The 57,671-nt window shown below is 42.0% G+C and carries 51 protein-coding genes (2 of these 51 cut by a window edge); 38 read left to right on the forward strand and 13 right to left on the reverse strand.

Going from position 1 to position 57,671, the window contains the following annotated elements; translation table 11 throughout:
- Together JKM87_RS05410 and JKM87_RS18170 are read right to left on the reverse strand one after the other, a co-directional pair.
- Window positions 1-166 carry the beginning of a hypothetical protein gene (locus JKM87_RS05410; protein WP_202078739.1) on the reverse strand. It extends 176 nt beyond the left edge of the window, so only the first 166 of its 342 coding nucleotides appear in the window; the start codon lies at window positions 164-166; its stop codon lies beyond the left edge, outside the window.
- A gap of 182 nt (window positions 167-348) precedes the next feature.
- Window positions 349-936 carry a spore coat protein gene (locus JKM87_RS18170; RefSeq protein WP_202078741.1) on the reverse strand — a complete coding sequence of 196 codons (588 nt, stop codon included), beginning with the start codon at window positions 934-936 and terminating at the stop codon, window positions 349-351.
- A 435-nt stretch (window positions 937-1,371) separates the two neighbouring features.
- Here JKM87_RS18170 and JKM87_RS05420 point away from each other — a divergent pair, with 435 nt between their 5' ends.
- The 14 genes from JKM87_RS05420 to JKM87_RS05485 all read left to right on the forward strand — a co-directional run bounded on the left by JKM87_RS05420 (window position 1,372) and on the right by JKM87_RS05485 (window position 20,474).
- Window positions 1,372-2,985 carry a BNR repeat-containing protein gene (locus JKM87_RS05420; RefSeq protein ID WP_202078743.1) on the forward strand — a complete coding sequence of 538 codons (1,614 nt, stop codon included), beginning with the start codon at window positions 1,372-1,374 and terminating at the stop codon, window positions 2,983-2,985.
- 600 nt (window positions 2,986-3,585) lie between these two features.
- Window positions 3,586-5,094: an ATP-binding cassette domain-containing protein gene (locus tag JKM87_RS05425; protein ID WP_202078745.1), complete on the forward strand. Its 1,509-nt coding sequence runs from the start codon at window positions 3,586-3,588 to the stop codon at window positions 5,092-5,094.
- A gap of 22 nt (window positions 5,095-5,116) precedes the next feature.
- Entirely contained in the window at window positions 5,117-6,142 is a 1,026-nt protein-coding gene (locus JKM87_RS05430) for an ABC transporter permease (protein WP_202078747.1), read from the forward strand.
- 2 nt (window positions 6,143-6,144) lie between these two features.
- Window positions 6,145-7,134 carry an ABC transporter permease gene (locus JKM87_RS05435; protein WP_202078927.1) on the forward strand — a complete coding sequence of 330 codons (990 nt, stop codon included), beginning with the start codon at window positions 6,145-6,147 and terminating at the stop codon, window positions 7,132-7,134.
- A 47-nt stretch (window positions 7,135-7,181) separates the two neighbouring features.
- Window positions 7,182-8,210, forward strand: a complete 1,029-nt coding sequence (rhaS, locus tag JKM87_RS05440) for a rhamnose ABC transporter substrate-binding protein (protein WP_202078749.1) — start codon at window positions 7,182-7,184, stop codon at window positions 8,208-8,210.
- Between the two features lie 168 nt (window positions 8,211-8,378).
- Window positions 8,379-8,705, forward strand: coding sequence for an L-rhamnose mutarotase (locus JKM87_RS05445; RefSeq protein ID WP_202078751.1), 327 nt, complete (start codon window positions 8,379-8,381; stop codon window positions 8,703-8,705).
- A 255-nt stretch (window positions 8,706-8,960) separates the two neighbouring features.
- Entirely contained in the window at window positions 8,961-9,875 is a 915-nt protein-coding gene (locus JKM87_RS05450; protein ID WP_202078753.1) for an EamA family transporter, read from the forward strand.
- A gap of 123 nt (window positions 9,876-9,998) precedes the next feature.
- Window positions 9,999-11,417 (forward strand): sigma-54 interaction domain-containing protein, encoded by a 1,419-nt coding sequence (locus JKM87_RS05455; RefSeq protein ID WP_202078755.1) that lies wholly within the window; start codon window positions 9,999-10,001, stop codon window positions 11,415-11,417.
- A 196-nt stretch (window positions 11,418-11,613) separates the two neighbouring features.
- Window positions 11,614-12,390 carry a 3-hydroxybutyrate dehydrogenase gene (locus tag JKM87_RS05460; protein WP_202078757.1) on the forward strand — a complete coding sequence of 259 codons (777 nt, stop codon included), beginning with the start codon at window positions 11,614-11,616 and terminating at the stop codon, window positions 12,388-12,390.
- A gap of 89 nt (window positions 12,391-12,479) precedes the next feature.
- Window positions 12,480-13,763 (forward strand): GntP family permease, encoded by a 1,284-nt coding sequence (locus JKM87_RS05465; protein WP_202078759.1) that lies wholly within the window; start codon window positions 12,480-12,482, stop codon window positions 13,761-13,763.
- A gap of 164 nt (window positions 13,764-13,927) precedes the next feature.
- A complete protein-coding gene (locus tag JKM87_RS05470) occupies window positions 13,928-16,492 on the forward strand; it encodes a DUF2339 domain-containing protein (protein WP_202078761.1) in 2,565 nt (854 codons plus the stop codon).
- On the forward strand, window positions 16,476-17,801 hold the full coding sequence (locus tag JKM87_RS05475) for a DUF3999 family protein (protein ID WP_202078763.1): 1,326 nt from the start codon (window positions 16,476-16,478) through the stop codon (window positions 17,799-17,801). Before JKM87_RS05470 ends, JKM87_RS05475 begins: the two co-directional genes overlap by 17 nt.
- A gap of 75 nt (window positions 17,802-17,876) precedes the next feature.
- The gene (locus JKM87_RS05480) at window positions 17,877-18,824 is read left to right on the forward strand and encodes a copper amine oxidase N-terminal domain-containing protein (RefSeq protein ID WP_202078765.1); all 948 of its coding nucleotides are present in this window, start codon (window positions 17,877-17,879) and stop codon (window positions 18,822-18,824) included.
- Window positions 18,825-19,031: 207 nt separating this feature from the next.
- Window positions 19,032-20,474, forward strand: coding sequence for an alkaline phosphatase (locus JKM87_RS05485; RefSeq protein WP_236838601.1), 1,443 nt, complete (start codon window positions 19,032-19,034; stop codon window positions 20,472-20,474).
- 553 nt (window positions 20,475-21,027) lie between these two features.
- On the opposite strand, the gene JKM87_RS05490 is transcribed toward JKM87_RS05485, so the two are convergent.
- Window positions 21,028-21,192, reverse strand: a complete 165-nt coding sequence (locus tag JKM87_RS05490; RefSeq protein ID WP_202078767.1) for a hypothetical protein — start codon at window positions 21,190-21,192, stop codon at window positions 21,028-21,030.
- Between the two features lie 428 nt (window positions 21,193-21,620).
- Between JKM87_RS05490 and JKM87_RS17855 the strand changes: the two genes are divergently transcribed.
- The 10 genes from JKM87_RS17855 to JKM87_RS05535 all read left to right on the forward strand — a co-directional run bounded on the left by JKM87_RS17855 (window position 21,621) and on the right by JKM87_RS05535 (window position 30,370).
- On the forward strand, window positions 21,621-22,445 hold the full coding sequence (locus tag JKM87_RS17855; RefSeq protein ID WP_336885133.1) for a glycosyltransferase family 2 protein: 825 nt from the start codon (window positions 21,621-21,623) through the stop codon (window positions 22,443-22,445).
- 27 nt (window positions 22,446-22,472) lie between these two features.
- On the forward strand, window positions 22,473-22,916 hold the full coding sequence (locus tag JKM87_RS17860) for a glycosyltransferase family 2 protein (protein ID WP_236838602.1): 444 nt from the start codon (window positions 22,473-22,475) through the stop codon (window positions 22,914-22,916).
- Window positions 22,917-23,026: 110 nt separating this feature from the next.
- Window positions 23,027-24,043 carry a polysaccharide deacetylase family protein gene (locus tag JKM87_RS05500; RefSeq protein ID WP_202078769.1) on the forward strand — a complete coding sequence of 339 codons (1,017 nt, stop codon included), beginning with the start codon at window positions 23,027-23,029 and terminating at the stop codon, window positions 24,041-24,043.
- A 253-nt stretch (window positions 24,044-24,296) separates the two neighbouring features.
- Entirely contained in the window at window positions 24,297-25,148 is an 852-nt protein-coding gene (locus JKM87_RS05505; RefSeq protein WP_202078771.1) for a metallophosphoesterase, read from the forward strand.
- A 50-nt stretch (window positions 25,149-25,198) separates the two neighbouring features.
- A complete protein-coding gene (locus JKM87_RS05510; protein ID WP_202078773.1) occupies window positions 25,199-26,524 on the forward strand; it encodes an ABC transporter substrate-binding protein in 1,326 nt (441 codons plus the stop codon).
- A 50-nt stretch (window positions 26,525-26,574) separates the two neighbouring features.
- Window positions 26,575-27,651 (forward strand): ABC transporter ATP-binding protein, encoded by a 1,077-nt coding sequence (locus JKM87_RS05515; RefSeq protein ID WP_202078775.1) that lies wholly within the window; start codon window positions 26,575-26,577, stop codon window positions 27,649-27,651.
- Window positions 27,648-28,520 (forward strand): carbohydrate ABC transporter permease, encoded by an 873-nt coding sequence (locus tag JKM87_RS05520; protein ID WP_202078777.1) that lies wholly within the window; start codon window positions 27,648-27,650, stop codon window positions 28,518-28,520. Before JKM87_RS05515 ends, JKM87_RS05520 begins: the two co-directional genes overlap by 4 nt.
- Window positions 28,521-28,558: 38 nt before the next feature.
- The gene (locus tag JKM87_RS05525) at window positions 28,559-29,386 is read left to right on the forward strand and encodes a carbohydrate ABC transporter permease (RefSeq protein WP_202078779.1); all 828 of its coding nucleotides are present in this window, start codon (window positions 28,559-28,561) and stop codon (window positions 29,384-29,386) included.
- Window positions 29,387-29,537: 151 nt separating this feature from the next.
- The gene (locus tag JKM87_RS05530; RefSeq protein WP_202078781.1) at window positions 29,538-29,972 is read left to right on the forward strand and encodes an SRPBCC family protein; all 435 of its coding nucleotides are present in this window, start codon (window positions 29,538-29,540) and stop codon (window positions 29,970-29,972) included.
- Window positions 29,969-30,370, forward strand: coding sequence for an ArsR/SmtB family transcription factor (locus tag JKM87_RS05535; RefSeq protein WP_202078784.1), 402 nt, complete (start codon window positions 29,969-29,971; stop codon window positions 30,368-30,370). The genes JKM87_RS05530 and JKM87_RS05535 overlap by 4 nt, the downstream gene beginning before the upstream one ends.
- Before the next feature lie 117 nt (window positions 30,371-30,487).
- Here JKM87_RS05535 and JKM87_RS05540 read toward each other — a convergent pair whose 3' ends face one another.
- Window positions 30,488-31,414 carry a DMT family transporter gene (locus JKM87_RS05540; protein ID WP_202078786.1) on the reverse strand — a complete coding sequence of 309 codons (927 nt, stop codon included), beginning with the start codon at window positions 31,412-31,414 and terminating at the stop codon, window positions 30,488-30,490.
- Between the two features lie 187 nt (window positions 31,415-31,601).
- Here JKM87_RS05540 and pdxR point away from each other — a divergent pair, with 187 nt between their 5' ends.
- Window positions 31,602-33,023: a MocR-like pyridoxine biosynthesis transcription factor PdxR gene (gene pdxR / locus JKM87_RS05545; protein WP_202078788.1), complete on the forward strand. Its 1,422-nt coding sequence runs from the start codon at window positions 31,602-31,604 to the stop codon at window positions 33,021-33,023.
- Between the two features lie 178 nt (window positions 33,024-33,201).
- On the opposite strand, the gene JKM87_RS05550 is transcribed toward pdxR, so the two are convergent.
- Window positions 33,202-34,143, reverse strand: a complete 942-nt coding sequence (locus tag JKM87_RS05550; protein ID WP_202078790.1) for an ATP-grasp domain-containing protein — start codon at window positions 34,141-34,143, stop codon at window positions 33,202-33,204.
- 579 nt (window positions 34,144-34,722) lie between these two features.
- Between JKM87_RS05550 and JKM87_RS05555 the strand changes: the two genes are divergently transcribed.
- A complete protein-coding gene (locus JKM87_RS05555) occupies window positions 34,723-34,887 on the forward strand; it encodes a hypothetical protein (protein WP_202078792.1) in 165 nt (54 codons plus the stop codon).
- Between the two features lie 54 nt (window positions 34,888-34,941).
- Here the strand turns inward: JKM87_RS05555 and JKM87_RS05560 are convergent, their stop codons facing one another.
- Window positions 34,942-36,048, reverse strand: a complete 1,107-nt coding sequence (locus tag JKM87_RS05560) for an S-layer homology domain-containing protein (RefSeq protein WP_202078794.1) — start codon at window positions 36,046-36,048, stop codon at window positions 34,942-34,944.
- A gap of 1,176 nt (window positions 36,049-37,224) precedes the next feature.
- Between JKM87_RS05560 and JKM87_RS05565 the strand changes: the two genes are divergently transcribed.
- Window positions 37,225-39,495 (forward strand): CocE/NonD family hydrolase, encoded by a 2,271-nt coding sequence (locus tag JKM87_RS05565; RefSeq protein WP_202078796.1) that lies wholly within the window; start codon window positions 37,225-37,227, stop codon window positions 39,493-39,495.
- A gap of 604 nt (window positions 39,496-40,099) precedes the next feature.
- A complete protein-coding gene (locus JKM87_RS05570; protein WP_202078798.1) occupies window positions 40,100-40,660 on the forward strand; it encodes a DUF4352 domain-containing protein in 561 nt (186 codons plus the stop codon).
- Between the two features lie 180 nt (window positions 40,661-40,840).
- Here the strand turns inward: JKM87_RS05570 and JKM87_RS05575 are convergent, their stop codons facing one another.
- A complete protein-coding gene (locus tag JKM87_RS05575; RefSeq protein ID WP_202078800.1) occupies window positions 40,841-41,305 on the reverse strand; it encodes an N-acetyltransferase in 465 nt (154 codons plus the stop codon).
- Window positions 41,306-41,541: 236 nt separating this feature from the next.
- Here JKM87_RS05575 and JKM87_RS05580 point away from each other — a divergent pair, with 236 nt between their 5' ends.
- Complete coding sequence (locus JKM87_RS05580; protein ID WP_202078802.1) at window positions 41,542-44,187, forward strand: phosphoenolpyruvate synthase; 2,646 nt, start codon at window positions 41,542-41,544, stop codon at window positions 44,185-44,187.
- Window positions 44,188-44,255: 68 nt separating this feature from the next.
- Here JKM87_RS05580 and guaC read toward each other — a convergent pair whose 3' ends face one another.
- A complete protein-coding gene (gene guaC / locus JKM87_RS05585; protein ID WP_202078804.1) occupies window positions 44,256-45,236 on the reverse strand; it encodes a GMP reductase in 981 nt (326 codons plus the stop codon).
- Window positions 45,237-45,619: 383 nt separating this feature from the next.
- Here guaC and JKM87_RS05590 point away from each other — a divergent pair, with 383 nt between their 5' ends.
- Window positions 45,620-46,039, forward strand: a complete 420-nt coding sequence (locus tag JKM87_RS05590) for a YhfM domain-containing protein (RefSeq protein WP_202078806.1) — start codon at window positions 45,620-45,622, stop codon at window positions 46,037-46,039.
- A 54-nt stretch (window positions 46,040-46,093) separates the two neighbouring features.
- Here JKM87_RS05590 and JKM87_RS05595 read toward each other — a convergent pair whose 3' ends face one another.
- Window positions 46,094-46,423: a YnfA family protein gene (locus tag JKM87_RS05595; protein WP_202078808.1), complete on the reverse strand. Its 330-nt coding sequence runs from the start codon at window positions 46,421-46,423 to the stop codon at window positions 46,094-46,096.
- Window positions 46,420-46,818, reverse strand: coding sequence for a MerR family transcriptional regulator (locus tag JKM87_RS18020; RefSeq protein ID WP_202078810.1), 399 nt, complete (start codon window positions 46,816-46,818; stop codon window positions 46,420-46,422). Before JKM87_RS18020 ends, JKM87_RS05595 begins: the two co-directional genes overlap by 4 nt.
- Window positions 46,819-46,895: 77 nt before the next feature.
- Here JKM87_RS18020 and JKM87_RS05605 point away from each other — a divergent pair, with 77 nt between their 5' ends.
- Window positions 46,896-47,204, forward strand: coding sequence for a hypothetical protein (locus JKM87_RS05605; RefSeq protein WP_202078812.1), 309 nt, complete (start codon window positions 46,896-46,898; stop codon window positions 47,202-47,204).
- 129 nt (window positions 47,205-47,333) lie between these two features.
- Window positions 47,334-48,767 (forward strand): IS1182 family transposase, encoded by a 1,434-nt coding sequence (locus JKM87_RS05610; RefSeq protein WP_202078814.1) that lies wholly within the window; start codon window positions 47,334-47,336, stop codon window positions 48,765-48,767.
- Window positions 48,768-48,910: 143 nt separating this feature from the next.
- Here the strand turns inward: JKM87_RS05610 and JKM87_RS05615 are convergent, their stop codons facing one another.
- Both JKM87_RS05615 and JKM87_RS05620 read right to left on the reverse strand, forming a co-directional pair.
- A complete protein-coding gene (locus tag JKM87_RS05615) occupies window positions 48,911-49,345 on the reverse strand; it encodes a DUF3995 domain-containing protein (protein WP_202078816.1) in 435 nt (144 codons plus the stop codon).
- 188 nt (window positions 49,346-49,533) lie between these two features.
- Window positions 49,534-50,547, reverse strand: a complete 1,014-nt coding sequence (locus JKM87_RS05620) for a DMT family transporter (protein WP_202078818.1) — start codon at window positions 50,545-50,547, stop codon at window positions 49,534-49,536.
- A 194-nt stretch (window positions 50,548-50,741) separates the two neighbouring features.
- On the opposite strand from JKM87_RS05620, the gene JKM87_RS05625 reads away from it, so the two are divergent.
- Both JKM87_RS05625 and JKM87_RS05630 read left to right on the forward strand, forming a co-directional pair.
- Window positions 50,742-51,323 (forward strand): helix-turn-helix domain-containing protein, encoded by a 582-nt coding sequence (locus JKM87_RS05625; protein WP_202078820.1) that lies wholly within the window; start codon window positions 50,742-50,744, stop codon window positions 51,321-51,323.
- Window positions 51,324-51,603: 280 nt separating this feature from the next.
- Window positions 51,604-52,782, forward strand: coding sequence for an MFS transporter (locus JKM87_RS05630; RefSeq protein WP_202078822.1), 1,179 nt, complete (start codon window positions 51,604-51,606; stop codon window positions 52,780-52,782).
- Window positions 52,783-52,958: 176 nt separating this feature from the next.
- Here the strand turns inward: JKM87_RS05630 and JKM87_RS05635 are convergent, their stop codons facing one another.
- Window positions 52,959-53,240: a hypothetical protein gene (locus JKM87_RS05635; RefSeq protein WP_202078824.1), complete on the reverse strand. Its 282-nt coding sequence runs from the start codon at window positions 53,238-53,240 to the stop codon at window positions 52,959-52,961.
- Between the two features lie 189 nt (window positions 53,241-53,429).
- On the opposite strand from JKM87_RS05635, the gene JKM87_RS05640 reads away from it, so the two are divergent.
- From JKM87_RS05640 to JKM87_RS05655, 4 genes are all read left to right on the forward strand, one after another.
- Window positions 53,430-54,461, forward strand: a complete 1,032-nt coding sequence (locus JKM87_RS05640) for a DUF2332 family protein (RefSeq protein WP_202078931.1) — start codon at window positions 53,430-53,432, stop codon at window positions 54,459-54,461.
- Between the two features lie 296 nt (window positions 54,462-54,757).
- A complete protein-coding gene (locus JKM87_RS05645) occupies window positions 54,758-55,024 on the forward strand; it encodes a heterocycloanthracin/sonorensin family bacteriocin (RefSeq protein ID WP_202078826.1) in 267 nt (88 codons plus the stop codon).
- 174 nt (window positions 55,025-55,198) lie between these two features.
- The gene (locus tag JKM87_RS05650; protein ID WP_202078828.1) at window positions 55,199-57,301 is read left to right on the forward strand and encodes a bacteriocin maturation protein; all 2,103 of its coding nucleotides are present in this window, start codon (window positions 55,199-55,201) and stop codon (window positions 57,299-57,301) included.
- Window positions 57,298-57,671, forward strand: the 5' end (the start) of a protein-coding gene (locus JKM87_RS05655; protein WP_202078830.1) for a TOMM precursor leader peptide-binding protein. Its footprint extends 1,573 nt past the window's final position; 374 of the gene's 1,947 nt are visible here — the first part of the coding sequence; the start codon lies at window positions 57,298-57,300; its stop codon lies beyond the right edge, outside the window. Before JKM87_RS05650 ends, JKM87_RS05655 begins: the two co-directional genes overlap by 4 nt.

Here is a 57,671-nt window from a genome sequence, read left to right on the forward strand (position 1 = left end):
GGGCAGCTTGACGCTCACGTTGGGCCATTTGTTCTAGTGTAATGGCGTTCTGTTGCTCTCTTTCTAACATTTGACGGTACATGTTATTAGACTGTTGGGTTTGCTGGATCATTTGTTGAGCGATTTGTCGACATTGGTTAATCTGTTGTGTTTGTTGAAATTGCATTAGATTTCTAACTCCTTTTTAATGGGCCTTTGGTTGTATGTCATGTTTATGTTTACCCTGAACAAGCTTCTTATACTTTGAAAAAGGTATCCAATTTGATTGCAACAAAGACCACCATCACCCATCGGTGGTCTTTTTCACTTTCTGTGCAAAAATTGATCTTTGCATTTTTGAATATATCTTCACGACATGTAATGTTGGGTGTGGGGATGTCCAGGTGAAGGAGCAGGTTGAAACGCTTGAGTCATGGTTGCGGCAACGTTTCTTGGCATGGACGGCGCGTCATAATAGCCACGTGCGTTCATGAACTGCCACATTTCATACGCCATTTGTTGGCAGTTATGTGCACTGGTGGTATGCAAAGCACGTAGCTCAGGGTCTACACATTCGTTTGCCCATACCATGCCTTGCATAGAACCAGCCTTATGTGAATTGAGAATGAGTGTACTGATGGTGATGTCGCTGAGGCGTTTCGCCTGATTGTCAGGGGCTGGAATCATGTTTTGGTTCTCCACACCGACATGAGGACGATGGTGTGCATGTGTATGGTAAACATTGGTTCCGGCCATGTCTACACCCCTGTTTTGAAGTAAGTTAAGAGCCGAGTTATAGGTGCGATCCATCCCTTGGATATGGCGTCTTAGAATACCCTCTAGTTCGGAATCCTCAGTCATGTCAGCACACAGGGCATGCATTTCAATGTCTGCTGTTAACTTTCTCAGTAATTCGGTTGTTTCTAATAACTCGTGAGCGGCAAAATTTACGGCCACGTTTTTTCCTCCTTTATGAAAAATAAAAATCTCGCTTTATTATATCCACAGGAGTCGACCGTATTCTCTAAAAACATTCTGAGAAGAGATATGGGGACGACCTTCATGTTGTTTTATCATTCTTTCCTGCGACCTACGGAGCTTACAATCCTACAGTGTCTAGCTATCACGAAAAAAACATAACGGGTAGGAGCTACAGCCGTCTTAATCGGCGCCCTTAATCCTGTGGCTTGGCTTTATCTATAAGACTATACTAATGAATGAAGAGATAACAAAAAAAGGAAAGGATTTGTTCAATATAGTCCATTTTGATTAAAATTTTGCTATGATGATAATTAATAGGTTCATTAAGGTCTTTTTACAGTAACGGTAACTTACAGTATGATAAGCGCAAACGTTAGGGCTGAAATCATTCTATTGATGGTGGTGAGCGTGATGACTGTTTTTTTTTCGAATGTAGGAGCGCAAGGCAGAGATGATTTAAGGCTTGTCAATGAGCAGACCGTGACGATTAATGCACACTCTCACGATTGGAACACCATCGCCTATGATCAGTATAAAATAGTGTCCTATGGCGCGTACCAATACACGGGATATTGGGATAAGCATCATCACTTGAATGTGGCCAGAAGACATCTCCCCACGGATAAGGTGGAGACGGTGACTTTTCCTGAACAGGTTAGTGACCCCAGTAATACACATCTAAACGTTGTCGTAGGGATCAGTCCTGAAGACGGGAGGCTACACCTATCCTTTAACCACCATGGAACGGACACGATTAATTATAGGGTGTCTGATGCAGGTTTTATCACATCTCCACCGGGGTCTATGACGATTGATCATTTTAGTGATAATCATAACATCGTTGAGGAGAACCGTATAACTTATCCAAGGTTCTTTAATCATATTGACGATCAGTTACTCTTGATGTTTAGACAAGGGCGTTCGGGCGAAGGAGGACAGTATTTATATCAATACGATGCCCACCAAGGGACATGGTCCAAGGTAGGATTGGTTTTTTCAGGTCAAGGTGAGTGGCAAGGTTCAACGAGCCGTAACGCCTATTTACAAGACCTCATATTTGATACATCTAACCGTCTTCATGCTACATGGGTTTATCGCGAGGAAGCCTATTCACACAGCACCAACCATGGCTTGTACTACGCCTATAGTGACGATCAAGGTATGACATGGTATAACAATAACGGAGTACGTATCGCTGATCTTAGTCAAAACGATCCTATACGAGTTGATGATAGAGGGATACAGGTCATAGATATCCCGCAAAATTCGTGGATCTTAAACCAAGCGGCCATGACGTTAGATTCGAACAATCAACCACATTTACTCATGAGTCGCTCCAAAAAAGTGACCAACCATGTGCCGGACACAAACGTTCACTATGTTCACTATTGGCGGTCTGCAGATGGCGCATGGCATGAAAAATACATCGTAGACACCAAAAATGCGGTCGGTCATGGTCCTCACTGGACTGAAATATTTAACTATAGAGGCGACATCGCAATAGATGAGCATGATCATATTTACGTCACGTTGCCCATGCCCAACAACATGCTTTATGCTGCACAGTCAAGTGCGCCCCGGTGGGATGATTGGACCGTTTACGCCTTAACGGATGCAGGCGTGACATATGCGGGTCAGAAGTACGATCGTCGGCGTTGGAATGACGAGCAGATTTTGTCTGTCCCTATGACTGTTTTAGGAGGAAAACAAACACAGTATCTGATACGTGATTATATCGTGGGTCAATCTGTTGTCCCTCGAGCCCCTTATTTGAAAAAAGCTTCATATGAATCATACACGGTTACGTTAGAGTGGCAAGACCGAGCGGGAGCTGAGCGGTATGATATTTACCGTGCAGAAGATGGAAAATTTTTTTCAAAACTGACGACTGTTGGTGCAGAGGCCTTTGGTCAGTTTGTAGATACCACGGTGAATGATGGCAGGGCGTATACGTATAAATTGAGAGCCATTAATCCTGCGGGAGAAAGTGATGATTCCAATAAGGTGTCGGTCGAAGCCACATGAGATGCCTAAAAGAAGATAAGACACGGTATATCAGCGTGATCGTGTCATCCACCTAAAGGTGCCGGTAACGGCGCCTTTTTGTTTGTGCCTCTTTTATTATAATAGCTTGCAGCGACGAAAATAAAGAACGCATAAGACCACCAGGAAGGTGAAATGTGTAACTGGCAATATACTTTCATGAAGAGTTAGTATGGAAGGAAAAAAATAAAGCATAAAAACAAAAATATAAAATGAGCAATAAACAAACGAATAAAAATATAAACAAATTAAATTAAAATAAAAATATAGAAAAAACAAAAACAAAATGCTATACTTTGATTGTGAAAATATTTTCTGAAAATAAAGACTAGAGAGAACGAATGTGACTATGGGCAGGATAAGGGTTCCGTCCCCTCTTAATGAACATTGTTATGATAGCGCTATCATATAAAGGCATTAATACAATGCTTAACCTAAGTTGCCTAAGATCAGGTCGATAGGGAGGTTTAATCCGTTTTTGTTGACTTTAGTAAACATGAGGACGCATGATTTCGTATTCATCTGTAAAGTCGTATAGCATCCGTTGAGAAGATCGCTTTTACCAAGATAGGGGGGAGTAGAGTGTCTGACGACATACTAGAATTGAAAGGGGTTACAAAGGAGTTTCCCGGTGTTAAGGCCATTGACAACGTTCATTTCCAACTTAAGCAAGGTGAAATTCATGCTTTAATGGGTGAAAACGGCGCTGGGAAATCGACATTTATCAAAATCATGACGGGCGTACATACCCCAAACGAAGGTGACATGTATCTTAACGGTAAGAAAATGAGATTCTCTAACACCAACGAGGCCCAGGAAATGGGGATTGCCGCGATTTATCAGCACGTCACGAGTTATCCTCATTTAAGTGTGACAGAGAACATTTTTATGGGCCATGAAAAGATACACAAATGGACCAGACGTTTACTGTGGAAAGACATGCACGCAGAAGCTAAAAACTTACTACGACAATTAGGCTCTCAAATCGACCCGAAGACGAAGATGGAAGCGCTCAGTGTAGCTGAACAGCAGATCGTGGAAATAGCTAAGGCCATCTCCACCAAGGCCAAGATAATCATTATGGACGAGCCAACCGCCGCCTTAACAGCGAGGGAGAGTGAACAGCTATACAACATCACAGAGCATTTAAGAGACCAAGGCACATCCATCATACTGATTTCTCACCGGTTTGAGGACATGTATCGTCTTGCGAGTAGAGTGACTGTGTTGAGAGACGGCCAGTATATGGGTACGTGGCGGGTAGATGAGATCACCAATGAAGATCTTATTGTGGCTATGGTTGGACGTAAGGTTGATCAGTTGTTTCCCGAAAAAAACGAGCAGGTCGGAAAAGAATTACTCAGGGTAGAAGGATTGAGTAAAACCGGCTATTTCGCTGATGTGTCCTTTACCGTCCACAAAGGTGAAGTATTGGGGATAACGGGATTAGTAGGGGCTAAGAGAACGGAAGTTTGTCAGGCATTGTTTGGCATCATCCCCTTTGATGAGGGCAGCATTTACCTTGAAGGAGAAGAAGTGAACATTCATGAACCTCAGGACGCGATGGACTTAGGCATCGGTTATTTACCTGAAGATAGACAACAGCAGGGATTAGTGCTTCAGTGGGAGATCGGTCGTAACATTACCTTGCCTACACTGCATAAGTACACCCACAAAGGATGGTTGAACGAGAAGAAAGAAGCAGAGGTTGCCAAAGCGTTGGCTGAAAAGGTGAATGTCAAAGCCAATAGTATATTTGATTTAGTGAGCTCATTATCGGGTGGTAATCAGCAAAAGGTGGTCGTCGCCAAGCTTTTAACAGCTGACCTAAAAGTGATTATTTTAGACGAACCGACCAAAGGCGTCGATGTAGGAGCTAAGGCAACGATATATGAATTGATACATGTACTCGCTTCACAGGGTTATGGGGTGATTATGGTCTCTTCTGAAATGCCTGAAGTACTAGGGATGAGCGATAGAATTGTCGTCATGCGTGAAGGCAGAGTGACGCGAACGTTTCATAGGCATGAGGCCACACAGGAATCTATATTGGAGGCTTCTATGGATAGCGTCTCTAATCATGTAATCTAGGTTTAGAAGGTGAGGACCATTTATGGCTGAAAAAGCATTTGTGACAGATCAGGTTGAAGCAAAAGCACCAATAGGCGTGAATATTGCTAGATTCAGAGAATTAGGGTTGTTAGGCTTTATCGTCCTATTATGTTTGTTTATTCAACTCCAAAATCCAAGTTTTCTCACACCGGGTAATATGGAGAGTGTCCTAAAGAATACGTCCATACTAGCCATATTAGCGATGGGTATGATGCTTGTCATTGTGACCCGTGGGATCGACTTATCCATCGGGGCGACGCTAGCCTTATCGGGTATGATCGCAGCTCAAACCGTCAGCACTTATCCCCATCTCAATCCCTTTATCGCCTTGTTGTTAGGAACAGGGATCGGACTCATATGCGGAAGTATACTGGGTTTGCTGGTCTCAAAGGGCGGTATTTTACCCATTATTGCCACACTAGGAATGATGAATGTATACAGGGGACTTACGTTTACGGTCAGTGACGGTTCTTGGGTCAGTGCCCATCAAATGCCAGACAGTTTTAAACATATCGCAGCAGGTTCCATCTTAGGTCTGAATCATTTGGTGCTATTCGCTGTGGTGATCATGGTCGGTGCTTATTATTTTATTAATCATACACGGACCGGTATACAGATTTATGCTGTAGGGAGTAACCCTGAATCAGCCAGGATAAGTGGTATTAACAAAGACCGTATTCTATTTCTCGTCTATAGCTTAATGGGATCACTAGCTGGGTTATCAGGTGTCTTGTGGGTATCAAGGTTTGCTTCAGCTCAGAACGACACGGCTATGGGCTACGAGCTTACTGTTATTGCTGCCTGTGTACTAGGAGGGGTGAGTATTGCTGGTGGTGTAGGAAAGCTCTCCGGTGTGATCCTTGGGGCGCTCCTACTCGGTATCTTAAATAATGCATTGCCGTTAATCGGTGTCTCTCCGTTTTGGCAAACAGCCATACAAGGGGCTATTATTCTCATTGCCATTCTAGTCAATGTCCTAGTGAGAAGAGGGATCGAACGGAACAATCTCTTGAGGAGGCCAATATAGTGATGGAGCCACGCGTGATGACGGATACACAACCGTTTACTTGGAAAAAATTCTTCTTCAAATGGGAGTGGATGTTAGTCCTCGTCCTCATTGCCATCAATATGATCAACGCGAGTTTATCTGTCCATTATTTAAACATACTTAACTTACGTGATGCGACGGCCATCTTTCTGGATAAAGCGTTTATTGTCTTACCAATGGTCTTCATCATGATCTTACGGGACATTGATATTTCCGTCGGCTCAACAGTGGCCTTATCTTCCGTGCTGATGGCCTACTCTTACAGCTTAGGCATGCCGATGGAGGTCGCTATCTTCATTTGTTTGGGTGTGGGGACACTGTGTGGCTTCATTAATGGATGGTTGATCGTCAAGTTTAAAGAGCTATCCGCCGTCATTGTCACGCTCATTACGATGATATTGTACCGGGGCATCGCCTATATCATATTAGAAGACCAAGCGATTGGTGGTTTTCCCCAATGGTTTAGCTCGTTCGGCTGGGGGTATATCGGTGGTGTCCCTATTATTCTAGTGGCTTTTACTATTTGCGCTGTCATATTCGCTTTGTTGCTACACAAGACCATTTTTGGTCGACACGTCTACGCCATTGGGCATAATCCAACAGCCGCACGCTATTCCGGGATTAAAGTAGATAAGATCAAACTGATCATTTATACCGTTACCGGTTTGATGGCGGCTATGACAGCTATCTTCCTCACATCAAAGATGGGGAGTACGCGACCAAACATTGCCTTGATGTACGAGTTAGAAGTAATCGCGATGGTCGTATTAGGGGGCATCAGTACGAATGGGGGTAAAGGAAGAATGGCTGGGGCCATGCTTGCCATTTTCATCGTGGGTTTGCTTCAGTATGGACTTGGTCTTATGAATGTCAACGCCCAATCACAGCTCATTATCATCGGGTTGCTACTCGTGGTTGCAGTATTAGTCACTCAGTTGAGGTTTAAAGGCAAGAGATCAATACCTAACTAAAACTAAAGGTTTTAACTATGTTTATTACACTCATGGGGGGATAAAAGATGAAAAGGAAAATCACAGTGAGTATGATGCTGTTCTTCGTCGTGGTTTTATCAACTGCTTGTGGATCTGCACCGACTGATACAGCGGGGGATGGAGATGAGAAGAGGTTTGCCATCGTTTTTAAAAATACTGGTAACCCATACGGAGAGAAGCTAATGGAAGGGTTTCAAGAGGCAATAGAAGAACTGGGTTACGAAGCGATCCTAAGAGCACCTGATCAGCCAACGGCAGAAGGACAAATTCAAATCATTGAGGAGTTAATTGCTCAAAATGTAGATGCGATTGCCATTTCGGCGAATGATGCAGATGCACTACAACCAGCCCTACAAAAAGCCATGAATAGAGGGATTAAGGTCCTTTCTCTAGATTCAGCTGTCAACTCGGAGAGTCGTATGGTCCATATTAACCAAGCGGATCCTGAGCGAGTGGGACGCATCCAAATCGAAGCGATATCTGAAATGATCGGTGGAGAAGGACAAATTGCTGTCCTCAGTGCAACGTCCCAAGCAGCCAATCAGAATCTATGGATTGAGTGGATGCAAGAAGAATTGAAAGAACCAGAGTATGAGAATATGGAATTAGTACGTGTTGCTTACGGCGATGATTTGCGGGATAAGAGTGTGTCAGAAACAGAAGCGCTTCTGCAATCATATCCCAACTTAAAAGGGATTATTGCCCCAACGACGGTGGCAATAGCAGCGGCAGGACGTGTATTAACGGAAAATGAACTTCAAGGAGAAGTCGAATTAACAGGTCTAGGTTTACCAAGTGAAATGGCAGAGTACATTGAAAATGGTGTATGTCAGTGGATGTACTTATGGAATCCGATTGATGTCGGGTATCTAACCGGCTATGCTGCTCACGCGTTAGTAGAAGAGACGATCACCGGGGAGACTGGAGAGTCGTTTGATGCGGGAAGGCTAGGGAGCAAAGAAATCGTTGAAGATGGAGACGGAACCGAAATTATGTTAGGAGATCCGTTCAGATTTGATGCCGATAACATTGATGAGTGGAAAGAAGTCTATTAGTCCATACAGCAAACATACGCTAGAGCAAGTATATGAAAAGATATCATTCATTGGATGTATTCATTAGGATGAACTCAATCTAAATCGGTTTAAGAACGTGATAGCTATATAACCGCGTTTCGTGTTGCTAAGAGAAGATAAGGAAGGATTACTAAGGAGGTCAATATTATGGAGCAAAGTCATAAGTATGCTTGGACGTGGACCATTAAGGAGGAGTACCTTGATGAGTATGTTCAGCTGCACATGAACCCGTGGCCAGAAGTATTAGAGGAGCACAGTAAAGCAGGAATCAAAAATTACTCTATATTTCAAAACGGGCACCAATTTTTTTATTGTTTTGAGTGTGATGATGTCGAAGCAGCCTTCGATTATATAGCAAAAAGTGAAACGTGTCAGCAGTGGAACGCGCTAACGTCTAAAATGGTCGAAGGATCCTTCGATTTTAATGAGGATGAGCCGATTAAGCCCATGCGTGAGGTCTTTTATCTTAAGTAATCATTGAATATCAATGTTTGATTGATGATAGGTCATGACCCATAAAGCTTTCTACTTTCAAATGTGATCCACGTTGGTCAATCTATTAAACAAATGACTTTCTATTAACTTTAGATACAAACCACTTTCTCTGCTACAATGGAGAAGGTGGTTTTGTTATTTCTATGGAAGCATTAATAGGGAAATAAAACGTTAATAGAAATAAAAGCATTAATGGAAAAGAAAAGAAATAAACATGTAAAGTGTGGGTTATGAATGAATACACAAACGAGATGGATAGGATTTGTATTGGTCCTGTTAGGGGCATCTTTTTGGGGTATAGGTGGAACAGTGGCGCAGCGACTATTTCAGGGAGAGGGCATCTCAGTAGACTGGCTCGTATCCGTAAGGTTGTTAGTGGCCGGGTTAATCATGATCATCATCGCATTGTTAACTCATAGTAATGCTCATGTTTTTCACATATGGAAAGATAAAAGGGCCGTAAAGAAACTGGTTATTTTTGGTCTATGCGGTATGCTAGCCGTGCAGTATACGTATATGGCATCGATTAGCTTAGGGAATGCTGCCGTGGCCACACTATTGCAGTATTTAGCACCCGTTTTTATTATTTTTTATCTCATCATAACAAAAGTGAGTAAGCTAAAATTTAGGGAAATCTTAGCCGTATCACTCGCCCTAACAGGGACGTTCTTTCTACTCACGAACGGGTCCGTAGACACTTTATCCGTTCCTTTTTCGGCTGTGGTATGGGGTGTGTTATCAGGAGTGGCACTCGCTTTCTATACGCTTTATGCGGGGCAGCTTCTAGATGAGTGGGGTTCCCTCAACGTGATCGGATGGGCCATGATCATTGGTGGCACAGTATTAGGTGTTTTCCATCAACCGTGGGATGTGGACATGAGTGGGTGGACGCTGGAGACACTCATCTACTTGTTCTTTGTCGTTATCTTTGGGACGATGATTGCCTTTTGGTTTTACCTCGAAAGTTTAAAGTATCTAAAGCCACAAGAGACAAGTTTACTTGGGAGTGTAGAGCCTCTTGCCGCTATATGGTTACAAATCCCGTTTGGAGCTTTTCAAATGCTAGGGGCAGGCTTGATCCTGTTCATGGTTATTTACTTATCTATTGCCGAAGATAAGTCAGAGGTCGCTCATATAGAGACCCAATAATTTAGGACCTCTGCTTCTGGTACTTAGAATACATGTTAAACTAAACATGAACATGAAAGCGCTTAAACGTTAATAAGATAAGCATAAAGTCATAATGGATGGGGGTGTCATAAATTGCTCGTGATGAAAGATGTTTTTAAAGAGGACATATTAGAAACTATTTTTGAGCATATTCATCAATGCATCGTCATCGTAGACAGTGAAGGGTATATTACGTACATGAATCATAGCTATTGTCGCTTTCTAGAGGTAGACAAAAGCGATGTTAAAGGGAAACATGTGACAGACGTGATAGAAAATACGAGAATGCATATCGTTGCCAAGACGGGAAAGGAAGAGCATGCAGACCTTCAGCACATTAAAGGAAACTATATGATTGCCAACCGCATTCCATTGCGTTCCAACGGTCAAGTGGTCGGTGCCTTGGGCATGGTCCTTTATCGCGACACGGAGGAATGGAAACAGATGAACAGTCATATTAAGGATCTTTTATCTGAGATGAAGAAATATCGCGATCCGGTGAATGGCACACATATAGCGAAATATTATCTGCATGACATCGTGGGCATCTCGTCTAAGATTAACCAACTGAAGCATCGTATCAAAAAAGTAGCGACAAGTGATGTGTCTGTGCTCATTAGGGGAGAAAGCGGCACTGGGAAGGAACTTATTGCACATAGTATACACAATTTAAGCGAGCGGAGTCATCAGCCTTTTATAAAAGTCAACTGTGCTGCCATACCAGAGCAATTACTAGAATCAGAGCTTTTTGGCTACCAGGAAGGTGCCTTTACAGGGGCAAAAAAAGGCGGTAAACAAGGCAAGTTTCAGCTTGCGGATGGCGGAACCCTTTTTTTAGATGAGATAGGAGACATGCCCTTAAGTGCCCAGGTCAAGATCCTAAGAGTCTTACAGGAGGGGGAAGTTGAAGCTTTAGGGAGTGTAGAAGCCCAGAAAGTGGACGTACGCTTGATTGCAGCAACCAATCAGCCACTGGAAAAGCGAATAGCCGAACAGCGCTTCAGGGAAGACCTATTCTATCGTATCAACGTTGTACCATTGCATAGTCCGCCTTTGAGAGAGCGCACTGAAGATCTTCGACTGTTATGCAAGTATTTTCTATATAAGGTAACGGAGCGTATAGGGAAGCGGGTGGTTGATTTTACAGCGGACGTGTATCAGCTTTTTTCCATGTATCATTGGCCTGGTAATATTAGAGAACTAGAGAATGTGATAGAGTCAGCGGTCCATTTAACTCATAAGGACGTTATTGAAATAGAGGATATACCGGTTCATCTTAAACAAAATTTCACACACGGGAGCCAAGCTTACAGTTTAAAAAACGTGCTTGAACATACAGAAAAACGAGAGCTTGAGAAAGCCTTGCAGAAGTGTAATGGGAACAAAATAGAAGCAGCTAAATTACTTAAAATAGGCAAATCGAGTATGTATGACAAACTCAAAAAGTATGAGTTGAATGAGTCTAAACATTCGGAAAATAATTCCGCAAATCCGGAAACCCTGTTTCCTAACAAAATGTAAGGGCTTACAATAAACATTTAAATATGGCCAACAGCCTTATTCCATGATCTCGGAATGAGGCTTTTTATTTTATGACAGTGGATGACTTCAAAACACGGTGATGCTGGTCTAACATCCAGAGGTTGCCGCAACAAACCTACTATTAAAAGTTGGCATGGACCTTGCATGTATTTATGTCAAAAGGAGGTTGGTGACAATGACTAAGAACAAAGTGGTCTTCATTACAGGGGCAGCAAGTGGTATCGGTTATGAAATCGGTCTGGCTTTTGTAAAAGAAGGGGCCAAAGTTGTGTTTAGCGACATTAACGAATCGAAGGTTGAGGAAGTGACAAAAGAGCTTGGCCGTGAAGGATATGAATGTCTAGGCCTTAAGTGTGACGTGACCTCTGAGGAGGACATGAAACAAACGGTAAACAAAACGGTTGAGCATTACGGTCGATTAGATGTATTAATCAATAACGCCGGTCTTCAGCACGTCGCGTCCATAGAAGATTTCCCAACAGAGAAGTTTGAATTGATGACCAAGATTATGCTTGTGGCGCCTTTTGTGGCAACCAAATATGCGTTTCCTATCATGAAAAAGCAGGGATTCGGTCGCGTGATCAATATGGCCTCCATTAACGGTGTCATCGGATTTGCTGGAAAATCAGCCTATAACAGTGCCAAACACGGTTTAATCGGCTTATCAAAAGTCGCCGCTTTGGAAGGTGCAGAGCACAACATTACAGTGAATGCAGTATGCCCAGGCTATGTCGATACGCCATTGGTCAGAAACCAACTTGAGGATTTGGCGCAGAACCGCAACGTATCATTAGAATCTGTCTTAGAGGAAGTCATTTACCCATTGGTGCCTCAAAAGCGTTTACTCGATGTGCAGGAAATAGCAGATTATACGTTATTTTTAGCTAGCGAGAAGGCAAAAGGGGTCACAGGACAAGCGGTAATCATAGACGGGGGATATACCGCTCAATAGCCCCGTATGTGAAAGCCCTGTATGTGAACAGATCAGTATCTTATATCTAGCTGTACAACTTTCTATTTTAAAGAAGGAGGGGACGTTATATGTTAGGTATTTTTCTCGGACTTGCCGTATTAATGCTACTGGCCTATAGAGGCTGGTCAATTATCTGGGTTGCCCCCATTTCAGCTGGGGTTGTTGCTTTAACAGGCGGACTTGATTTACTAGATGCGTATAAAGACACGTATATGGGTGGCTTTGTAGGCTTCGCCAAATCTTGGTTTCCAGTCTTTATGCTTGGGGCCATCTTTGGCAAACTGATGGAGGATACCGGTATGGCTAAGTCAGTTGCCGTCGCCTTAACCAAGTTGATAGGGACCAAGCGTGCCATACTCGGTGTTTTGGCCTCTGCCGCTGTTTTGACGTACGGTGGGGTCAGTTTATTCGTTGTTGTGTTTGCTGTTTATCCCTTGGCTTTATCTTTGTTCCGTGAAGCCAACATTAGTCGCAGACTCATACCTGCCACCGTCGCTCTAGGCGCTTTTACGTTCACGATGACGGCCCTTCCAGGGACACCACAAATACAAAACCTTATTCCCATGGACTATTTCCATACAGATGCTATGGCCGCACCAGCCATGGGATTGATCGCTGCTATCATCATGAGTGTGGGCGGATACTTTTATTTGAGATATAGAGAGAAACAGTTAACGAATGAGGGACAAACGTTTACGGAGCCCAAGGATGATAAAATAGTCGATATGGAAGGAGACACCCCTCATTATCTGCTATCTTTACTACCACTCTTAACCGTATTGGTAACGCTAAACGTATTGAAATGGGATGTTATTACAGCGTTAATCGCAGGTATCGCTCTTATTATGATCTTAAATATCGCCAAGGTTAAAGGATTTGTCACAGCGATTAACAAAGGCGCGGGGGGTTCTGTCACCGCTATTATTAACACAAGTGCAGCCGTAGGTTTTGGTACGGTCGTCAGAGAAGTCCCAGGCTTTGAACGATTGACAGCGTTGTTAATGGGGATTAAGGGAAACCCTCTTATCTCTGAAGCCATTGCTGTTAACGTACTCGCCGGAGCAACAGGGTCCGCATCCGGTGGTATGGGAATTGCATTAGAAGCACTCGGTTCAAAATACTATGACATTGCTATGCAATCAGGGATCAGTCCCGAGGCCTTTCATCGCATTGCGTCACTTTCTTCAGGTGGACTTGACGCCCTCCCACACAACGGTGCCGTTCTCACACTACTAGCGATTACAGGGATGACACACAAGGACAGCTATCGAGACATATTTGTTGTTGCCGTATTGATTCCGGTTATCGCTGTTGCTTTCGTTATTATCTTAGCCTCTCTTGGTTTGTTTTAAAGTAAAGATATACGTGGCAAAAAGTGTCCCATGCTTGGCAGGGGCACTTTTTTTCTTACATAGTTAAAAGGATTCAATCAATGCTAGTTTTGTAGAAAGAGGAATTTTATCCCTTTTAGTCGAAGTTTGTTCAAAATAGTATAAACATAGAGTGGAGGGATAAGGTGGACGAATGGCAAAAGAAATTATCGGACTTGCATGAACAACAGCAATCAATAACCAAGCAATTCCATAGTATACTGCAAGATTATGAATCCGTTGATTTTGCCCATGAAAATGAGGCCTTAAAGCAACGGGTAGAATCGTTAGAACAGGAATTAACAGAATTGAAGAAGAGAGTGGAAAAAACGCGTCATGAAAACCAGACATTACGAGTGGCTTTAAGAGAGCAAATGCTAGATGAGAAACTTAACCTCATGAAGCGTTCTAAAGCCAAAATAGACACGTATTTTCCACAACTTGAGAAGGGAGAACACGATCATGCTTTACAACGGTTAGAAAAAGACGTACAGCAAAAGACACAGAAGCTTAAAGAGAAAATAAAAGCACTATCAGCCGAAGAGCGAACGTCTATGCAACAAAAAATCGATGTACTTGCGCTTGAATTGAGTCGTAAATTGGCTGACGAGCGTCGTAGATTGGCTGAGCAAGAAGCTGAATTGCGACGGGAAGCTCACCAGCAGTATGAGCAATTAGAGCGTGAACCATTAACAGAAGACATGGTTCAGAAGCGAGCAAAGCAGAACGAAATGGAAATGAAGATCGGGCTCCATTGGATGAATAAGATCGGGATACTGCTCATTTTATTCGGTGTGGCCGCTGCAGCCCGGTATACGTATGCGACTTGGTTCACCGATGAGATGAAAGGCATTAGTTTTTTCCTACTAGGTGGGTTACTCCTAGTTAGTGGTGAATTTTTCAATAAGCGTAAAAGTGCCATATTTTCTATGGGACTCATTGGTGGGGGTGTGTCCGTTTTATATGCTGCTATATTTTATAGTTACTTTTTACTAGATATATTACCCATGCCACTAGCCTTAGGTGTCTCTATACTAGTGACCGCCTCTGCTGTAACGTTTGCGTTACGCTATGACTCAAAAACGATTGGTGCTATCGGATTAATTGGTGGTTTTCTACCGTTTTTCTCATACACCTACGCTTTCGGATTAACTGAGACAGCTGCGTTGGCGGCTATGGGATACTTGTTTTTATTAAATACTGCCATGCTTGTCATTTCTTTTTATAAAAAGTGGAGCCTTGTCCAATATCTCAGTTTCGTGGTTCACTTGCCATCATTATTTTATTTGTTATTCACCACAGAGAATATGTGGATGAGCCTCCTTTATGCCTTGCTTACATTCTGTACTTATGCTGTTATCACTTTAGGATATGCCTTCAAACATAAGGTGACACTCAAAGTGACCGATGTTGTCCTTCTAGGCTTGAACACCCTATTTAGCTGTCTTGCCGTATACTTGGTCTTTGAGCAGGCCAACTGGACGTCCCTTCGTGGGGGATTAGCGTTAGGGTTCTGTGTCCTTTATATCGCTTTAGCACGGTTCGTTTCGACGTATCTAAAGCATGAAAAAGCCACCATTATACTGTTTTATGTGACGGCATTAACGTTTGCCATCCTTATGATTCCTTTCCAGTTTGGTATGGAGTGGATGGCCTTGGGTTGGTTAATTGAGGCAGTGATGTTAATCATCTATGGTCTTCGCAACAGATTGAAGTGGATGGAGGCAGCTGGATGGGTGATCTTTCTATTATGTACGTTTGCCTTTTATCTTTTTGACTTTCTTGAGCATTATTCTAGTGCTTTTCATCCTTACCTCCTGTCGTTTCATAGAGGATTTTTTGAATGGAAATATACAGCGTATATCGTTGGACTATGCCTCATATTATGGCAATATCTTCAGTATCAACAAAGGCGTCATGTTTCTTCTCTTTCAATTGTTAGAGATAAGCTTCACTACCTGACTTACTATAGCATCATCAATGTGTGGTTGTTTGCAACCTATCTGATGTCCTTTGTATATAACCATTATGTATTTGCCCATGTCACCACAGGTTTTAATGATTTCTATTACTATATTATCATGGCTTCCATTCACCTGTTGTTGGCTATAGGTATCACAAAGATAAAAGTCATATTGGACAAAGTCACGCAAGTGTTTGCTTTCATTTTGTACAGTTTGGGTGCCCTTATTCTATGGGGGATAACCGCTTTTGAGCCTATCTTGCCGTACGATCTATCAACAGCAGGGATAGGGCATTATATCGCGCTCTCTATTTTAGTATTCTATAACGTTTTTATCTTTGTTGGTGTGAGAGAGATTTTGCTCCTCTATATTCGCAAGTCATTTAAGAGCCTTGAGATATACCCTTTAGCCATGAGCCTATACTTACTCGGAATCATCACGATCTTTCTATCTCAGCAACTCTCATTTTACGCCGTCGGACTTACGTTTAGTGTCATCTATATCCTACTCGCCATCTGTTTTATCTTATATGGTTTTAAATATCGCTATGTCAGTGTCCGACGTTTCGGATTAGGTTTGACTTTGTTCGCAACGGGTAAGTTATTTCTTTATGATCTTTCTTTTCTCAATTCAGGATCAAAAATCTTCGCCTACTTTTGCTTTGGCATTGTGCTACTTGCTATATCATTTATCTACCAGAAAATCTCGTCAAAAATGGAGGCCACCCGCATTGAAAAACAAGGATAAACAGATCAACAGATACACCACTGACAGATCCTATAGGCAACAGCGTTTTTGGGTCCGTAGGCTCATAGTCGTGTTATGTATCAGCTCAGTATTCGTAGGAGGGATTAGTCAATCCTTCCTCGTATTTGCAGAAGAACACACGTCTGAACTTGAGGCCTATCCATACAAAAGCGTAATACAATCGGGAGAGAGTAACACACCCTATCAGTACTTTTATTTGAACAAAGATGTTTACCGATATGCCACTCCTCACCTTTATGACTTACGCATCATTGATGAGAATGAAAACATGGTGCCGTATTACATTGTAAGGGCCATTAAGGAAGATGTTCATCGAGTCCAACGCTATGAATCAACGCTGATTGATCACGTTCAAGTCGATCAAGATACCCAGTTTGATTTCCAGGTCCAACCTATACGCGAGAACACCGATATTATAGGGAACCGTTTAGAACTAGCTTTTCCGGATATGGCCTTTTTGAAAAACGTAGATGTGTACGGGAGCTATGACGGGGTGGAGTGGACAAAGATCACCAGTGATGAAGTGTATCAAACGGATCAGGTTTCTCAGACCAGTATCGATATCCCAAGTGGCTCTAAGTTTACGTATTATCGTATTGCTTTGTTAGATAACGCTGAAGACGTGTCAATAACTGAACTAACCTTGATTGATGAACACCTAGAAACCAATCACGAATCGTTTATTAAAGAGACTGAGCCCGAGTATACGATTGAGGAGCGGGATAAATTAACCAGGATTAAGATTAACAACCCCTACCGTTTGAATATACAAGGTATACACCTTGAAACAACCGGAAATTATCAACGGACGGTATTAGTTTCTAACGAGGAAAAAAGACGAACTAGCGTCCACGATCTGTATCGACTGTCCTTTGAGAATGTTAATCTCGAAAAAGATACATTGCATTTTGGTTTGCCCTGGAATGACGAAGTGCTTTATGTAGACATAGAAAATGAAGACAGTCCCCCTATAAACATTGAGGACCTTAAGATGACTTATATCGTAGACAAGGTCGTCTTTGAAGATACAGGTGCAGGTCCATATTCCTTATTATTTGGTGATGAAAAGGCGCTAAAGCCCATCTATGATATTGAGCAATTTATATCGTATATTGAAGAGGAAGCACAGAATGAAGTCCAGTTGGGTGAAACCATAACGTTAAAGAAGGTAGAAGATTATACTCAATGGGACTTGAAATGGTTGTATCACATTGTTATTGGTGCGGTATCATTAGGGTTGATCATCTACCTCACACGAGCACTTAACCATAAAAGTAGTGAAGAATGAAACTTCTTGGATGTAACGTCGTCTACTTATCTGAAGAAGAAATTTTTATACTGGAATCGTCTTAGGAGGTTATTTATGTTAAGAGTAGTAGGCATTGTATTGACAGGTGTGTTATTGATGTTTGTTTTTATGATTCAACTCACTTACGCAAATGAAGCTCCATCACCGTCTATTTATGTGAACAACGAGTATATGATTGATTTCAATGCAGAAATCAAAGACGGAACCACGTTTGCACCAATGAGAATGATGCAAGAAATTGAACCACTCTTAATGGAATGGGATAACGAGACAAAAACATTAACAATGGTGAATGATGAAGGGACAGAGGTTGTACTGCAAGTGGGGAATCAAACAGTAACGATAGATAATGAATCAAAAACACTCACACAACCACCTTATATTGCAGGTGGGAGAACGATGGTTCCCCTTCGACTTCTAGCGGAAACCTTTTATTGTCAGGTGTCCTGGAATGCAAAGCAGCAAACGGTTTATGTGAACAAAGTAAATGAGGACTTGAAAGCGTCATATGAAAGTGAAGAATCGAGCTTAACAGAGGCCAGAGAAGCATTAATCCATTATCCAATACATTCACGTTTGCCTCGTTTAGAGGATGATAACCCACCTGAGGGATCTAAAATGTATTTCTACTTCCCAGAAGGACAATCAGATTCGTACTTTTTTAGAAATCGCGACATTATTTTTTACTACGAAATGAATGAAGACCACACTCAAGTTGAAGAATTATGGAGTGCCGTTCTTGATAGGACAGATGATGGTGAAGACGTGAACTCAGAGGACACACTTTACTTTATCCCAGGCTATAAGATTATTGAAGAAGCAGGAGCACGACCTAAGCTTCAGACGAATATGGCCTATTATGACATCTCACCGCATGTCATGTGGGTACACTATGGTATGATAGATGTAGAAGGTAACCAAGAAAAATTAGGGTTTGAAGAGGAAGACTATCAAATTCCTGATCTCTTCCCTATACCTGGCGAAACAAAAAAAGATGAGTAAGTGAATCAAAGAGACCATTCAAATAGACCCTAATGAAACAGGTTTGATCACTGATTTAAAAAGCCAGCCGTCAACTTACTTTGACGGTTGGCTTTTTTCGTGAGTTTAGGGAAAAAAGGATGTTTAAAAAAGGCGGCACGGTGTTATTAAAATAAAAGGAAGAGGAGGGAATCCTCATTTAATAGCATCACGGTAGGAGGAATGGCATTGTTATTTAAAAAACGCATGTTCATGGTAGGTGTCATATTATTACTTATTATGAGTCTAACGGCCTGCGAAGTAGGACAAGATCAAGGTGAACAACCTGACGAGGAACGGCAAACAAACGCTGAGCAACCGAAAAATGTGATTGTCATGATCGGCGACGGTATGGGCGTAGGACAAATGGAAGTGGCGCGGCTCTTCGAATACGGAAAAGAAGGGACCTTATTCATGGAAACGCTCCCACATGTCGCACTATCTAGGACCTATTCCGCTGACCATATCGCCACGGATTCAGGAGCCGCCGGAACGGCGTTGGCCAACGGTGATAAGACAAATAATGGCATGATTGGAGTGGGACCCGATGGGCAACCGCTCACCAGTATTCTAGACATTTTCAAAGACCAAGACAAAACGGTGGGGGTTGTTTCCACTAATACCGTTACGGATGCCACCCCTGCAGCCTATGTCGCGAATGTTGAAGACCGTTGGGAAGGTCAAGAGGAAATTGCCCGCCAAATACTTGAGAATGAGGTCGATATTGCCTTGGGGGGCGGAGAAGACTATTTCATACCTGAAAACCAAAACGGTAAGGACTTACTTGCTCAGTTTGAAGATAAGGGTTATCACGTCGTAAGAACGGCGGATGAACTCGCAAACGTTGAAACGGACGTAGATACTAAACTTCTAGGGCTATTCAACCGGTCCTATATGAATTATGTCGGAGATCGTGAGGTCTTAGAGAGTGAGGAACCTAGTCTGCTAGAAATGACAGAAAAGGCGATTGACACAGCTGCAAACGACGAAGAAGGATTTTTCCTCATGATTGAAGGAGCCAGAATAGACCATGTTTCACATGCTGCTGATTTCGGAGGCATATGGAGAGAGGTCATAGACTTTGATCAAGCGGTGGAGTATGCGGTGAACTGGGCAGAGGAAAATGGTGATACGCTCGTCGTTGTAAAAGCCGATCACGAAACAATGGGTATTTCGGCAACAGAGCCGATAGATATAGAGGCCTTAAAGGCAATCGAGGTCTCCCCTGAGTATATGGCACAGCAGCTAGATATTGATGAGGAGACGAACAATTTCACTTCAGAGTCTATAAGAAATGTTTTTGCTGAGTATGCGAACATTGACTTAACGGACGAAGACATTGCGATGTTCCAGGAACATGTCTTTGATGCGGATGATCCGGAAGGGAGAGTGTACGCAGAATATCTCGTCGGATGGGAAATTGGGAGTATCATCGCTCACCATTACAATGCAGGCGCCGTTCACCGTGATATTAGAGAAGCCAGTGAATCCACGGGTGGTCACACGGGTAATATGGTTCCCGTCTTCGCTTATGGTGTTGGGGCTGAACACTTTGATGGGGTATTAAATAATACAGAGATACCTCGGATCATCGCTGAAATAAGTGGTTTTGCCTACGATGATGAGTCCTAACAACAAGCTGGAAGTACCTATAGCAAGCGAAAAAAGCTCAGAATCTAATCTGAGCGATAGATGAGAAGAAAGGCCTCTTCTGAATCATGAGTCTAATGGTTTAGAAGAGGTTTTCGTTTGAATGATTTGGTTGTCTTGTTTAATTGTTCAAACCTATATACAGGCAGCTAAAGCTTCTCTAGAGTGATAACAACAATGTCAGGTCTGTTATTTATTCTCAGAGGGATAGGATGGTTACCCAAGCCTCTATTGACTACCATGACTGAGTTGTCCTTTTTGAATACTCCCCCGTCATGTTCAGGAAAAAAACCTTCCGTTGAAAGGATACCACCTAAGAAAGGTATTCTTATCATTCCTCCGTGCGTATCTTGTTTTGACCCAATAGGATTAACCAAAGTCATCGTTTTTAAAACATATATATTTTAGCACAACTTTTCATTTAACTTTACAGAAAAAACGTTCGCTAAGGGTTAGCGAACGCTCCAATATCATTAAATTACTTTCTCGTTAGGTTGTGCTCCGTATAGAATCAGACAGGTCATGCCCCCTCCTGTTACTCTTGAACTTTTCTTTCTAATCCATACCTTGTAAGCTCCAACAAAGCTTGTGTACGTGTCGCAATACCTTCTTTCTCTTGATATTCTTCAACTTTTTTTAGCAAAGGGACCGGTACCCGTATATCAATTCTTTGAGTTTCAATTCTGTTGCTCTTACTCATGGTGATCACTCCCTAATTGGGTTAAAAATTATAAGCGAACGTTTTTTCGCTGACAATAAACTGACATCATTTTCAACTATAATGCAAAATAAGTAAAATCATCGTACGTATACGTCATAAATACATAATTTTTACTTTAATTGTACGTGATTTTATAGTATCATTAGTTGTGGTTATGGGGTAACCACAAAAATCCAGAGGAGGGAGTGTATGGTGCACCCATTGATTCTATACGTGAACACTACGTCTATTATACAGGATTATATAGGACGAGAGAAAGTATTGCCGTAAACTCACTCCTTTGGAACTATAATTATTTCATTATTCTGAAATATAAAGAGGAGGGTAGAGAAGATATTTATAACTAACACACAAAAATTTTGACATTGCTTAGGCAAATTGTAACGGTTTTAAAGGAGGAACTATGAGTGTCACAATTAGATACTGCTACAGAAAGTACTCCACTACGACTAAAACGTGCAACTAAGGGACGAGCCCACAAAGAGACGGTAGGAAAATTAATTTTTGTTATTCTGTTATTTACTATTATCGTATCAGCGATGTACTGGGTGAATTACCAAGCAAAAGGTAGACTTGATATTTTTCTTGGACTATACGGTACGGTGATGATCACTTATCTTATTGGTAAAATGCTCCTTTCATTTAGATATAAACCAATCCAAACTGAAGCACCAATCAAGAAAGTGAGCGTTGTCATCCCTTCTTTTAACGAAAATCCGGAAGCAGCGGTAAAAACGGTGAATAGTGTTATTGACCAGGATTATCCCATCCATGAAATTTTCTTCATTGATGATGGAAGTAAAGAAACTCTAGCATATTTACAAGTCAAGAAAATGGAGAATATATACCCAAACTTAAAGGCCTTCCGATACGAAAACAACAAAGGTAAGAGAGAAGCTCAAATCTTCGCTTTTGAAAGGCTGACAGGAGATATGATCGTGACTGTTGATTCTGATGGATATTTATACCCTAATGCGGTGAGGGAGTTGTTAAAACCTTTTAATGATCCAGAAGTTATAGCTGTAACTGGATATATTAATGCAAGAAATCGAGATGATAATTGGTTCACTCGATTATTGGATATGAGGTATGATAATGCCTTCCGTGTTGAAAGAGCAGCTCAATCAGTCACCGGTAATGTTTTAGTGTGTTCGGGTCCTAGTAGCTGTTATAAGGCTGAAGCCATCCTTGAAAATATTGAGCGTTATAAACATCAGACCTTCCTCGGGTAAAATGTACAAATTGGGGATGATCGTTGCTTGACTAAATTTGCGATAGAAAGAGGAAAAACGTTATATCAATCGACGGCACGTTGTGTAACGGATATCCCGTCTTCGTTAAGGCAGTTCCTAAAACAACAAATTCGATGGAATAAATCATTCTTTAGAGAAAGTATCATTGCATTCAAAATAGGCTTAAAAAAACCTAAAACACTCGCATGGGTCATTTTAGAGATGACACTGTGGCTCACGTTCGGTATTGCATTAATATTTGGGGTGTTATGGAAGTCGAAAGCGCTTGGGGCTGTAATGTTGCTCTACTATTTATCTTATGTCTGTTTATCAGCCTACGCACGTAATGTTTTTTATATTTTAAAAAGACCTTTCGTTTTTATGCTAGCACCCTTATATGGGTTAGTTCATCTTGGTCTTTTGTTTCCAATTCGTTTATATGCACTCGTAACCATCAAAATCTTAATATGACCCGTAAGCGTGTTATAATGAAAGGCGGTTCAATCTACCAAGCTAGAATGTTCAAACAAGCTTGCTAGTCTATATCATTGTAGTCATTGTACTTAAAGGGGTCATAAGAGATGCTTAAGCTGATACGAAACATGGTGCTATCTACTGTACTCATGACCTTATGTTTGACATCTTTGGTCTTTGTGCTCACTTCACCGAATACGAGCTCTCAAATTAATATACAAGGTCAACCGCTAAGTTTGGGTGGGCATTCAACGGAAGCTGATACTCGTACATCAAACGGAGAAGGAGATATGAACGAAAATAAATCATCTCTTGAGAATTCCATTCATTCAATGGATGAGTCTGGTCAGTTCGTCCCTGTTCTGATGTATCATGAGTTTAAACAAGACGAGACGTCTAATGCGATCGTACTAGAGGCAGAATTTCGAGAGCATTTGACCTACCTTCAGTCTCAAGGCTATGAAACGATCTCTATTTATGACTTATTAGAGGCTACAAGAGGTGAGCGTCAACTACCGGAGAAACCGTTACTCATCACCATCGATGATGGTTATCTAGGAAACTATGAAAAAGCCTTTCCTATACTCCAAGAATTAGGGATGCACGCCACCATCTTTGTTGTGACGAGTCAACGTGGGCAACAAACGAAGGTTCACGAACACTTCTCGTGGGCACAGGCGAAGGAAATGGTGGAGTCAGGGTTCATCTCCATACAGTCACACACACATGACCTGCACCACACGATTGAAACGGTAAACGGTATGCGCTCATCTCTTACGGGACGGCATGTCATAGAGGGACGTCAAGAATACCATGGTGTATATATTCGCCGTATGATGGAAGATTTGCAAACAGCAAAAGTTCTTATTGAAGACAAGCTGGAACAAGACGTTGTCGCATTTTCCTACCCGTATGGACAGTATAATGATGAAGCGATACAGGTGGCGTTGTCGTTAGGGCACGAGTTAATGTTTACGATCCAAGAAGGTGTATACTACACTGAGGACTCTACTTACACCATTCCACGTATCAATGTGCCCGGGGGCTATACCGGTGCAGATATCGAGAGAGAGATTAACAGACTTCTTCAAGAGCGTGATGAGCGTGATGATAGACAGAATTGACATCTGAGGAGGACTTAAAAGGGACTACACTATTCTATTGCTTCTTTCAAATATTGAGAGGTCAACACAAAAACAAAATAAATATCCCTTTATATACGCTTAAATGTCTTTAAGTGTATTTTTTTGTCTTCTTTTTCTGCGGTTTACAAAAAGTTAAGAATGATTGACAGAGACATAACATGGCTTTAACAACTTCCCTTTATAATCGGGTTTAGGCACACGATACAAATCATGGTGGAAAGAGGGGATGTAAGTGAAACTTGTTGTGATGGGAGACCTACACTATTCAGATATAGATGAAACGATAGAAGGGTTATCTGACGCACGGAGAGCGTTCTACCAAACATTTATTGCCCGTTTTTTAAGTATTGATGCGAATCTACACATCTCACTAGGAGATTTAACGAATTACGGTTATAGCACTGAGTTTGAAGGCATCCTTCAGGAGCTACAAAAAAAGAAAAGGGATTTCGTTCATGTCCTCGGGAATCATGACTTGTATGCACAGCCCAGAGAAAACGTTTTACGCATAACTGAACAACCACGTTACCATGCTAGAACAACGGACCAGGCCGTCTTTGCTTTCTTAGATACCGCCAAGGAGATGGACCATAAGGATTGGGGCGGCTGGATAGATGAAGAACAATTAAGATGGTTTGAAAGAGTCGTGCGTGACTCAGGAACAAAGCCTCTCCTCGTATTTGCTCATCATCCGGTTCATGCCACCACAAAACGTTCAGAGATGATTAAAGGCTCTATCCACCCTGACATCGACATGTGGGACATTTTAGGTCAAAAAGAAGGTCTAGGTGTTTACTTCAATGGGCATACCCATATTGAATCCATTGAACAGCAAAGAAATTGGACTTTTGTTCAACTTGCTGCGTGTCTTGATGAGCCGGCATTCCGTGTGGTGGACATTCAACAAGAGGACATTGTCGTCTCAGCGGTGGATGTGTGTGACGATGATGTTGTGAAGCATGCACCGATGATCTATGAACATATTCCTCATTTTACGCATCAGACAGACGTCCGAGGTGAGAAGCAAGATCGGGAATGTCGGATTTCTTTGACCTCTATGATGGATATCGCAAGAGACAAGTAGGATGTAGGTTGAACATTTCATAATCATTTCGAAGAGGGGTGGAGTACATGATGAAAAACATTTTACGATTATCTTTTGTCCTCTTGACAATAGGAGTGTTGGCGGCTTGTGGTGCTGCAGGAGAAACGTCCGGTGGTACAACGAATCAATCTAGTCAAGATAATGACGCAGAAACAGGGGATGCCGGTGGTGATAGTCCCATCGAGATCACATACTGGTACGCATGGGGAGACAAGATCGGTGAAAATAATGAAAATTTGGTGCAAATGTTTAACGCATCACATGATGACATTCATGTGACTGCTGAGTATCAAGGGAGCTATGATGACTTGCACGCCAAAACACAAGCGGCTTTTGCCGCTGGTCACGCACCGGAGGTCACACAGAACGAGATTGCATCAGTGGGCGTATTCGCCAATTCAGGTATGACAGAAAACCTCACGCCATTTATAGAAAAAGATGATATCGATTTGGACGATTTTAATCCTGGGCTGATGGGCAATTCATACGTAAATGGCGAGTTATACGCTTTGCCTTATTTACGTAGCACGCCAATCCTATATCTTAATCAAACCATGTTAGAAGAGAAAGGACTTGACCCTGCTGGTCCACAAACGTGGGAAGCGTTCGAGTCTTACGCCAAGACGCTAACCTCAGAAGGAGAACGTGTGGGAATCACCATGCCTGTGAACATTTGGTTTTATGAAGCATTCGTTGCACAAAGCGACGGTGAAATGATGAGCGAGGATGGGAAAGCGATGGCCATTGACAGCGATGCTGGGATTGCCCCTGTGACATTATGGAAAAAGATGATGGATGAGGGTATTATGAAAATCCCAACAGGAGATGAAGCAGGTGCCATAGCCACACAGGATTTTGTAAATGGTCGTGCAGGGATGGTCTTTTCTTCAACAGCTGACCTTACATATTTACTCTCCATGGCCGAGGATCAAGGTTTTGAACTCAATACAACATTCATGCCCGCCAATCAATATTATGGTGTTCCTACAGGAGGGGCGAACCTCGTCATGACCGCGGGGCTAAGCAAAGAGAAACAGGAAGCAGCATGGACGTTTATTAAGTGGATGACGGCCACAGAACAAACAGCGTATGCGAGCGAATATACCGGTTACTTGCCTAGTCGACTATCTGCTATTGAGACTGAGAAAATTCAACAATTATACGAAGAAAAACCTCAGTTTAAAGTGGCAGTCGATCAACTTGAGTATGCGAGGCCAAGACCGATGCAAGATCAATATCCCCAGATCGCTAAGATTCTTCAGGACGAAATAACCCGGGCGCTTATTATGGAGGATGTAGAACCAGCAGAGGCTATCAGAACGGCAACGGAGAAAGCCAATGCACTTTTACAATAATGAGTGAATGGCAAAAAGCTCACCAATATATGTTAGGGGGATGTATATAAATGGCTCAAATCACACTGAAGAACGTCTCGAAATTTTTTAACGGAGAGGCGGTCGTCAAAAACCTTCAACTGACGATCAAAGAGGGGTCATTTACTGTGCTTGTAGGTCCTTCAGGTTGTGGAAAATCAACGACACTACGCATGATTGCCGGTCTGGAGAAGCAAACCACCGGTGACATTTGGATTGGAGACCGGTGTGTGAATGACATACCACCAGGAAAACGTGATATTGCCATGGTGTTTCAAAATTACGCGCTTTATCCCACAATGACAGTCAGAGAAAACATTGAGTTCGGACTCATTAATAAGAAAATTCCCAAGGACGAGCGCAGACAACGTATTAATGACATCACAGAGATCGTTGGATTAACGCCCTTTTTAGATAAGAAACCACAAGTCCTATCGGGTGGACAGCGTCAACGAGTGGCATTGGCACGAGCGATGGTCAAAAAACCTCAAGTGTTTATTTTCGATGAGCCCTTATCCAATCTCGATGCGAAGTTACGACATCAGATGAGGTCTGAGCTCATTGAACTACACAAACGATTAGGAACTACATTTGTCTACGTCACACATGATCAGGTTGAGGCTATGTCCATGGGGGATCAGATTGTCATTCTCAATCAGGGCGAGATACAACAAGTAGCCCCACCGCTAGATATCTATCGTGACCCAGAAAATACGTTCACAGCAGCATTTATAGGGACCCCTGCTATGAATATATTTAAGTATGACAAAGTGAATATGTATTTGCCACATGCGAAGATAGCCGAAGTCGGTTATATAGGTTTTCGTCCTGAAATGGTGAGCTTATCGACTCAAGCCCCTCATGGTCAAGCGTTCATTCTCCCGGGTGAAATGATGACGCGTGAGACATTAGGTTCTGAAGTGATTTACAAGGTCAAAACAAGTGCAGGACATTGTCTCGTCAAACAATACTTATCCTCAGTTGAGAGGGCTGAGAAAGTCTATTTGAGTGTGGACTATCGTGACCTATACTTCTTTAACCATCACCAACAGCGCATAAGACCTATGATGCAGGAGCAAGCGTCTCCCGTTCTGCTGGAGGTGCAATGATGGTCTGGGCCAAAATAAGACCCTACGCCATGATTGCACCAGCCATTCTCATCTTCTGCCTGTTTTATATTTATCCCATTGGCTACATGGTCTACCTCAGTACGTTTGATTGGAATTTTGTTAGCCCAACAAAAATGTACGTCGGTTTAGAGAATTTCACGTCCCTATTTTCGGAAAGCGCGTTTAGGGAAGTCATGCACAACTCTATCACATATACGTGTCTGACCGTCTTCTTTACATTGGGGATGTCGCTCTTTTTAGCCATATGGCTGAATAAAAAAAGCATGGTGTATCGTTTTGTGCAAGGGGCTATTTTCAGCCCGCATATCATATCTCTGGTATCCATTTCTATGCTATGGATGTGGCTGATGGACACTGAATACGGACTATTAAACTGGTTGTTAAGTTTAGTGGGGGGAGAGAAAATCCAATGGCTCACCCATCCTGATGTGGCCCTTTATTCACTCGTGTTGGTAGCCGTATGGAAAGGTATAGGCTTTAATACGCTCGTGTTTATCGCTGGTTTACAAAGTATACCCAGGGATATATACGAAGCAGCCGAGCTAGATGAAGCCAACCGTTTTCGAATGTTTTATAAAATAACGCTACCGATGTTATCACCCACACTGTTCTTTTTGACAGTGATCTGTATGATTGGCTCATTTCAAATTTTTGACACCATCTCAATCATGACACAAGGGGGTCCCATAAACTCAACGAATACCTTCGTCTACTTTATCTATGAGAATGGTTTCCGCTTCTTCAACATTGGTTACGCATCCGCTGCCGGTGTCGTCTTACTCATTATTTTAAGTATCCTCACTTTCTTGTATTTTCGACTCCTATCTAGAAGCGTTCACTATCGTTAACTGTCACGTCTGACTACCCATCGAAGGGAGAAGCAAAGATGATACTCAAGACGCTGTCTTCAAAAATACTGAATGCAATGGCGCTTATAATCGTTGTCATGATTTTTGCTCTACCATTTTTCTGGATGGCCACGACTTCGCTTAAAACATTAGGGGAGACCATTGTATTCCCACCGGTATGGTTGCCTGAAAAATTAAATTGGCAAAACTTCCAGCAAGCGTGGCAATCAGGTCCTTTTTTACATTACTTTATCAATAGTGTTCTGGTCTCCGTCGGCATTCTTATTCTTCAACTTCTCACGATTATTCCGGCTGCTTATGCTTTTGCCCGTTATAGGTTTAGAGGGGATACATTCTTCTTTGGATTGACAATGATCACATTGATGATCCCCTCTCAGCTCATATTCTTGCCCGTCTACTTACAGATGAGTGCTTGGGGACTTTTAGACACGTTATGGGCCCTTATTCTCCCTTTTTCATCAAGTGCATTTGGGATATTTCTTTTACGACAATCATTTAAACAAGTCCCTGAGGAACTACTGGAGGCGGCCCGATTGGACGAAGCCAGTGAATGGCGCATTATGATGCGCATCATGGTTCCGATGGCGAAGCCTGTGTTGATCACTTTTGGCTTGTTCAGCTTCATTACACATTGGAATGACTACTTTTGGCCACTCGTGATGACAACAACGGATGAAGCCAGAACCTTACCGATAGGGGTGACCAAACTACTACACGTCGAGGGTGGTGTGGCCTGGCATATCTTAATGGCTGGCAACATGATGCTTGTGCTTCCAATTTTGCTCGTGTTTTTCTTTGCTCAGAGACATATCATACGTGCGTTTGTTTATACGGGTGTGAAATAGATGATGACAGTTTCCTAAGTCAACCAATATGAGAAGACATCATTTAAACGGTAATCTGAGTAGGGGTTGACATGAAACCTTTAGGTTGCATATAATAGCTCTTGAATAAACACGACACCATATGGTTTCATTTATAAACGGAGGGACGAACATGAGTGAAAAACAATCAACGCCCGAAATACGAAAAAACACCGTATTTAACGCGGATATACATAAGGTTTGGGAAGCTATCGCAACGGCCGAAGGTATTGACGCATGGTTTATGCCCAACGATTTTAAGCAAGAGCTAGGTTATGAGTTTACCATACAGTCTCCTTTTGGGCCTACAACTTGTAAAGTACTAGAACTTGAGTCTCCGCATCGGCTTGTATTCTCTTGGGGAGAAGAGGGATGGATCGTTACCTTTGAATTAGAAGATCTAGGAGACAAAACAGGTTTTACTCTCATTCATTCAGGTTGGGGAGAACCAGATCACATCGTGGCAGGAGGACCAGGTCAATCTAACCGTGACATTAGAAATCGTATGAACGACGGTTGGGAATCCATCGTCCATGAAAAATTACGCAAAGTAGTGGAAGGCGAATGATACCGGAACAAAAGCACGATGTGTTTCAGGCGATAGCCGACCCCACACGCCGCAAGATGTTGCGAATGCTAGCGGAGAAAGAACAGTCCGTGACCCATATGAGTCGGCAATTTCCTATCAGTCGGACAGCGGTGTCCAAACATTTGCGTATCCTAGCGGAAACTCAACTTGTCAGGGCTGAGAAGGTAGGAAAGGAAAAACGTTACACGTTACAACCGGAGGCTCTACAAGAAGTGAAGGAGTGGCTATCCTACTTTGAACAGTTCTGGGATAATAAGCTCGCTCAACTTAAACACCTTGTCGAAGAACATGATGACCAACCGTTGAAGGGTGTAAAAAAACAGACCACAATGAGAAAACAGCATGGTGGTGCTGATCAGAACGGTGTGGATGAGTAGGAGGGAGTATGACACTAAAAGGTGTAACGGTGTATTTTCTCTATTAGCACGAACGGAATTACTCACAAAAAGCAGCGGTGTTCGCCGCTGCTTTTTCAACTTCTTCAATCACACCCGTTACATCGCATCTTTTGATACAGCTGATACACCTTGATTCTTTTGCCCCTTTTGCTTTTTTCCTAGCCCATTCACGACCAACACACCGATAAGCGCAATCACACCTCCGGTAACGGATAGCATAGCGGGCCATTCATTCAACCAAATCCAAGCTACGACTATCGCGACAGCGGGTTCCAGATACATCACACTGGTGACCGAACTGGCACGTCCGTGTGATAGGGCCATTGCCCAAGTAACATAGGCGATACCCGCCGGAAAGATCCCGGCAAACAAGGCAGCTAAATGGGCCTCAAAAGTGGCATTTTGAATCGACGTCATTAGACCAGGCCAAAAAATAAAAAATGGAACGGTCCCTGCCCAAGTGAAATAAGCCGTTAATTCAATCGGGTGATAGCGACCCAACAGTGGCTTTTGAAAGACAAAAAAGACAGACGTCGCTACAGCAGCCATTAAGACTAGCAAAGCCCCTTTGGACAAGGCGAACGTCGAACCCTCAGCAGAACCCAGCGTGATGCAGACAATGCCTACGAAACCGATCGCTAAACCACTCCACCCTAAAAGACTTAAGCGTTCTTTCAGTACGACAATGGCAATGATAGCCGTGAAAATCGGGGCAGAACCGATTAACATGCCTGCCGTACCGGCTGGGATGGTTTGTACACCGAATGTGACACCAAAGTGATACAAACTGATGCCGACCCACCCCAGCAATATCATATTGATAAAATCCTTTTTGGCCGGAAAGCGAAAACGTATGCTTGGCCATAAAGCGATCAAGGCAAAAAAGAATGATGCAATTAAATAACGTATGAGCACCAAGTGTCCGGCTTCATAACCTCCCTGTAAACTGGCGCGTATCGCTGCAAACGTTGAACCCCAAATGACAACGGTGATTATGGCCATTGCCAGTGCTTTTGTATTCAATAGGTGTCCCTCCTTGCCCTATCATTCACTGCTTTTCTACACTTAAATGTATGAAGAACCCAACAAGCTCTCATCTCTTCTTATTTTATTGGCAAAATGATACAATGTCTTCAACCATTGAGCTCAAAAATAACCAACCATTGTTGAATAGACTAGGACAGGTTAAGGGAGTTGGAGGAACATAGGTATGCCGCAAGCAAAGTATAAACAAATCATCAAATATATATTGGAAAAAATCACAAGAGGCGAATGGACCATCGGGAGTAAAATCCCCAGTCAGCGGGCATTAGCTAAATTGTTCGACGTGAATCGGAGCACAGTCATTACCGCATTGGAGGAACTAACTGCGGATGGTCTTCTAGAAGCAAAAGTGGGTCAAGGCACCATTGTAGCTAATAATACATGGACTTTAATCAGCGCGAAGAAACCGGTTAATTGGAACAAAAATATATCTCTCGGCATCCATCAGGCTAGCATGAGTATCGTCCAAATCATTAACGAAACGGAGGCAAATGCTAGATATATTCAACTTGGGAAAAGCGAACTATCTCCAGACTTATTTCCCATCACAACCATGAAACAGATTATGACAAAAGTGACGGAGCAGCTTACCCCACTCAGTTATGAACAGCCCAAGGGAAACCTTGAGCTACGTGAGGCGATATGTGCTTATCTAGAAAAAAAGGGTATCTACACTTCGCCTGCATCTGTTCTAGTCGTATCTGGGGCTTTGCAAGCCTTACAATTGATTTCTATCGGTTTACTCAGTCGGGGGTCGACCATATTCCTAGAACAACCCTCATACCTTTATTCGCTCTCTGTCTTTCAATCAGCCCACATGAAACTGTATGGCTTACCGATGGATCAGCAGGGCATTGTACCCCAAGAGATTGAGCATGTTTCTATGCCGCAGGAAAAATCGGTACTATATACCATCCCAACCTTCCATAATCCGACCGGGACTTTGATGCCTGAAAACAGAAGAGAAGCGCTTATGAATATCTGTGAGAAAGAGCAGACACCGATGATTGAAGATGATGTGTACGGAGACCTATGGTTAGACACACCGCCACCCCCTCCGTTAAAGTCGTACGATAAATACGGGAGTGTCCTCTACATTGGTAGTTTATCTAAAACGTTAAGTGCTGGTTTTCGAATCGGGTGGATGGTAGGCCCTGAATCTGTCATTGACAGGTTATCTGATCTGAAAATGCAAACAGACTACGGATCTAGCTCATTATCGCAAAAAGTGGCCAAGGAATGGTTAGTAAGCGGCCTTTATGAACAACATCTCACATTTGTAAGGGAGGAGCTCAAGAAGCGACGCGCTGCCACTCTAGAAGCACTTCGGAAAGAGCTCACAGGGATGGCCACGTGGCAAGCGCCTCAAGGGGGCTTTTTTATTTGGATCAAGGTCCTCATGCCCATACACAATAAATCATTATTTGAAAAAGCATTGACGGAAGGCCTTCTTCTTAATCCCGGTAGCATTTATGCCCAACAGCACGGGGTGTATCTTCGCCTGTCTTACGGTTATGCCTCCATAGAAGATATTCGAGAGGGGATTCGTAGGTTGGGACTTATTCTTAGGAACTTGGAGAGCGGTTAGAATATTTTAGGTTATGACCAATAAAAAAGCTTCTTTACCCGCAATGGATAAGAAGCTTTTTCACGTTCACTCATCTCTAACATTTAAAATAATCTCAATTTAAGTTTTTCACGTTTGCAGGTGTACGAAGTGCAGATCCTTGACATGACTAGTTTGATAAAGTTGTGAAGTCATTATTTTAATCTGAAATGTAGCTTCCTAACAGTTTTGCTAATTCTAACATGCCGTATTTTTGCGCCTTTGCTTCGGCGTCTGCGTTATAGTTTGTATTCGTGTTCACATCATACGTGAAAATCTCACCTTTTTCATTTCGAATAAACTCAATGCCGGCGACAGCAATATCGTTTTGAGCTAAGAATGTTTCATACTGTTTGATAATCGGGTCATTAAAGTCTTGGATAATGTCAAATTTAGGTTTTTCTTCTTTCGTTTCAGGCTGTTCATCAGCGGGGCAGAACAAGTCATCAATTTGACAAGTATCAGCAGGGCACAGCTCGAAGCCTTCCGATGTATCTACTTGCACCGCATATAGGAATTGGCCGCCAACAAATTCACATCTCGTAATATACGGTTGAGGTGCTCGTATGTACTCTTGAATAAGCGTAATCCCGTCGATAGGCTCTTCAAACTCATCACTTTCAATATACGTTTGAAGACGATCGTACGAATGAAACAATCGAACACCTAAGCCCTTACCAGCTCGATTATGCTTGGTGATGAAAGATTGTCCTTCAAACTTAGAAGCTGCGTCCAAAATCTCTTCTTTTCCAACAGCGGCCACCGTTTTCGGAGTGGGCACGCCTGCAGCATTCAACGCCATATATTGCGCGACTTTACTCACTTCTAACTGTAGTGCCCGGGTTCCATTGAGAACAGGACGTCCATGTCTTTCTAGCCAAGCTAGTACACCGGATGCCAGCTCAGGTGCGTATCGATGGCCTCTCGTGTGAGAAGAAGCACTCATGCGATTATAGAAAACACCTTCGGGAGGTGTACTGCTCAGGTCAATTTGACCCGACTTAAGGTGCCAGTCCTCATAAGGCAACTGAAGCTCATCAAGTCTTTTAGTTAAATGTTCGGTCCATTCCTCATTTTCGTGGATAATGTGAATCTTCCCCATGTTGACATTCCTCCTCCTAGGTTGTGTCTCTATTATGCCATAGACTGTTGTTTTTTGCGTACTTTGTGCTGTACAACGTGGACCAGAACTCGCCCGTAAAAGCATAACATCAGCTTTAGCAGTGCAGTGCGGGTCAGTCATCCACATGGGGGTGACCGACATCCACTGTCTAAAAAAGCCAATTTAGTACACTAGAACCACTTCACATCAAGCGTGTAAAATTTAACAGTAAAACGTATGGCGTAACGTTAAAAGCTGCTATTCAGGTTAACAACAGCATATTTTTTGGTTAAGTCAAGATAATGATTAAACGAATGTTAAACATGTGTATGAAAAAAAGAAAAACACCCTTGCCACAAGAGTGCTAAAGTCCTATTCGTGTCTTCACGAATGGTGAACGAAGTTGTATAATATACGGTAGGTTCACGCTCAGAGTCGGAATTGTCACAATGCCCCAACTGGGATAATGGGGCTCAAGTGTGTACATCACATGTTAGCATGTTAAAAATGTCATTACAACCAAAAAATAGGATATGTCACAAAATTGAAATAATATGTTATGTCAGGAAGTGATCATCAATGCCTAATAACAAACTAAAGACAGAACGTATAGATGTCCGTGTACCGACACCTTTTTTGAAGAAAGTAGAAGAATACCAGTTAGAACAGAGTATCGCCACTCGTACACAGGCTCTTCTAGAGTTGGCTCGGTATGGACTAGAAGCAAGAAGAAAACAAGATTAATTCCGACTACTGGCGTGAACCTTCACCCCTCATTTTGCCTCTACCAAATCTCTATTAAGGAAGTATTGTATTTAATGTGTCTTTTACACAACGTACTGTTCCAGATAAGGGATTTAAGATTTCTTTAATGCTACAGACCCCATCGACTGTATCATCTACAATATCAGTGACCCCATCGACTGTGTCGTCTACAGTGTCAGTGCCCCTATCGACTGTGTCGTCTACAATATCTGTTACTTCATCGACCGTATCGTCTACAGTATCAGTAATCCCATCAACTGTTTCGTCAACCTTGTCCTCTATTTTATCCACTTTATCTTTCACAGGATCTGTAATTTTATCGATTGGCGTTTTCTTGTCGCCATCGCCATTGTCACCGTTACCATCATCGTTATTACCGTTATCTCCGTTATCTCCGTTGTCATTATTCCCATTATCGTTGTCATCGTTACCATCCGTATGGTCGTTATCATCATTGTTGCCACCACTTCCACCCGTTCTAGGAATGGTACTAGATTGGGAGGTGTCATCTTCGTTTTCATCTTCCTCGAGTAGTAGCGCGATTAGTCTTTCCAGGATGACGACCGCCTCTGCACGTGTGGTGGGTCGTTGTGCTCGAAAAGACCCATCAAGGTACCCACCAAGTAAGCCCTCGTCTGATGCATAAGCAACATAAGTTTTTGACCAGCTCGGAATATCGGCGTTGTCTTTGTACCCAAGTCCCACTCGAGGGATTTGATCTAATTCTTTGCCTTCGACTAAGGCACGAGCTGCAATAGCGGCAATTTCAGCACGTGTAATATTACCATTAGGCTTGAATAGACCTGTCTCGTAGCCCTCTACAATACCATTTGATGCAGCAATGGTGATATCGTTATAGGCCCAATGATTTCTCGTTACATCCGGAAATCCACGTGAGTGACCCGACCCGGATAATTCTAAGATGCTCACCACTACTGTAGAAAATTCAGCTCTAGAAATAGAACCTTCAGGTCTAAAAGTATCGTCAGGGTATCCCTGAATGTGTCCCTGATCGAGCATTGATCTGATGCTCTTTTCTGCCCAGTGACCCTCAACATCGCGGAATTGTTCAGCGAATGCGGTTAAAGGCACCGTGAAGACTAGTACAAAAACTAATAAGAGTAGACATTTTCGTTTCATTTTCCTCTCCTTTTCTAGGAGGGAGCTAAACTTCTTTACCCTGAACGTCTACTAGTTTAATGAGAGCTAAAACGATTATGTTGTTTGGCTTAGAATGTAATACTCCCTCCTTATGGTTTAATTTTACATTTCAACCACAAAATAAATATTACTATACAATCACGTACAAATAAAGTTAAAACTTAAATATTTAACAAATAAAAACAATTTATAGTGTATAAATAACGTGTAGTATGTTGCAACAATGCTGGGAAAACGGGACTGTATGATCGTTATGATAGAACGGCTTGTAATAGACGTAAGTTGAAAAAGATTAATGAAGGATCTGAAAAACGTTTGTTATTTGGAACGAAAACGTACGGTAGGGGCGGATTTACGTTGTTGAATCAAATAATATGGTAGTATGGATATTAATGGGGAAATTGACTGAGGAGATTGATAGATTAATCATGATAGTTCCTTTTAAGGTAGATCACTTTACTAGATGGTATAAAAATACATGGGGCAAGATATAAGCATTCTGCTAGAGGTGAGGTCATTATTAGAAGGAGGGGTACACCTTGGGTGACCGTAAGCATATAGCGATTTTATTTTATACCCTTTTACTGATTGTCTCAGTAGCATTTATATTAGAACACTTTGGGTACAAAATTATTTATGTGACAAACATTTTTATACCTTACGTAACAAAATATATACTCCCTTGGGTTGCATTGTATTGGTTTATTAGATTCGTTAAATCGAATGAGATCAAACGTAAAAACTAAATACACCAGCATCAACAGTTATATGGTGTACAACCGATAAAAACGATGGGAAAATTAGGATGAAAGTCGCACTGCACTAATCAAAAAAGTAGTGAGATAGAGATTGAAGGTTTAATTTTATATCAGTGACCCTTACTCATAAGTGATCATTAAAAACACTCTATTAAAAGTAGCCTAAGTAACAAAACGTTTTATCTGTAAGGTAACTTTTTATTTCTGTAAGCGTCGGAATATTTAGAGGAATATTTGACTAACAATAAGACAATAGTTGACATTTTTTGCTCATTCTTTTCAAGATGAATGTTTCCTATGCTATAATAAAAACTGTTGCTGGTAAATTCTTGGCGACTGTTTGTGGTTCTGTTTTTTCATTACATATACACGCAAAATAGAAATCAAAGGTGACGTCATGACACAAGGAAAACTACTGATTAGCTTTGCATTAGCACTCACACTTCTTTTTATGATTGAAGAAGATATTGAATTCTCTTCCTTACACTCACAGGTTACGGGGAGCATACATAGCAGTGAACAAATAGGATACGGGACAGAGGATAGACAATGGGTTCTTACACAGCAAACCCCAAAATCAAAGACAGGCTACCCTGTGAAAGTGACGGAGGAAGTCAGTATCCCCATGCGTGATGGTGTTATCCTAAAGGGACGCTTGTTCCTCCCCGAGTATAAGCGGGGCCCTTTTCCTACTATCGTACAACTTAACGGTTACGGACATGATCGAACAGACGTAGCTGATCGTGAACACATGCTATATAATCTTGTTGAACGAGGATATGCTGCATTACATGTCAGTCTTCGCGGAGTTGGAAGTTCAGAAGGAGAAAGTAACTTATTCAATCAATATGGACAAGACGGTTACGATGTCATTGAATGGGCAGCCGCTCAACCTTGGAGTGATGGCCATGTAGGAACAGTGGGTATATCTTTATTGGGCATTAGCCAGTGGTTAGCAGCCAAGGAACTTCCCCCTAGCCTAAAAGCCATTAGCCCGATTGCAGCCTGTGCAGATTGCTATTCTTATTTATGGTATCCAGGGGGCATGCTACCAGGTCCAGGCCGAGAGGGAAGAACCGAATATTCCTTTGCCTTGGAACACCGCAACTTAGACGAATGGTGGCGTGAACGAACAGTCTTAGAGAAGGACATACAAGCGATGACTGATCAAGGGATTGCACCACTTGTATCTGGTGGTTGGAACGATTACATCACACCTGGTAATATCAGAGCATTTAAACAAATAAGGGCAACGGGAGGCGAAGGAAAGCTCATTATTGGACCGCAAGCTCACCGTTATTTAACAAACGTTCAGCCCTATGACTTTGAAATTTATCAGACGCTGTGGTTTGATCATCACCTTAAAGGCGTCGATAATGGCATTGACCAAGAAGATCGAGTCCTAATATATGTCCAGGGCCCTGATCGATGGCGTTTTGAAAAAGATTGGCCCATACCAGACGCTAACGATGTGGAACTTTACCTGACGGATTCTAAAAGTGGATCGATTGAAAGTATCAATGACGGTTCATTACAGCCAGAGCTTCCCGCACAAAAAAATGTGTCAGATCAATATACATATGATCCCGATTTAGGTCCTTTTTTACCTGCATTATTAAGCTCCTCTAGGCGCTTAGACATTGATCAGTCTTCGTATGAAGCTCAAACATTGACTTGGACAACAGACCCACTGGCTGTATCCACGGAGGTCACAGGGAGTATCAAACTTCAATTTTGGGCTAGTGCGAATGTCGAGGATACAGATTTCGTTGTTCAGGTAACAGACGTTGCCCCAGATGGGACTTCACGGCAGGTCACAACCGGCTATCTTAATGCGTCTAGAGCCGAATCTGTCAGTGACCCTACGCCGTTGGAGCCTGGACAAGCACAGCAGTATACGATGGAAATATTGCCTACATCTTACGTATTCCAAGCCGGTCACCGAATACGTTTAAGCCTAGCTGGCGGGGCTAAACCTTTGGACAATCAAAGATATGCGCAGGGCCCTGGTTTACATCCAACCCCAGCTGAAGTTGAGATCCATCAGGGCATCGATTACCCGTCATCTGTTGTGTTCCCTGTCATTGGGAACGAGGATATCTGGACAACTGAGGATACTTTTGCAGACGTACCAGACAGCCATCCGTTTTTTCATGAAATTACAACATTAGCCCATCGTGGGTTGATCAATGGGCGTAGCAGCACAAAGTATGTGCCAGATGGCTTTTTGTCTCGAGCCGAGCTATCGGCTTTACTTGTACGTGCGTTCAGTTTAGAACAAGAAAGTGAGACACTACCATTTACAGATGTGGACGCAGCCAAGTGGTATGCCAAGCCGGTTAGCGTTGCCTATCGTCACGGTTTAGTGCAAGGGGTCAGCACTCGACGTTTTGAACCTCACCAAGATGTGACCCGTGAACAAGCCTTTACCATAGTCGCCAGGGCTATAAAGGATCAAGAATATACACAAGACCTCAGCGAGGAAGTTATAGCTAGTATACTATCCCGAGTACAGGATATAGAATATCTTAGCGATTATGCGCGCGAAGGTGTGGCCAGCCTATTAAATGCCGAGATCATTGACGTCGAGGCAAGTGGGTTACTACGCCCTAGGGAAGCGATCACCCGGGCAGAAGTGGCACAGTTCCTATATCGTTCTTTGTCTTAACGAGTCTTGCTTTAACTAACGTCAAAAGGGAACCTGTACTCCTCGTAATGTGGTCTTAAGGGTCTCTAGAACCATACATACTGGTCTAGAGGCCCTTTTTGTTTTGGTTTGTATCATCGACAACGATTGAGGCTTGCCGGCATATTAAACTTAAACTTTGCAATATAGTACACCTGTAACATGACTTAAAAACTAGTCCTATGTACTTATAGAAATGAAATTAAATGACTTGAGTACAGGTAAACGTTAGGTTAATTTTTGTAGATAAAAAATAACCAAAATACTACAGAAGATATATTTGAAAAAAATACAATTATTATCATGACATGGATAAAATTTCATGGTAAAATACACCTTGTGTCAAAAATTGGGTTATTTCAACAGTTTTTGATAATTATATATTCTATTTTGGATGCAACTTTTTCTTCTTTGAACTCAATCGTATAACGCTCTATTCACGAACTACGTCTTGGTTTGGAAGATAAATTAACAGAATGGGAGTAGGGTGGGCGTAAGTAAAAATGAAGTAGAAGGGAGAATGGGATAAAAAAATTACTCATGAAGTTAAATTTTATGCACAAAAATGAAGTGGGGGAATGACAAAATGAAAAAAATCTTAGGTTTACTAGTGATTATGATGTTAGTATTTGGTTTAGTGGCGTGTGGAGAATCTGACATTGAGCCCGTAGATAATGATACTACTGATACAGAAACAGATACAGATGAAAGCGAAGGAACTGATGAGGCAGGTAATGAAGAGGGCTCAGAGGAAACGGCAAATACACAAAACCTAGCAGTGGGAGATACCGTTAACTTTAATGGTTTACTCGTTACGGTTAATTCAGTAGAGTACAGTCAGGGAAATGATTTTGAATCTCCAAGTGAAGACGTTTTCCTAGTTGTTGACGTCAGTATAGAAAATGAAACTGATGAATCTGAGAACATTTCTTCTATGTTGATGACTGAATTAGTTGATCCAGAAGGGTATTCTTATGACATTACGATTTATACTGACGCTCAGGGGAGCTTAGATGGAGAAGTTGGACCTGGTCGAACAATGAGAGGGCAAGTGGCATTCGATGTGCCCGACCATGAGTCTTATGAATTTATTTTTAGTGATCCATTCCAATCTGGGCAGGCCATTTGGCAAATAGAAAAAGAATAATAGGTAAGGACAGGAATAGATAACCTTATTTCAGCCGACTCTTATCCTTATAGAGTCGGCGTATTTATGAAAGTCATACACTGATATTTGTTTGTTTTTTTACTCATAGTAAATCGATTATGTACAGCCCCGACATAAAGGAGCCATCTACGGCTCTAATAAAAATACCTCTTATAGGACTCACATGTTTAGGCCTTGATAGCCACCTGTTTTATCCTTTTCCCACACCATAACATATTCACTTTCAGCAGTGGGCTCATCGATTGTGTCTGCTTCAATTCTAAATCCGTTTTTGAGATAAAAATGAATGGCATTTTTATTTTTCTGATACACTTTCAATTCAATCATGTCCTGCTTTTGCTTAATATAACGAAGTAATTGTTTTCCGTAACCCTTCTTTTGCTTTTTAATATCCACAAACAACGCTGCTAAATAGTGATCAACCATGGAGACAAAACCCAGGATGTGATCTCTTTCATGAATCACAAACGTGTCAGCCATCGGAAGATACGTTGTTTTCATATCTATTTTCTTAGATTCCCAGTAATCTGGGCTAATAAAGTCGTGTGCAGCGACACTCCCCTCAACCCAGATGTCTATCACTTGATCCATATCTTTATTGTTTAACCGTCTGATCTCCACCATATTCCCACCTTTAAAGTATTCTGCTTACCGTAAAATATAATGATCCTTGACATGGCATCGTCCACATGACGACGTCAGTATAGTCCACCATAAAGGGCAAATGTCCTCTCATAAGTTTAAATGATATGAGCGAAAAAAGCTGTTTTTTTTAAAAGAAAAAATATAATATATATATCAAATGATGATCAACAGTGTGTTCATGACCATTGATTCATATCAATGAAAGGGTGTTAACAATGACATCATCGGTTCTATATTTTGAAGAGCTGGACCAGTCAAGTCTTCCACTTGTGGGAGGAAAGGGAGCGAACCTCGCTGAAATGACCAAAGCTGGGTTCCCGGTCCCAGAAGGATTTTGTATCACAACACAGGCTTATAAAGCATTAATATCCAGTAGTCCGGAAATGAACAAGCTATTAAAAGAATTAAATACCATGAACACAAATGACTTACAGCATTTAAGACACCTAGGAAAAAGCATACGTGAACATATCGAACATCTAGAAATGCCGTCACAACTCCGGGACGATATAATTGAAGCTTGGAAGAAAACAGGCGAAGAATATCCCTATGCCGTAAGATCCAGTGCAACAGCGGAAGACTTGCCAACGGCATCCTTTGCAGGACAACAGGATACGTACTTAAATGTCTACGGAGAAAAGGAACTATTATATTATGTTCGCAATTGCTGGGCCTCTCTTTTTACAGATCGTGCTATTGCCTATCGAGCCAAAAATAAGTTTAACCATGATCAGGTTCATTTATCGGTCGTCGTACAACGCATGGTCCAACCTGATATTTCAGGTGTTATGTTTACAGCTGATCCGACAACTGGACATCGACATGTCACCTCTATTGATGCAAGCTTTGGCTTAGGGGAAGCCATTGTTTCAGGTATCGTATCTGCAGACCTATATAAAGTAAAATCAGGAGAAATCATCAGTAAGAGGGTGTCAGAAAAGAAAATAGCGGTATTGCCGCTTACAAACGGTGGAACTGAAACTAAACCGATCCCTATAGAGCAACAGAAAAAGCAGGCTTTATCTGATCAATTGATTATAGAATTGGCTAAGCTTGGTAAGAAAATAGAAAATCATTACGGGTCTCCACAGGATATTGAGTTCTGTGTAGAAGGGGAGGAAATGTTCATTGTCCAAAGCCGTCCCATTACATCCCTGTATCCATTACCTGATCTACCCCAGCAACCGTTACATGTGTTAGTATCATTAGGTCATATTCAAATGATGACCGATGCGATGAAGCCGTTAGGCATATCTGTATTTAAAACGATAGCCCCAAAACCGTTTTTACAGGAATCGGGTGGAAGACTTTTTATAGACCCAACATCCATACTGCAAACGAAATGGGGAAGAAAAATACTCCCTATTATATTAAATAACATGGATGAATCAATGAGTAGAGCAGTAGAAGCATTTATACAGCGTCCTGAATTTAGAAAGATTCCCGCCGAAAAAAAGCCGCTAAGACCTAAATTACGACTACTACGCCCGATCTTGAAGGACGTTTTCCTGAAGTTATTTAAACATGACCCAAGCTTAGCTAAAGCTCAAGTAGAGACTGTCATGGAGAAAGTGGCGCATACCGTTTCAAATGATCTGAATAGTCAAACAGGCGTGTCTCGCATAGAAGAGGTTAAGAACCAATTAGAACAAGTGGTTGGTCACGTTTCTAAAATTGTGGCTAATCCTATCACATTAATGATAACGACCAGAGTCTTACGAAAAATGTTGTTCCGGATCACTGAGAGTGACTATGAATTTAATCAATTGACGAAATCCCTGCCCGGGAACATCATGAGTGAGATGGGGCTCGAGTTAGGAGATTTAGCCGATTCGCTCCGGGATTCACCAGAAGTAGAGGAGTATTTAAAATCTGCAAAAGACGAAACCTTTTATGAAGGATTATTAATGGTTCAGGGTGGTGACGCCTTTAAGGAATCTTTTGAAGCTTTTATTGAAAAATACGGGATGCGATGTGCTGGAGAAATCGATATCACAAGACCACGTTGGAGAGAAAAGCCCACCCTTATGGTATCGACGATTTTAGGACATAAACGTAACTTAAAACCGAATGAGCATAGAGCTAAATACGAGCAAGGATTAAAAGAGGTGGCAGAGGCAAGGCGAAGCGTTTTTCAAAAAATGGGTCATAAAGGATTAAATAAAATAAAGAAAAAGTTCATGGCACGGCTCATAGAGGTTTACCGTCACATGGGTGGATTAAGGGAACACCATAAGCATTTAATAACGATCGTATTAGATGATTGCAAGCAGGCCTTACTAAATGAAGCCAACACAATGGTGAAAAAAGGAATACTTCTAGAAACAGAGGATATCTATTATTTGACTCTAGATGAATTAATTGAGTTGGCCACAGGAACGTTTGAGCAAAATGTCGAATCCCTTGTGAAAAAACGTAAAGAACATGATGCGTGGTGCCAAACTTTAAATCAGCCGAGAGTGATGACAAGCGAAGGTGAGATTATAACTGGAACTGTTAGAGAAGGTGACTTTCCTGAGGGGGCTCTTGTTGGCAATCCCGTATCAGGTGGTGTGGTCGAAGGGAGGGCACGGGTAGTATATAAGCCAGAGGAAGCAAATTTGAACGAGGGTGAAATATTAATTGCCAATCATACGGATCCAGGGTGGACACCTTTATTCCAAACGGCCAAGGCGTTAGTAACTGAGGTTGGAGGCTTAATGACGCATGGCTCAGTTGTAGCGAGAGAATATGGGATTCCAGCTGTTGTCGGTATTGATGATGCAATGCAGAAAATAAAGGATGGTCAATGGATTCGTGTTGACGGCGATCATGGATTTGTAGAAATTATAACAGATGAAAATGATCATAAAAGAACCTAACGGAATCCGTTAGGTTTCAGACTGTAGAATACCTTTTCTAAATTTAAGGTTTAAGGTTCAATAGGATATTATATGATGTCCCCATTCAAAATGGAATTTCTGACAATAACATAGTCGACATGACGAATGGCATCCAATTTATTTCCTCCCGCGTAAGATATGGAGGATTGAAGGTCCTGTTCCATTTCAGTCAGCGTATCTTTTAAGTGGCCTTTATATGCCACATGCATTTTTTTACCTTCAACATTTTTGTGCTCACCTTTTTGGAATTCGGAAGCTGAACCAAAGTATTCCTTATAAAGTTTGCCGTCTATTTCCACCGTCTCGCCAGGGGATTCTTCATGTCCAGCAAATAATGACCCAATCATGACCATTGATGCACCGAATCTGACGGACTTCGCGATATCACCATGTGTACGAATCCCACCATCGGCGATAATCGGCTTACTTGCTGCCTTTGCACACCATCTCAGTGCCGCAAGTTGCCAACCCCCTGTTCCAAATCCAGTCTTAATTTTAGTGATACATACTTTTCCAGGCCCAATGCCCACTTTTGTTGCATCCGCACCGGCATTTTCTAATTCGCGTACGGCTTCTGGGGTGCCTACATTTCCCGCTATAATAAAGCTCTCAGGGAGATGCTTCTTAATGTGCTGTATCATATGGATGACCGCATCTGAATGTCCATGTGCGATATCAATCGTGATATATTCGGGTGACAGGTTTTCGTCTGCTAACTGTTCAATGAACCGGTACTCTTCTTCTTTAACCCCGACACTGATCGATGCATAAAGCCCGCGGGATTGCATGTCTTTTACAAAAGATAAGCGCTGTTCGGGTTGAAAACGATGCATAATATAGAAATAATTATTTTCCGCCAGGTTAATGGCAATTTTCTCATCTATAATCGTCTGCATATTCGCAGGTACGATAGGTAATTTAAAAGTCCGACCGCCAAAGGTCACAGACGTATCACATTCAGATCGACTATTGACAATAGACTTGGCAGGAATTAACTGAACATCTTCATAATCAAATACATGTTCCATGTCTATCTACTCCTATATGAAAAAATTAATCTTGATTCAATCCAATGACGAACCACAAAGCAAGTCACAAGGGAAGTATATAACACAAACGATTGAATGTCAAAGAAACAAAACGTTCGTTTTATGGTGTCTTTTATTACTTTAATAGTGAAGAAGAGATAGTGAAATAAATGAAATACGAACTTATGAATAAAGATTGGGACAAACAATGTGATTAAGATAGATGTCGGTGCCGTGCCATTACACCACGCGTTCATAGCCTTCACTACTTAGGGACAAAAGATGTATCGGAGTAAACGAAAATGTGGTAATCGTGGACACCTGCAAAAATCATTAAACAAATGAAGGCATGATGCCGTCTAATACATAGGGGGTGATGACTCTTGTCTAAACGGTTGAATATAGGCGTATTTATTTTGGTTCTAAGCGTATTATTTGTGGTGGCCTGTTCCATTATTTCTACTGATGCTCTTGAGTCGATTGAGGTGTATGAAATGGAGAGTTTTTCTGACGTTAAAGCAGATTCCTCCGTTGTTATTACAGACCCTGACGACATGAAGACTTTACAAAAAGCTGTTAACAGGGCCAGTAAACAGCCAGGTGTCGTAGACATGGTGGAACCTCAATACAAGGTGGTGCTTGGAGAGGACACTTATTTTCTGTGGCTGAGTGAAACATTGGGGACGGTTATGAATACTGAAGACACTCATACGATTTATTCCCTTTCTTCTAAGTCAGCGAAGCAAGTGCAGGAGATAATCGCAGACGCGTTCATTCAAGATAAAAATAATCATGGTGAATGATTGCTCAGGTGACTCGCCTAGATGACAGAAACTATCATAATAGAAGCCTTTCATTTAATGACGAGGCGCTAATAACATGACAGAGACGCCTAAAAGACATATACTAGCACCAACCCAATCATATAGGTCTGGTGTTTTTTTATCTATTCCCCATCCCCACAAAACAGAAAGAATGATAAAAACGCCTCCATAAGCAGCATAAACTCTCCCGAATGTCGGAAATGATTGAAAGGTGGCAATAACCCCATATAAAGCTAAAGCTACACATCCAAATAGACCTAAGTAAACGGCCTTACCTTCCCGTAGCCATAACCATATAAGGTAACCCCCACCTATTTCTGCTATTCCCGCGAAAAAGAATAATAATATGGTTTTAATGATCATAGGTTTCTCCTCGCTTTCGAAAGGTTTTCAATACAGTCATCCCAAGATAAACATTCACAATCAATCGCGTTTTGTAAGATTAATTTCATTAGGTTGAGGTCTTCAATTAATTCTTCGATTTCACACATTTTTTTGCTTGCTAATGTACGCCACTGCACTGCACGTGAAGTATTTTGATTAAATCCTTCTATTAAGATTAATATTTCCTCTAAAGTTAACCCTATATTTTGAGTCAACTTGATAAATTCTATTCGCGGTATAACATCTTCTGTATACCTTCTTCGTCCATTCATTCTTTCCGGATTCGGTAAAAGTCCTTTTTGCTCGTAATAACGGATTGCAGAAGGCTTTAGCTTCACTTTTTCTGCTAATTGGCCTATCGTTAATACACTCACTTAAAATCCTCCTTGACTTAAAGTTAACTTTAAGAATTATAGTTATATTATAAACTATAAAAGGAGATGTTTGTTGTATGAGTATGCCAATTGCGTGTCATTTTAACGCTTTATCTGTTGATCAACAAAAGAAATATAAGGATCTACGAAATCAGTTGAAAGCGATTGTCATTGAGACAAAAGAACTGCCAAATGGTTATAGCTTCACTTATCCAAATGAAGACATTGTACTCGAGCATATAATGGATTTTGTTATACTTGAACGTATATGTTGCCCATTCTTAGAATTCAAACTGAATATAAATACTAAAGATGACGTTTTATTAACATTGAGTGGTCATTCAGAAACAATCAAGTCATTTTTAAAGATAGAATTTGAATTGTAATCATAAAAAAGTTGTTCCAAGTTATAAAGGAACAACTCAGACTGTAGACAAAGTACCGAAAGGTACTTCAGGTCTACGGTCTTTTTTTGTAGAATGAAGTTAAGGACAAACGGTGAGGAGGTATAATGGATGTTATCCAAACGTGAGAACAATCTACGACATCAACTTCAAGTTGTCACTCTCGATGATTTAGTACCGATGGATCACTTAGTTCGTAAAATTGACCAAGCAATCGACTTTAGCTTTATCTATGATTTAGTTGAACAGTATTATTCACCAAACAATGGACGTCCTAGCATTGACCCTGTGGTCTTAATTAAAATTCCACTTCTTCAGTACATATTTGGCATCCGTTCGATGCGCCAGACCATTAAAGAAATTGAAACGAATGTCGCTTACAGGTGGTTTCTAGGATATGAGTTAACTGAAAGAATTCCTCATTTCTCTACCTTCGGTAAAAATTATGTTCGGCGATTTCAAGACACGGATTTATTTGAAACCATTTTTTATCGCATTTTGAAAGAAGCCATTAATGAAGGATTTGTTGACCCAGAGGCCGTTTTTATTGATTCAACTCACGTTAAGGCCAACGCTAATAAAAAGAAGTTTATCAAAAAGAAAGTTCGCACAGAGACACGCCGTTATCAAGAGCAATTGACAAATGAGGTCAACGAAGATCGGGCGAAACGTGGAAAAAAGCCTTTTACTCCCAAAACAACGACGAGTGAGAAGGAATTAAAAGAGAGTACAACCGACCCCGAAAGCGGATATTTTGTAAAAAATGAACGGGAAAGAATGTTTGCTTATTCATATCATACTGCTTGTGACCGAAATGGTTTTGTTTTGGGAGCTATAGTAAAAGCAAGTAATGTCCACGATAGCCAGGTCTTTACAGACCTATTTGAACAGATAAAGTCGAAGATCGGACAACCTCGTGCCGTAGCTCTAGACGCGGGTTATAAAACACCTTATATTAGCAAGGTTCTTTTAGATGAAGGCATTCGACCAGCCATGCCTTACACACGTCCTAAAACAAAAAAAGGTTTTTTTAGAGCACATGAATATGTCTATGATGAGTACAATGATTGTTACATATGTCCGGAAGGACAAATCTTGCCCTATTGTACAACCACTCGAGAAGGTTATCGACAATATAAATCTCAAGCCCACATTTGTCGGTCTTGTCCTATGCTTTTTAAGTGTACGGCTAGCCGTGATTGCACTAAACAAATTCACAGGCATGTATGGCAAGACTACTTAGATGAAGTTGAGCATTTAAGGCACACTGACAAGAACAAAGAGATTTACGCTATGCGTAAAGAAACCATTGAAAGGGTATTTGCAGACTTAAAAGAAAAGCATGGTTTGCGTTGGACTACCTTGAGGGGAAGGAAGAAAAACACAATGCAGGCGATGCTTGCTTTTGCTGCCATGAATCTTAAGAAACTGGCAAATTGGAAGTGGCGACCTTCGGTCCATCTATATTTTTTTATAAAATTAAACGAAAAACCTCTTCTAAACCATTTAGTCTGCTGGTTCAGAAGAGGTTTTTCTACAATCTGAGTTGTTCCAAGTTATAAAGGAACAACTTTTTTTCTAAAGAGATACTGTATTCTCTATTTTTTTATCATTTCGGAGCATCTTCTTCTCTGCGTCGTTATATGAATTATTGACTATATATCATTTTTTATATGGCCCTTATCATACTAACCGTTATGGGTATTCCCTTCCTTTATTCTCCTATTGGTGTTGGTATAAATGTAAAGAAAGGCACTTAGTCCAAACAAGATACCACCTAATAAGAAATAAGGTTCAATAATAATAAATAGTAATGGGGTTGGTTCTGCCTGTAGCATGCTTTGTGTAATCCCTACACCACCACGCAAACCTAGTACGACACACGCTATCCATGCTGAAGTGAGTAAAAACCAATTTGGGATATCTTCTCCCCATGCTTGAACAAGTGCAAGAGCAATAAAAGCAGCAAGAAAACATAGCACAATGGCAGCTAGATTAATCATAAATAACACTTCACTCATCGTTCTTCCTTCAAATCCTATAGTACCTCCTACAGCCCAGTAAATATGAATAAACCCGAATAGAATTGACCATGCAAACGCTGCATAGCTAGTAAAAATCAACCATTGCTTTGATGTGCTAAGAGGACGATTATCTTTAGACTTTCTAATTGAAAATGACCCCTTTCCTCTATTATTTGTAATGTTTATCCTTTCCCTTTCAACTCCTTACAACATCAATAATATTAGCATGTGTGAGCTAATGATGTTTCTCATGGATTGCTCAATACACGACCCGTACCAATCTATCTTTAAGAGGACACGTGCTGCTCACGCTCCTTATCGCCGCCAACCCTAACGCTTCCTCTAGAGGGGGTGATTTTTGGTTTTACTTTCTTCGTCAAGAAACTATGAAGGAGCATACCGAGCACGATAATCAAAAGTCCCCCGATCGCCAAGCCATGGGGTAATGGAGATGATAGCAGGAGAACCTCCCCAATAATCACGAAGACGACCTGCGTTGACTGTGTCGCTTCGACAGCAGCTAATTTACCTTGGTGATCTCTCACTCTGTCTGTGGCGATAAAAAACAATGTCGTCGCAATCACACCTGAACATATGGCCACGATAAAAGATTGCAGGACTTGGTCCGCAGAAGGCGCCCCTACAGTGCGCCAACCCCAAGCTCCTATGATGAGCCAAAAGGGAAGGCTGGCAATGGTCATGCCCAATACTCTTTGGAACGTATCTAACCTCCCAGCACACAAGGCCATCATCTTACGATTACCTAGAGGGTAAGCGAAAGCAGCAATCGCAACGGGGAGTATACCGGCCATGATCATATACACCGTTAAATCTTGTGCGTGTTGCCACTGGATAAGCATGACGCCACACAGGATCAGGAGCGAAACTAACAAAGCACTGACTGGAATCTGATGTCTGACCTTAATCGGACCGTTATCAGATTGGACCGTTTCGAAAAACAAAGGGCCTAACAAAATACCAGCTACGATGGTCATCGGCCATGTCCCGGCGACTAACCATCCTGGTCCATAAGCGGCGGCATAGGTGATTGGCGCGTAAAATAAAACAAAACCGACGAAACTCCATAGTAGCCATTGTAAGGGTTGGGTGCGCATTTCAGCGAAGACTTGTTTAAGATTCCGTCGGCACAGTACAATAAGAAATAGAAAAGGGAGCATGAAGAGATATCTTAAAGATGAGCTCCACAACCAGCTGCCTCCAGAAAGCTCCATTGACCGATTAAGGATGAATGTCACAGCAAAGAACATAGAAGCGAGTATACCGATAAATATGTCTTTCATTGAAATCACAACCACCTTTCAATATAGCCGAATAATCTGACAATATAGCTGTGCAAGATCTCAAAATCTAATATTTAAATTTAAGACCATTCCTTAAAGGATATTAGACTTCAAGTAAAATATACTATATTTTAAGTTAAGAAAACTATACCACTTGGTAACAGAAGTGTACAGTCATTTTAGGGGGGCTTTTCATGGATCGCACACAGAATAACAACGACGCCGCTAAGTTAGCGAAACAAGTAGGAGAAACACTGAGAGGGATGAGACGGGAAAGAGGTTTAAGCCTACAAGAATTAGCAGATATAACAGATGTCAGTAAGTTAACATTAGGTAATATAGAAAGAGGTGAAGCCAATCCGTCCCTCAGTGTCATATGGAAGATAGCTAATGGGCTCAAGATGCCAATATCAGCCTTAATGAATGAGAAACAAGACATCATCCTTGCACGGAAAAACAGCGGAAACAAAGTGATCAGTGCCAATGAAGCATGCACGTTAGAGCCGATGTTTGATACGACACACTACGGTTCCGTGGAAATACACAGAGCGTTTCTCCAGCCACACAGTGAGTACGCACCAGGTGCGCACCAGGTAGGTGTCATTGAATATGTCACCGTCATGAAGGGAGAAGTACATATAAAAATACAGGATGAGTATTACCACCTGCACGAGTACGATTCAATGAAATTTAATGCTGATCAACACCATGCGTATCTTAATCCAACCGATTCCGAGACGGTGTTGCACTTTGTCATGACTTATACAAAAGGGTAAGTAGGAATCGATAGTCATGTCATGATTTATACAAAAGGTGAGCAAATGATCAGAGAATCATTGCACCTTGATGGTGAGTCCTGCGAAGCAACATTTGAGCGAAGCTCGAGTCGGAGAAGGGGGGCATCATCAAACAATAATGAACGTTGAAACCATATGAGATAGAGTGGATGAGTAGAATAGGCATATGAGTCGTAAACGATCACGTTATGGGTTAAAATAAAACACCTGAGATTATACACGTCGATTAAACCGTTTACTAGAAAGTTGGATGTTATGAATGAATAAGAGATGGATTGTTTATCTCGTGTCGTTTGCCGCTTTTTTTGGTCCATTTTCACAGACCATATACACACCGCTGTTGCCACAAATTGAGCAAGAGCTCCATACCACTACTTTTATGATTAATTTGACCATATCTATCTTTACCCTTGTTTTGGCTCTAATGCAAATGGTTTACGGCCCACTAACAGATACACGTGGAAGACGAAAGGTGATGTTATGGGGCGTCCTGATCTACATCGCAGCTTCTACAGGTGCGGCCTTGTCTTCATCTATTAGTTTGCTGATATTCTTCCGAGGCTTGCAAGCGGGAGGCATAGCTGTGGGTTCAGTTGTGGCGGTCAGTGTGATTGGTGATTTATATGATGGCAAGCTTCGAGGGCGTGCTATGGGTACCTTTCAAATGCTCGTTGCTTTGGGACCTGTGGTTGGTCCGGTCATCGGAGGATTCGTAGGAGAACATTTCGGCTTTAATAGTGTGTTTTGGGTATTAACAGTCGCTGCATTATTACTATTGTTTGCTTCTTATTCCTTTCTACCGGAAACGAAGCCGGAGTCTGGCCATAGAACGCCATTTTGCTTACGGCAGTTTTCTGATGTCTTGGCGAACCGGACAGGATCTTCGGTGATTCTATTAGGTTTAGTTCAATATTTTACATTTTATCATTTCTTGGTCTTTCTGCCTGGGCTCCTATCCGATTTATACGGCTTAACAGCGGGCCAAAACGGGATGGTCTTTCTCCCCATGTCACTATTTGTGGTCGTTGGTAGTTTCGTGGGTGGACGATTACAGGAACACTTTAGAAGTCATAAACTATTAGTCACCACAACGTCTCTAAATGTGCTAGCCACTCTCCTTTTTGTCATTGTTGCTCCAATTTCTTTACCTATCCTTATCGGAACGATCTCATTATTTGGCCTATGTCTCGGGCTTTCCTTACCCGTTCAAACGACGCTGTTGGCTGATGAGTTTCATCAAAATCGCGCAACCGCAACAGGTGTGTATAACTTTTTCCGCTACTTAGGTATGGCGGCAGGACCTATGATAGGTGGTATATTCCATCGGTTCGGCCATCGCATGGAATTTAGTTTCGCAGCCTTCCTCTTTGCTTGTATTGTTGGTTTCGCAGCGGTTCAGTTTTCCCGTTTACGTAAGGAGTCACAGATTACGGTATAAAACGAATATCAATAAAACCTCAAACTGTTCAGTTGTATTGACATTTGGGAGGAAAAGAGAATGAGAATTTAGAAGCTTTTTTGGACAAGCCTTTTGTTGATGGAAAAAAGGAACCCTCTCACTCTGAGAAGGTTCCTTCGTCCAGACGATAGTAATGATGCCACAACCATGACACGTTACAAAAAAATATATTCGTCATCCGGTCGAGCTAAATCTTCTATACGTTTCTGACAGGCCTCTAGCTGACTTAATGTACCAAGTTCTGTCACATCCACTTTGTCTTCGTTAGTTTCCAACGAACGCTTAAAGTCTTCAATATCGACATGCTCAATGACAAATTGTATAACGTCGGACGTTGTAGAGTCTGTGTCTAAGTACGCTAAAACTTCCTGCTTGAGTTCCTCGACTTTCTGGAGTTGTTCAGAGTTTAACCGTGTTCTTACTTTTTTCCTTGGCATCACTGATCACCTCACGGCTATTCTATCAATCTATGAATGTCAAAATCCCTCAAAGCATAGACGTCTATCTAACACTTTTTACGACGAAAGATGGCATTATTTGGGGGGGTGAAGCTAAACCACGCTTTGATACACACACTCGACAACAATGGTTTATATCTGAAAAAATTTCAGTTTTAGGAGGCTAACATATTGGAACCGAATATTAAGGTTATCGCTAAAAGGTTCAGAACCTTTGCCACAGAGGAATGCAGAGGGTCTAGTGAATTATACGCTCATCTATCATTAAGGGTCTCCGAAACCGATGATATCCTAACCTTAGCCACATATACAAGGGAAGGGCAACCCATACCTAACCTCCTTTTTGGTGCAGTACACTACCTCCTGTTAAAAGGGTATGATCACCCACTCCAAGACTTTTACCCAAGTCTAATAGACCAACCGAGAGATGTCGAAGCAGCGTTTCCCTATTTTAAGGACTTTTGTCAACAGTTCGCGGGGGATATCATCCCAATTTTAAAAAACAGGTGCGTTCAAACCAATGAGGTGAGCAGGTGTGCTTATCTTTATCCCGTTTTTAGTCACCTATACGATCAAGTGAAGAAACCCCTAGCGCTTATTGAAATCGGCACGAGTGCAGGTTTACAGCTACTGTGGGATCAGTACCGTTACTCATATGGTACTCATGATGTCTACGGTCATAAACAGTCTAACGTGCATATCGAGTCCCGGATACATGGGGATAACAAGCCTAAACTCCCACACCACATGCCAACTGTGGCCTCTAGAGTCGGCGTTGATCTTAACATACTAGATTTAGAAACAGAGGAAGATGCCCTTTGGCTTAAGGCGCTTATTTGGCCTGAACATCAGTATAGGAGAGCATTAATAGAGAAAGCGGCTAGCTGTGTCAAGGCCCATCCGTTAACCCTCGTTGAGGGAGATGGTGTCGCCCTGCTTCCAAACCTCGTCAAACAAATACCGAAAGAGCATTGCATATGTGTGTTCCACACTCACGTCGCCAACCAAATGTCTCAGGCAGTAAAAGAAAGACTTCTTGAGCATGTTAGACAGATAGGTGAAAAAAGGGACATCGGCCATCTATACAATAACATTCAAGACCGTGACCTTCACTTAGACTATTATGTAAACGGAGAAGCATTCACCAAAGTAGTAGGCCGAACAGACGGACACGGAAGATGGTTTACCTGGGGCATATAGATAGCTTTACCTATTGATAAGAGGCTGAGCTTAAGCATCCAGCCTCTTTTATTGATCTTTCCTTCCCGTTTCGACCATTCCGTGCTCTTCTTACAAAGAATGTAATAGCGCTGAAGCTTGTCCTGCCCGGTTACCAAGATTTGAAAATGGGCTTTTATATTGGTCACAATGCCTATTCCGAATTCATAACTTGTGGTAAGAGAATTCAACAATACTGTGAATTCCTGTTAATGGTTAAGAACCTATTTTACCTCGGTGCTAGTCTACTTACTAATAATAAGGAGGAGGAAAGGGACATGGATGAATTTCAAAATGAGTTGCAGGGCTTAAATGTTGGCAATTTTCAGTCTGACCAAGCGGTGCCCTGGACTCAAAATCCGTACACACCTGAAGATACGAGACAGATTGGGGTAGGATTTGGATTTGGTCGTTGCTTCGGCTTCTTCTGTTTCAACTGCTTCCGCTGCCATAACTGTTTCCGCTGTCACAACTGCTTCCGTTGTCACAACTGTTTCCGCTGTCATAACTGCTATAGATGCGGTGGTGGCGGGTACGGTAGCTAAATTATAGGTATTACATCCCACCCCCAACTCAACAATGAAGCTGTCTCATCCACAAAAGTAAGGATAGAGACAGCTTCTTTCAATTTTTAAATCAACATAATAGACAAACCGCTTTACATAAGATGAAATGAAGGGTTGAATAAATATTGTTAACCACCAGTAAGGAGGTGCGAAGTGACAGGAATAACGCCTTCTATGCGTCTGAAATTAAACAGAGACACATTTTATCTACCCGATCATAAGGAAAGTGTGTATTTCAGGAACAATGTGAACTCGTTTTCAATGCAAGGGACCATGATCGATAAATGGATAGATAAATTACTCCCAATGTTCACTGGGGAGCATACGTTGGAGGATCTAACCAGTGGATTACCGGAACCGTATCGGAACAGAGTGTATGAGATAGCGGAAGTGCTTTATCGGAACGGCTATGTCAAGGATGTTAGCCAAGACCATCCGCATCGACTATCAGATGAGGTTCTGAAGCAATATGCGTCCCAAATTGCCTTTTTAGACAGTATGGGGGACTCGAGCGCTTATCGTTTTCAACAGTATCGAGACTCTAAAATATTGGCTATAGGTGTAGGACCTATCCTAATATCTCTAATCTCAGCGCTAATAGAATCTGGGCAGCCTCACATCTACACCCTCATGACCGACAGGGGAACAACTCATACCGCTCGAATAGAGGAAGTGATTGGCCATGCGCAGCAAAAAGACCCTGATGTGACCCTTAAGGAGATATCTTATGCTGGGAATGAAACGAGACAGTGGAAGGAGACTATCGAAGCGTTTGATGCCATATTGTACGTGTCACAAGAAGGGCATATAGAGGAACTGAGGGAGCTGCATAAGGTGTGTAGGGAAGAGAAGAAAATATTTCTCCCGGCGTTATGCATAAACAAAGTGGGTTTAGCAGGGCCTGTGGTGCATCCTGAAACGGAAGGGTGTTGGGAATCAGCGTGGCGTCGCATCCACAACAGCGTTTTCCCTAAAAAGTCGTCAGTGGAGTCATGTCCACCAACAGCGGGCGCTATGTTAGCCAATGTGATCGTCTTCGAATGCCTAAAAGTGTTGACGGGTGTGTCTATAGCGGAGCAAAAAAATCGATTCTACCAGCTTAATCTAGAAACGTTAGAAGGAAGCTGGTATCCGTTTTTACCTCACCCCTTTGTCTCGAAACGAGCTTCTGTAGAATGGTTAGACGTTGGTCAGCTTGAGGATAGACTAGATAGACTTGGACATAACACAGAAAACAGGATTAAAAAGGGGAATAATGTGAAGGCCGAACGAGTGCTAGGAGACGCGCGCGTTGGAAATGAAAGTAGTACTAGAACCAAGACTGCGAAAAATGAACAAGAACAAAATGATGTGTTAGTATATTTCAATCGCTTAGTATCGCCTCAGTCAGGGATTTTTCATGTATGGGAAGAAGGGGATTTAAAACAGTTACCCCTAGCCCAATGTCGTGTTCAGCCTGTCGATCCCTTATCAACAGGGCCTGCCGCATTGTTGCCCAGTATTATCTGTTCGCATATGACGCATAAGGGAGCGAGAAGAGAGGCTGGACTCGTAGGGATTGAACTGTACGCCACCCGTTTTTTAGAGAAGATCGATACGACGCCACCTTCACAAGATGCCAATCGATCCTTTACAGAAGACCACACATACATTGGGGTTGGAGCGGGAGAGACGTTTGCAGAGTGTGTGTATCGAGGCCTACAGCAGTGTCTCACCCAGGCCCTTTTAAAAGAGGTGACGAGTCAAGCTCAAGCCGATCGGGCTCACTATCATAAAGTTTCACCCATCGAAGTTAAGGCTGTAGAGGATGAACTGTGTCAAATGTATGTGCAGGTTCTTACGACGAGTGATGGCGCACCAACAATTGGCTTGGCAGAAGACGCGTACGGGTTTCCAGTCGCATGGGTTTACGCCCACGATCGTTGGTACGCGAGCGTGGATATACATGAAACACAAGCACTCAAACGAGCGTTATTACAGGCCATACAGGATGAACAAAACCAGGAGGATCACGCCTCCTCCTCAAGCCTGACATTATCCCCTGCATTACAAGAGCTTCAGGAACCGTTAGCGCTTGTCATTCCTCCATTTGAAGCGTCTGTAAGCACCTACGCAAGCACTGTGCAGCAGGCCATACAAGTCTTAGAAAGAAGCCAATTACAGATAGACGTCTTTGAATGCGGACTGGAATCGACCCTCAAAGAAGGTTTGGCTGGCGTGTCTGGTGTGACGTTACGTGAGGTGAATTCCTCATGAGTACGACTATTCTCATCATTGGTGAGGGATTACTAGCCGATTATGTGAGCGATGACTTGGCACGTCACTATGAGCTGGTACGGTACACTAATATAGAAGCGGAGATGAAAATACCTGAAGAGACGGCCCTCGCCCTCGTATTACAGGATCATTGGGCACCTTCTACTCATAAAAGGGCAGAAGATATATTCCGCCCCCGAGGGATATCTTGGTTACGGGGCTTTGTTGCTTTTGGTGAGGGACTGATGGGACCGTTGGTTCAATCAGACCAGTCGGGGTGTTCTCAATGTGCAGATTTGCGGTTGACTGTTGCAGGACGTGACCGTAGACAGATGTGGGAGATGAGGAAGAAGTTAGATGAAGCCCACGA

The organism is Caldalkalibacillus salinus, assembly GCF_016745835.1.
Lineage (GTDB): Bacteria > Bacillota > Bacilli > Caldalkalibacillales > JCM-10596 > Caldalkalibacillus_A > Caldalkalibacillus_A salinus.

Excerpts from the sequence above, each read along its gene's own strand:
- JKM87_RS05550 (WP_202078790.1), bottom strand. The coding sequence starts at position 34,143 with ATGGGGAAGATTCACATTATCCACGAAAATGAGGAATGGACCGAACAT.
- JKM87_RS05560 (WP_202078794.1), bottom strand. The coding sequence starts at position 36,048 with ATGAAACGAAAATGTCTACTCTTATTAGTTTTTGTACTAGTCTTCACG.
- JKM87_RS05500 (WP_202078769.1), top strand. The coding sequence starts at position 23,027 with ATGCTTAAGCTGATACGAAACATGGTGCTATCTACTGTACTCATGACC.
- JKM87_RS05565 (WP_202078796.1), top strand. The coding sequence starts at position 37,225 with ATGACACAAGGAAAACTACTGATTAGCTTTGCATTAGCACTCACACTT.
- JKM87_RS05465 (WP_202078759.1), top strand. The coding sequence starts at position 12,480 with ATGTTAGGTATTTTTCTCGGACTTGCCGTATTAATGCTACTGGCCTAT.
- JKM87_RS05435 (WP_202078927.1), top strand. The coding sequence starts at position 6,145 with ATGGAGCCACGCGTGATGACGGATACACAACCGTTTACTTGGAAAAAA.
- JKM87_RS05610 (WP_202078814.1), top strand. The coding sequence starts at position 47,334 with ATGTTATCCAAACGTGAGAACAATCTACGACATCAACTTCAAGTTGTC.
- JKM87_RS05575 (WP_202078800.1), bottom strand. The coding sequence starts at position 41,305 with ATGGTGGAGATCAGACGGTTAAACAATAAAGATATGGATCAAGTGATA.
- JKM87_RS05460 (WP_202078757.1), top strand. The coding sequence starts at position 11,614 with ATGACTAAGAACAAAGTGGTCTTCATTACAGGGGCAGCAAGTGGTATC.
- JKM87_RS05450 (WP_202078753.1), top strand. The coding sequence starts at position 8,961 with ATGAATACACAAACGAGATGGATAGGATTTGTATTGGTCCTGTTAGGG.
- JKM87_RS05620 (WP_202078818.1), bottom strand. The coding sequence starts at position 50,547 with ATGAAAGACATATTTATCGGTATACTCGCTTCTATGTTCTTTGCTGTG.
- JKM87_RS05635 (WP_202078824.1), bottom strand. The coding sequence starts at position 53,240 with ATGCCAAGGAAAAAAGTAAGAACACGGTTAAACTCTGAACAACTCCAG.
- JKM87_RS05420 (WP_202078743.1), top strand. The coding sequence starts at position 1,372 with ATGACTGTTTTTTTTTCGAATGTAGGAGCGCAAGGCAGAGATGATTTA.
- JKM87_RS05510 (WP_202078773.1), top strand. The coding sequence starts at position 25,199 with ATGAAAAACATTTTACGATTATCTTTTGTCCTCTTGACAATAGGAGTG.
- JKM87_RS05515 (WP_202078775.1), top strand. The coding sequence starts at position 26,575 with ATGGCTCAAATCACACTGAAGAACGTCTCGAAATTTTTTAACGGAGAG.
- JKM87_RS05645 (WP_202078826.1), top strand. The coding sequence starts at position 54,758 with ATGGATGAATTTCAAAATGAGTTGCAGGGCTTAAATGTTGGCAATTTT.
- guaC (WP_202078804.1), bottom strand. The coding sequence starts at position 45,236 with ATGGAACATGTATTTGATTATGAAGATGTTCAGTTAATTCCTGCCAAG.
- JKM87_RS05530 (WP_202078781.1), top strand. The coding sequence starts at position 29,538 with ATGAGTGAAAAACAATCAACGCCCGAAATACGAAAAAACACCGTATTT.
- JKM87_RS05535 (WP_202078784.1), top strand. The coding sequence starts at position 29,969 with ATGATACCGGAACAAAAGCACGATGTGTTTCAGGCGATAGCCGACCCC.
- JKM87_RS05625 (WP_202078820.1), top strand. The coding sequence starts at position 50,742 with ATGGATCGCACACAGAATAACAACGACGCCGCTAAGTTAGCGAAACAA.
- JKM87_RS05570 (WP_202078798.1), top strand. The coding sequence starts at position 40,100 with ATGAAAAAAATCTTAGGTTTACTAGTGATTATGATGTTAGTATTTGGT.
- JKM87_RS05430 (WP_202078747.1), top strand. The coding sequence starts at position 5,117 with ATGGCTGAAAAAGCATTTGTGACAGATCAGGTTGAAGCAAAAGCACCA.
- JKM87_RS05490 (WP_202078767.1), bottom strand. The coding sequence starts at position 21,192 with ATGAGTAAGAGCAACAGAATTGAAACTCAAAGAATTGATATACGGGTA.
- JKM87_RS05580 (WP_202078802.1), top strand. The coding sequence starts at position 41,542 with ATGACATCATCGGTTCTATATTTTGAAGAGCTGGACCAGTCAAGTCTT.
- JKM87_RS05455 (WP_202078755.1), top strand. The coding sequence starts at position 9,999 with ATGAAAGATGTTTTTAAAGAGGACATATTAGAAACTATTTTTGAGCAT.
- pdxR (WP_202078788.1), top strand. The coding sequence starts at position 31,602 with ATGCCGCAAGCAAAGTATAAACAAATCATCAAATATATATTGGAAAAA.
- JKM87_RS05555 (WP_202078792.1), top strand. The coding sequence starts at position 34,723 with ATGCCTAATAACAAACTAAAGACAGAACGTATAGATGTCCGTGTACCG.
- JKM87_RS05480 (WP_202078765.1), top strand. The coding sequence starts at position 17,877 with ATGTTAAGAGTAGTAGGCATTGTATTGACAGGTGTGTTATTGATGTTT.
- JKM87_RS05605 (WP_202078812.1), top strand. The coding sequence starts at position 46,896 with ATGAGTATGCCAATTGCGTGTCATTTTAACGCTTTATCTGTTGATCAA.
- JKM87_RS05595 (WP_202078808.1), bottom strand. The coding sequence starts at position 46,423 with ATGATCATTAAAACCATATTATTATTCTTTTTCGCGGGAATAGCAGAA.
- JKM87_RS05630 (WP_202078822.1), top strand. The coding sequence starts at position 51,604 with ATGAATAAGAGATGGATTGTTTATCTCGTGTCGTTTGCCGCTTTTTTT.
- rhaS (WP_202078749.1), top strand. The coding sequence starts at position 7,182 with ATGAAAAGGAAAATCACAGTGAGTATGATGCTGTTCTTCGTCGTGGTT.
- JKM87_RS05520 (WP_202078777.1), top strand. The coding sequence starts at position 27,648 with ATGATGGTCTGGGCCAAAATAAGACCCTACGCCATGATTGCACCAGCC.
- JKM87_RS05445 (WP_202078751.1), top strand. The coding sequence starts at position 8,379 with ATGGAGCAAAGTCATAAGTATGCTTGGACGTGGACCATTAAGGAGGAG.
- JKM87_RS05525 (WP_202078779.1), top strand. The coding sequence starts at position 28,559 with ATGATACTCAAGACGCTGTCTTCAAAAATACTGAATGCAATGGCGCTT.